General features: G+C 58.8%; 53 protein-coding genes and 5 pseudogenes (1 of these 58 only partly in view). 22 read left to right on the top strand and 36 right to left on the bottom strand.

Going from position 1 to position 56962, the window contains the following annotated elements; all coding sequences use genetic code 11:
• Positions 1-55: the final stretch of a DUF3606 domain-containing protein gene (locus JG747_RS36420; RefSeq protein WP_019864062.1), read on the top strand. It extends 134 nt beyond the left edge of the window; the window shows 55 of its 189 coding nt (coding positions 135-189); the start codon falls outside the window, past its left edge; the stop codon is at positions 53-55.
• Between the two features lie 1389 nt (positions 56-1444).
• On the opposite strand, the gene JG747_RS36415 is transcribed toward JG747_RS36420, so the two are convergent.
• The 4 genes from JG747_RS36415 to JG747_RS36400 form a co-directional block, all read right to left on the bottom strand.
• Positions 1445-1684 carry a hypothetical protein gene (locus JG747_RS36415; RefSeq protein WP_063827361.1) on the bottom strand — a complete coding sequence of 80 codons (240 nt, stop codon included), beginning with the start codon at positions 1682-1684 and terminating at the stop codon, positions 1445-1447.
• A 414-nt stretch (positions 1685-2098) separates the two neighbouring features.
• Positions 2099-2698 carry a cupin domain-containing protein gene (locus tag JG747_RS36410; protein WP_019864058.1) on the bottom strand — a complete coding sequence of 200 codons (600 nt, stop codon included), beginning with the start codon at positions 2696-2698 and terminating at the stop codon, positions 2099-2101.
• A gap of 1111 nt (positions 2699-3809) precedes the next feature.
• Positions 3810-4142: a low affinity iron permease family protein gene (locus JG747_RS36405; RefSeq protein WP_019864057.1), complete on the bottom strand. Its 333-nt coding sequence runs from the start codon at positions 4140-4142 to the stop codon at positions 3810-3812.
• Positions 4143-4419: 277 nt separating this feature from the next.
• Positions 4420-5289, bottom strand: coding sequence for an NmrA/HSCARG family protein (locus tag JG747_RS36400; protein WP_019864056.1), 870 nt, complete (start codon positions 5287-5289; stop codon positions 4420-4422).
• Between the two features lie 102 nt (positions 5290-5391).
• On the opposite strand from JG747_RS36400, the gene JG747_RS36395 reads away from it, so the two are divergent.
• The 3 genes from JG747_RS36395 to JG747_RS36385 all read left to right on the top strand — a co-directional run bounded on the left by JG747_RS36395 (position 5392) and on the right by JG747_RS36385 (position 8618).
• A complete protein-coding gene (locus JG747_RS36395) occupies positions 5392-6285 on the top strand; it encodes a LysR family transcriptional regulator (RefSeq protein ID WP_019864055.1) in 894 nt (297 codons plus the stop codon).
• Positions 6286-6434: 149 nt separating this feature from the next.
• A complete protein-coding gene (locus tag JG747_RS36390; RefSeq protein WP_019864054.1) occupies positions 6435-8006 on the top strand; it encodes an alpha,alpha-trehalose-phosphate synthase (UDP-forming) in 1572 nt (523 codons plus the stop codon).
• 381 nt (positions 8007-8387) lie between these two features.
• Positions 8388-8618, top strand: coding sequence for a hypothetical protein (locus JG747_RS36385; protein ID WP_019864052.1), 231 nt, complete (start codon positions 8388-8390; stop codon positions 8616-8618).
• Positions 8619-8781: 163 nt separating this feature from the next.
• Here JG747_RS36385 and JG747_RS37480 read toward each other — a convergent pair whose 3' ends face one another.
• A complete protein-coding gene (locus tag JG747_RS37480; RefSeq protein WP_223217967.1) occupies positions 8782-9144 on the bottom strand; it encodes a hypothetical protein in 363 nt (120 codons plus the stop codon).
• A gap of 152 nt (positions 9145-9296) precedes the next feature.
• On the bottom strand, positions 9297-10016 hold the full coding sequence (locus JG747_RS36375; protein WP_199201967.1) for a Crp/Fnr family transcriptional regulator: 720 nt from the start codon (positions 10014-10016) through the stop codon (positions 9297-9299).
• Positions 10017-10137: 121 nt separating this feature from the next.
• Between JG747_RS36375 and JG747_RS36370 the strand changes: the two genes are divergently transcribed.
• Complete coding sequence (locus JG747_RS36370) at positions 10138-10383, top strand: DUF6894 family protein (RefSeq protein ID WP_019864047.1); 246 nt, start codon at positions 10138-10140, stop codon at positions 10381-10383.
• 1836 nt (positions 10384-12219) lie between these two features.
• On the opposite strand, the gene JG747_RS36365 is transcribed toward JG747_RS36370, so the two are convergent.
• On the bottom strand, positions 12220-12651 hold the full coding sequence (locus tag JG747_RS36365; protein WP_019864045.1) for a hypothetical protein: 432 nt from the start codon (positions 12649-12651) through the stop codon (positions 12220-12222).
• 378 nt (positions 12652-13029) lie between these two features.
• Between JG747_RS36365 and JG747_RS36360 the strand changes: the two genes are divergently transcribed.
• Entirely contained in the window at positions 13030-14421 is a 1392-nt protein-coding gene (locus JG747_RS36360; RefSeq protein ID WP_032920954.1) for a Do family serine endopeptidase, read from the top strand.
• Between the two features lie 189 nt (positions 14422-14610).
• Here the strand turns inward: JG747_RS36360 and JG747_RS36355 are convergent, their stop codons facing one another.
• On the bottom strand, positions 14611-16779 hold the full coding sequence (locus tag JG747_RS36355) for an amylo-alpha-1,6-glucosidase (RefSeq protein WP_019864043.1): 2169 nt from the start codon (positions 16777-16779) through the stop codon (positions 14611-14613).
• A 193-nt stretch (positions 16780-16972) separates the two neighbouring features.
• Positions 16973-18070, bottom strand: coding sequence for a glycosyltransferase family 4 protein (locus JG747_RS36350; protein WP_019864041.1), 1098 nt, complete (start codon positions 18068-18070; stop codon positions 16973-16975).
• Positions 18071-18601: 531 nt separating this feature from the next.
• Here JG747_RS36350 and JG747_RS36345 point away from each other — a divergent pair.
• Together JG747_RS36345 and JG747_RS36340 are read left to right on the top strand one after the other, a co-directional pair.
• Complete coding sequence (locus JG747_RS36345) at positions 18602-18901, top strand: DUF1236 domain-containing protein (RefSeq protein WP_064982366.1); 300 nt, start codon at positions 18602-18604, stop codon at positions 18899-18901.
• A gap of 1113 nt (positions 18902-20014) precedes the next feature.
• Positions 20015-20212, top strand: coding sequence for a hypothetical protein (locus JG747_RS36340; RefSeq protein ID WP_027047930.1), 198 nt, complete (start codon positions 20015-20017; stop codon positions 20210-20212).
• 110 nt (positions 20213-20322) lie between these two features.
• Here the strand turns inward: JG747_RS36340 and JG747_RS36335 are convergent, their stop codons facing one another.
• The 5 genes and pseudogenes from JG747_RS36335 to JG747_RS36315 all read right to left on the bottom strand — a co-directional run.
• Positions 20323-20823 (bottom strand): DUF6894 family protein, encoded by a 501-nt coding sequence (locus tag JG747_RS36335; RefSeq protein WP_019864037.1) that lies wholly within the window; start codon positions 20821-20823, stop codon positions 20323-20325.
• Between the two features lie 292 nt (positions 20824-21115).
• Positions 21116-22216: a DUF2252 family protein gene (locus JG747_RS36330; RefSeq protein WP_020629219.1), complete on the bottom strand. Its 1101-nt coding sequence runs from the start codon at positions 22214-22216 to the stop codon at positions 21116-21118.
• A 47-nt stretch (positions 22217-22263) separates the two neighbouring features.
• The gene (locus JG747_RS36325) at positions 22264-23160 is read right to left on the bottom strand and encodes a DUF6328 family protein (RefSeq protein WP_019864034.1); all 897 of its coding nucleotides are present in this window, start codon (positions 23158-23160) and stop codon (positions 22264-22266) included.
• A gap of 6 nt (positions 23161-23166) precedes the next feature.
• The gene (locus tag JG747_RS36320) at positions 23167-24456 is read right to left on the bottom strand and encodes an Nramp family divalent metal transporter (protein WP_020629218.1); all 1290 of its coding nucleotides are present in this window, start codon (positions 24454-24456) and stop codon (positions 23167-23169) included.
• Between the two features lie 241 nt (positions 24457-24697).
• Positions 24698-24905: pseudogene (locus JG747_RS36315) on the bottom strand (aldehyde dehydrogenase family protein); the annotation flags it as partial.
• 353 nt (positions 24906-25258) lie between these two features.
• On the opposite strand from JG747_RS36315, the gene JG747_RS37750 reads away from it, so the two are divergent.
• The gene (locus JG747_RS37750; RefSeq protein WP_317452366.1) at positions 25259-25828 is read left to right on the top strand and encodes a helix-turn-helix domain-containing protein; all 570 of its coding nucleotides are present in this window, start codon (positions 25259-25261) and stop codon (positions 25826-25828) included.
• Positions 25829-26542: 714 nt separating this feature from the next.
• Here JG747_RS37750 and JG747_RS37475 read toward each other — a convergent pair.
• The 9 genes and pseudogenes from JG747_RS37475 to JG747_RS36260 form a co-directional block, all read right to left on the bottom strand.
• Positions 26543-26869: a YybH family protein gene (locus tag JG747_RS37475; RefSeq protein WP_236952535.1), complete on the bottom strand. Its 327-nt coding sequence runs from the start codon at positions 26867-26869 to the stop codon at positions 26543-26545.
• 99 nt (positions 26870-26968) lie between these two features.
• Positions 26969-27491 (bottom strand): annotated as a pseudogene (locus JG747_RS36300) (NADPH-dependent FMN reductase); the annotation flags it as partial.
• 69 nt (positions 27492-27560) lie between these two features.
• Entirely contained in the window at positions 27561-27854 is a 294-nt protein-coding gene (locus tag JG747_RS36295; protein WP_199201966.1) for a hypothetical protein, read from the bottom strand.
• A gap of 57 nt (positions 27855-27911) precedes the next feature.
• Positions 27912-28577 (bottom strand): hypothetical protein, encoded by a 666-nt coding sequence (locus JG747_RS36290; protein ID WP_199201965.1) that lies wholly within the window; start codon positions 28575-28577, stop codon positions 27912-27914.
• The gene (locus tag JG747_RS36285) at positions 28558-28971 is read right to left on the bottom strand and encodes a phage holin family protein (protein ID WP_199201964.1); all 414 of its coding nucleotides are present in this window, start codon (positions 28969-28971) and stop codon (positions 28558-28560) included. Before JG747_RS36285 ends, JG747_RS36290 begins: the two co-directional genes overlap by 20 nt.
• A gap of 14 nt (positions 28972-28985) precedes the next feature.
• On the bottom strand, positions 28986-29507 hold the full coding sequence (locus tag JG747_RS36280) for a hypothetical protein (RefSeq protein WP_064982355.1): 522 nt from the start codon (positions 29505-29507) through the stop codon (positions 28986-28988).
• 460 nt (positions 29508-29967) lie between these two features.
• Positions 29968-30467: pseudogene (locus JG747_RS36275) on the bottom strand (ATP-binding protein); the annotation flags it as partial.
• A 74-nt stretch (positions 30468-30541) separates the two neighbouring features.
• The gene (locus JG747_RS36270; protein ID WP_027047929.1) at positions 30542-30823 is read right to left on the bottom strand and encodes a hypothetical protein; all 282 of its coding nucleotides are present in this window, start codon (positions 30821-30823) and stop codon (positions 30542-30544) included.
• A gap of 273 nt (positions 30824-31096) precedes the next feature.
• Positions 31097-31954: an ATP-dependent DNA ligase gene (locus JG747_RS36260; RefSeq protein WP_199201963.1), complete on the bottom strand. Its 858-nt coding sequence runs from the start codon at positions 31952-31954 to the stop codon at positions 31097-31099.
• Positions 31955-32086: 132 nt separating this feature from the next.
• Here JG747_RS36260 and JG747_RS36255 point away from each other — a divergent pair, with 132 nt between their 5' ends.
• The 5 genes from JG747_RS36255 (at position 32087) to JG747_RS36230 (ending at position 33938) form a co-directional block, all read left to right on the top strand.
• A complete protein-coding gene (locus JG747_RS36255) occupies positions 32087-32287 on the top strand; it encodes a hypothetical protein (RefSeq protein ID WP_019863657.1) in 201 nt (66 codons plus the stop codon).
• Positions 32288-32339: 52 nt separating this feature from the next.
• Positions 32340-32639, top strand: coding sequence for a hypothetical protein (locus tag JG747_RS36250; protein ID WP_199201962.1), 300 nt, complete (start codon positions 32340-32342; stop codon positions 32637-32639).
• Positions 32640-32691: 52 nt separating this feature from the next.
• Entirely contained in the window at positions 32692-32937 is a 246-nt protein-coding gene (locus tag JG747_RS36245; protein ID WP_019863655.1) for a hypothetical protein, read from the top strand.
• A 196-nt stretch (positions 32938-33133) separates the two neighbouring features.
• Positions 33134-33370 carry a hypothetical protein gene (locus tag JG747_RS36240; RefSeq protein ID WP_202362421.1) on the top strand — a complete coding sequence of 79 codons (237 nt, stop codon included), beginning with the start codon at positions 33134-33136 and terminating at the stop codon, positions 33368-33370.
• Between the two features lie 334 nt (positions 33371-33704).
• Positions 33705-33938, top strand: a complete 234-nt coding sequence (locus JG747_RS36230; RefSeq protein WP_199201960.1) for a hypothetical protein — start codon at positions 33705-33707, stop codon at positions 33936-33938.
• Between the two features lie 619 nt (positions 33939-34557).
• Here the strand turns inward: JG747_RS36230 and JG747_RS36225 are convergent.
• Positions 34558-35226, bottom strand: a complete 669-nt coding sequence (locus JG747_RS36225; RefSeq protein ID WP_019864017.1) for a hypothetical protein — start codon at positions 35224-35226, stop codon at positions 34558-34560.
• Between the two features lie 574 nt (positions 35227-35800).
• Here JG747_RS36225 and JG747_RS36220 point away from each other — a divergent pair.
• Entirely contained in the window at positions 35801-37102 is a 1302-nt protein-coding gene (locus JG747_RS36220) for a cytochrome P450 (protein WP_199201958.1), read from the top strand.
• Positions 37099-38091, top strand: a complete 993-nt coding sequence (locus JG747_RS36215) for a glycosyltransferase (RefSeq protein ID WP_019864014.1) — start codon at positions 37099-37101, stop codon at positions 38089-38091. Before JG747_RS36220 ends, JG747_RS36215 begins: the two co-directional genes overlap by 4 nt.
• A gap of 186 nt (positions 38092-38277) precedes the next feature.
• On the opposite strand, the gene JG747_RS36210 is transcribed toward JG747_RS36215, so the two are convergent.
• The 5 genes and pseudogenes from JG747_RS36210 to JG747_RS36190 all read right to left on the bottom strand — a co-directional run.
• Entirely contained in the window at positions 38278-38646 is a 369-nt protein-coding gene (locus tag JG747_RS36210; RefSeq protein WP_202362420.1) for a hypothetical protein, read from the bottom strand.
• Positions 38647-38955: 309 nt separating this feature from the next.
• Entirely contained in the window at positions 38956-39510 is a 555-nt protein-coding gene (locus tag JG747_RS36205) for a hypothetical protein (RefSeq protein ID WP_147377504.1), read from the bottom strand.
• Positions 39511-39703: 193 nt separating this feature from the next.
• The gene (locus JG747_RS36200; protein ID WP_199201955.1) at positions 39704-40093 is read right to left on the bottom strand and encodes a hypothetical protein; all 390 of its coding nucleotides are present in this window, start codon (positions 40091-40093) and stop codon (positions 39704-39706) included.
• A gap of 213 nt (positions 40094-40306) precedes the next feature.
• On the bottom strand, positions 40307-40543 hold the full coding sequence (locus tag JG747_RS36195; RefSeq protein WP_236952537.1) for a YhjD/YihY/BrkB family envelope integrity protein: 237 nt from the start codon (positions 40541-40543) through the stop codon (positions 40307-40309).
• A gap of 40 nt (positions 40544-40583) precedes the next feature.
• Positions 40584-40706 (bottom strand): annotated as a pseudogene (locus tag JG747_RS36190) (transposase); the annotation flags it as partial.
• Between the two features lie 60 nt (positions 40707-40766).
• On the opposite strand from JG747_RS36190, the pseudogene JG747_RS37470 reads away from it, so the two are divergent.
• Positions 40767-40947, top strand: a pseudogene (locus JG747_RS37470) (ribonuclease); the annotation flags it as partial.
• Positions 40948-41755: 808 nt separating this feature from the next.
• Here the strand turns inward: JG747_RS37470 and JG747_RS36185 are convergent.
• On the bottom strand, positions 41756-41971 hold the full coding sequence (locus tag JG747_RS36185; protein WP_199201954.1) for a hypothetical protein: 216 nt from the start codon (positions 41969-41971) through the stop codon (positions 41756-41758).
• A gap of 865 nt (positions 41972-42836) precedes the next feature.
• Positions 42837-43115, bottom strand: a complete 279-nt coding sequence (locus JG747_RS36180) for a hypothetical protein (RefSeq protein ID WP_199201953.1) — start codon at positions 43113-43115, stop codon at positions 42837-42839.
• A 223-nt stretch (positions 43116-43338) separates the two neighbouring features.
• Between JG747_RS36180 and JG747_RS36175 the strand changes: the two genes are divergently transcribed.
• Complete coding sequence (locus tag JG747_RS36175; protein WP_244748512.1) at positions 43339-43803, top strand: outer membrane lipoprotein carrier protein LolA; 465 nt, start codon at positions 43339-43341, stop codon at positions 43801-43803.
• Positions 43804-44541: 738 nt separating this feature from the next.
• Complete coding sequence (locus JG747_RS36170; RefSeq protein WP_027047926.1) at positions 44542-44805, top strand: YMGG-like glycine zipper-containing protein; 264 nt, start codon at positions 44542-44544, stop codon at positions 44803-44805.
• A 256-nt stretch (positions 44806-45061) separates the two neighbouring features.
• On the opposite strand, the gene JG747_RS36165 is transcribed toward JG747_RS36170, so the two are convergent.
• Genes JG747_RS36165 through JG747_RS36155 form a run of 3 tightly spaced genes read right to left on the bottom strand, consistent with a single transcriptional unit; the run spans position 45062 to position 53222 of the window.
• A complete protein-coding gene (locus JG747_RS36165) occupies positions 45062-47134 on the bottom strand; it encodes a response regulator (RefSeq protein WP_199202036.1) in 2073 nt (690 codons plus the stop codon).
• Between the two features lie 5 nt (positions 47135-47139).
• A complete protein-coding gene (locus JG747_RS36160; protein WP_020629215.1) occupies positions 47140-52851 on the bottom strand; it encodes a HAMP domain-containing protein in 5712 nt (1903 codons plus the stop codon).
• Between the two features lie 2 nt (positions 52852-52853).
• Positions 52854-53222, bottom strand: a complete 369-nt coding sequence (locus tag JG747_RS36155) for a hypothetical protein (protein ID WP_199202035.1) — start codon at positions 53220-53222, stop codon at positions 52854-52856.
• A gap of 849 nt (positions 53223-54071) precedes the next feature.
• Here JG747_RS36155 and JG747_RS36150 point away from each other — a divergent pair.
• Positions 54072-54473 carry a response regulator gene (locus JG747_RS36150; protein ID WP_199202048.1) on the top strand — a complete coding sequence of 134 codons (402 nt, stop codon included), beginning with the start codon at positions 54072-54074 and terminating at the stop codon, positions 54471-54473.
• Between the two features lie 146 nt (positions 54474-54619).
• The gene (locus JG747_RS36145) at positions 54620-55174 is read left to right on the top strand and encodes a DUF1365 domain-containing protein (protein WP_244748527.1); all 555 of its coding nucleotides are present in this window, start codon (positions 54620-54622) and stop codon (positions 55172-55174) included.
• Positions 55175-55457: 283 nt separating this feature from the next.
• Here the strand turns inward: JG747_RS36145 and JG747_RS36140 are convergent, their stop codons facing one another.
• Both JG747_RS36140 and JG747_RS36135 read right to left on the bottom strand, forming a co-directional pair.
• Complete coding sequence (locus JG747_RS36140; protein ID WP_019863984.1) at positions 55458-55799, bottom strand: hypothetical protein; 342 nt, start codon at positions 55797-55799, stop codon at positions 55458-55460.
• Between the two features lie 111 nt (positions 55800-55910).
• A complete protein-coding gene (locus tag JG747_RS36135) occupies positions 55911-56291 on the bottom strand; it encodes a hypothetical protein (protein WP_244748526.1) in 381 nt (126 codons plus the stop codon).
• 251 nt (positions 56292-56542) lie between these two features.
• On the opposite strand from JG747_RS36135, the gene JG747_RS36130 reads away from it, so the two are divergent.
• A complete protein-coding gene (locus JG747_RS36130) occupies positions 56543-56830 on the top strand; it encodes a hypothetical protein (RefSeq protein WP_199202033.1) in 288 nt (95 codons plus the stop codon).
• The last annotated feature ends 132 nt before the right edge of the window (positions 56831-56962 follow it).

Genomic DNA, 56962 nt, shown 5'->3' with positions numbered 1-56962 from the left:
CGGCAACGACCGCGACACGCTGGAACGGGAAGCCGAGGCCCTCAAGGGTCGGTAAGAAGATACCTCGTCCCAGGTGGAACATCATGCCGACGAAGTTCCACGTCCGTCGTATGGTGGGTCGGGTTGCTGGGTTCGCGCGATCGGAAGCCTCGGATGCGATGCCTGCAAAGCTTTGGTGCGCACACGTTCGATTCCTGCGACCTGAAAAGGCGCCGCGCCATCAAAGGCCAAGAGGCGGATCGACCAGTTCCGCGGTGCCTCTGTATATAGCAACGAAGCTGGTGGCCCGGCGGTTGAAGATTTGGGCTACTAGGTCGGCAGCCGGGCATAGGCGGCGGTTTGTTGAGGTATAATGCTTGCCGGCGGCTAGGGCCAAAACGCGCCCAGCCCACTGGGCTGGCATCATTCGAACGGATAGGCTAGCTGGGCGACGCACTATCGAAGCAGCGAGCGACCCACCGGCACATGGTCGCGCCCCGCAGCTATAACGAGAAGCCTCCAACGTGACGGCGATACCGGACATCAGTGCGGAAATATCAGTGTTCCCGCCGGGCAACGCGAGTTCGTCCGCCCGGCTTTGCATGCTCGTGCTCAGTTCCTTGAGCTTCCGGCGCAGGTCGTCATCCATAGTCGCTCTCTGTTTTGAGGCCCGCACAGGAACGCGCCCGTAGACAACCAGTTCCGCCTTGCTGGCTATCAAACCCGCGTATTTGCAACGGTGACGCTTGAGCCGGAAAAAGGTCAACGCCGACGGCAGAGGATGCCCAAACGCATAGTCCGAAGGCTGTCGCGAAGGAGATCAGAAGGGCGGTCGCGATAGGCAGACGATGCATGGCGGGGCTTGTCCTCCTTGTTGCAGACCCGCCCACAACCTTCTGCAACCTGATATGTTCTCCACAAAGTGTTTACCCTGATGGGATGGTTAAAGAACTGTTTCGACCCGTTCGTGCTGGTGCCCGGTCGCCCCCTACGCGTGGATTTCGGCTTCACGGCCACTGACGCGGCATTCTTCGCAGCCTCGCTCGCGGCCGCGACGGACGGGAGTTCGGTTCGAATCGCTTGTGTATCGCGACTGATCCCCGACCTGGGGCTCAGCGTTTGACTGACGCGTCGGATTGAATCATTGCAAGCTCCTGCTTCGCGCAGCAAACGATTGGCCGTGGCAGGTCGAAAGTGTCGACTTTGTCCACGACCGATGAAAGAGCAGCGCCGGTTTAGCCAGGTGGATCCTTGGCCTTTGTTTTTCGGGGTTTGGGATTTCCTAGCAGCGGCGCCTGAGAGCCTGGAACAGGTCAATCGGATGACCAGAGGTTGCTCATACACAAGCCCGTGGGCAGCAACGTGCTTGTCAGATGGCGGTCGCGATTGATAGGCGATGCATGGCGGGGCGAGCGCTCTTTGTTGCAGCTCTGTCAACCACCCGCAATCTGACCGTTCTCCAATGCTAGCTTGCCCACTCCGTTCGCCATTTCAGGTCGACGCCCTGGGTCACGACTTCGGCGTCGTAGCCGCATGAGGCGGCGGCTTTCGCAGCCTTGACGGCGGCCAATACGGCATCGCTGTTGGAATCGTATGGGTATTCCTTCCCGTCGTAACGGATCTTCCAGCGGTCCCCCTCTTTGAAAACGTAATACTTCGCAGCCGTAATAGCTACTCCCCGGAATGAAGCTTGAAACACTTTCATGCAGCAAATCATGGCAGTAACCTCTCTACAAGTTGGCATCCGTCCAGAACGAAGAAGACCATCCAGGCCCCTCCCCCAAAGGATATCAGTTTTGGAAAGCGCATCAGCTCTCACGGCCGCGGCCCGATATTCGTCAATGCGGAATGGGATGCTGGACGCCAATATTTCCAATGAGTCGACGCCGATGCCCACCCCGCAATTTCGGGTGATCGGCCGTGTATATCAGCCGCGAAGATTTTTTCAGCACATCACCAGCCAGTACGAGGAAATTGTCCGACGAAGGAATTCAATGGCGCCCCCCGCGAATCTGGGTGAACGCCAACATCATCGCGCGAGAAGCCAGCTTGCGCAGACGTGCTTGCCGGCTGCGGTCGCCCACTGCCATTCAAGACAGTGTCCTCCTGGTCCGAGACCTTAGCGCTTCCAACTCGTCATCAGGGAACCCTTGCTTCCATATAAGGGGTCGTTACGAGGACGAACAACGGTTGGGATGGTCGCGACCGCATCATCGTGTTCGTCCTTGGTGGTGCATTCGTCGTAAGTGCCGAACCGAGGATATGCGCCTACAACCAAAAAATCATCGGATGAAGACAGACATTGGTGCCCGGTCCCGGCTGGGAGAATCGCCACGTCGCCGGCCTTCACCTTCAACGTCCGCCCCTTCTTGCCGCCAAACCGGACCTTGGCCGTCCCGCGCGCCACCCCTAGGACCTCGTGTATTCGCGAATGGTAGTGGACGTAGTCATAGATGCCATTTCGCCAGCTATCGCCCCAACCGTTTCTTTTGAAAATCACCTCCATGACGGCCGCCGGATCAAGCCTCTCCGGCAGCTTCACCGCACCGCGATAAAAAACAAGCGGCCATGATGGATGATTGGGCACCAGCCCGTCGTCATCAAACCGGAACTCATTCGGTTTTCGCTGCCTCACGAAGGCGGCGACTTCTTCCTCGCCCGGAGTTGCGAAACCGGTGATGGTCTCGATCGCTTTTCTGGTGGTTTGTAGAATGCTCATCGATGCGGTCTCCGCCGGATAGATGCAAACACGTTTCGGTTTTAACATGCCTACAGGTCCGGCGGTTCCTCCCGCTTTGGCAGGCCGAGCTCCGGTTGCCATCCAATGGAAGGGCTGAATCTGGTGGATTTCCCGACAAAGAATGACAAAGAATGATGACGTTGAAGACCTTTTTTTGCGGCCGGCATGTCCAGCTCAGACGTCCCGCAGCGCTTAACGCCCGATGACCTGACCAATAATCTCGTCGCTGGCCTTCGGTCCGCCAAATCTCTCTACCGGACTTCCGCGCAGTGTACGTTTTTAACCAACGAGTTGCCTGCCGTTCGGGGTGTTGTAGATTTGGCAGGCGGCAACCCCTCAAGAAGCCGTGGTGGCCGACGTGGGACTGGCAGGCTTCACCGGCATTTCCCTCCCCGCGTCGGTCATTCGGGCCAATTGGGCTAAATTCACCGTCAGTCCAATCTCAGCTGCCGGTCTTCGGACTGCGGCGGCAACTCCGCGGTGGCCGTGCTTTACGCGCTGGACGACAAGCCTCGCTGAAAACCTTTGCCTTGGATGTAGAAGAGCGTCACGGCGATGGTTGCATCGAGGTTCACCCCCCCTGCCCCGCCCAGTATAGAGGCAACGAAACGCACCGTCGCTCGTTGACGTCGTGCTGGGTTGATCCCTAGCCACTCCAGACCCTGCCCGCTGCCGATCGGTGGCGGGCCTTTTTGAAGAGCGTGACGGAACCCGATTTTTCACAACCAGTTACATACGGCGGCAGCGTCCCCTCGCGCTGCTGGCCATGGGCGTGAAGCCTTGGCCGGGCCCGCATCGCCTTGCCAGTGGTGCGGGCCAACAAAGGCTGGAAGGGCAGCCCATCGGTAGCGCGGATGGCTGAAGATTTCCCGCCATACTTAGGAGGCATTTGCGGGCGATCCAGTTCGTTGGCGGAGGTCGCCAGATTTCGGCATGACAAACGCGGCCCCGTGATTTGGATAGCGCGGTTTCTCGCCAGGGCATCGAGCGGCTGCCACCCAAAATAGGCGTCGCCCATGACGCCGTAATGGGGCCGTGCCGGCCGTCGACGGCTATTACCCCCCCGGTGATCGTGACTACAAAGGCGCCTTTACATGCCAATCTTCGCTTGGGGCCGCTCAGCCTCCCGCTGGCGCTCAATTTCCTCTGGTTCCTTCTTGTCGATCTGTGTCAGTTCGTCTCTGGCCGCGCTATTGGCGCGCAACAGTTCGTCCAATTTTGACTGTATGGCCTGGGTATCCCGATGTTCTGCTCTTTGTATGAAAAGGGTCATCGCCCAAGTGGCCAATGTCGCGGCGCCGTGCCAATCAAAGCTGCTGCGTTCGAAAATAATCCACAGCACGGCGTAGACCACCAGGATCAGAAATGCCCATGGCCTCGCGGTCAGTGTACCGGCTTGCGTGATGATGCTGGAGGCATTCATTTCCCGATTCCAATCTTGTTTTTTCAACCAGTTTGGGGAAAGTTTGTTCCGTCGTCGTCCTCGGCGAACTTCCCCATGCGTTGAGATAGAAGTGGGTCCGTACTGCCTGCCAGGGCTTGGTCTGGCCGAATCAGGGCGGTCAAACGCAACGAGCGTTTGACCGTGCGCGGGTTGCTGGATCGATCCGGCAACGCGTCGACGCGAGGTTCGGTTATTTGTCGCCGCATAGTCCGTTGAAAAGATCCGTGGGATGATCCTTTCGACTCCCTTGCTGCTATCAGGCGGCTGCTGCGATGGCCGACGCGAAGTCGCGATATGGGCGAAGTGGACGGCCCAGAAGCGCAGTCACGCGCTCGACGTCGCCGGCCTCAGGCAGCATCCCTTCGGAGAAGAAGCGCTCGCCCATCAGGCGCATGTCGTAGGCCATCCAGGCGGGCAGGAACTGCTTGAGATTTTGCTCAAAGCCTTCTGCATTGTCGCCACCATAATTGATCGGGCGGGCGAGCACGTCGGACCAGATGGCGGCGATATCCGTCCCAGTCAGTGTCTGCGGACCGACGAGGTTGATCCGGTCGAGCGCAAGCGGCTCTACGGACTGTTCGCGGCGCAGCAGCTCAAGGGCAGCGATCTCGGCTATATCACGGACATCAATCATGGCGAGACCCTTGGCGCCGATCGGCATTGGGTAGGTGCCGTAGCCAGTGATGGCGTCTTCGATCATCAGATCGTTCTGGATGAAGTAGGCGGGGCGCAGGATCGTGGCCTTGAAGTCCATCTGCTCGATCATTCGCTCGACGCCGAACTTGCCCGCGAAATGCGGCACGTTCACATAGACGTCAGCGTGGATCACCGACAGATAGACGATGCGCTCGATGCCGGACGATCGGGCGACGTTGAGCGCAATCAACGCTTGGGTGAATTCGTCCGGCACCACGGCGTTCAAGAGAAACAGGGTGGAAATGCCTGACATGGCCTTGCGCAGCGAATCGACATCGAGAAAGTCGCCTTGCGCGACGGATACGCCTTCCGGGAAGCTGGCTTTCGATCGATCGCGCACGAGAGCACGGACATCAGCGCTGCGCTTGACGAGGTGTTCGACGACTTGGCGGCCAATATTGCCTGTGGCGCCGGTAACGAGAATGGTCATGAAATTTCTCCTGTTGGTTGCTTGACACCTCCAATATGTGTGGCTCACTGAGAGCGTAATAGACGGAAATTTTAGACGCACTGTCCCACTCGTGGAACACTCATGGATCTTCTTGCCCTCGCCGATTTCAATCTCGTTGCCCGCCATGGAGGCTTCGGCAAAGCGGCAAGAGCCACCGGACGGCCCAAGGCAACGCTGTCCCGGCGTGTTGGAGAATTGGAAAGCAGCCTTGATCTACGCCTGTTTGAGCGGGGTGCGCGTAACCTGAAGCTGACCGAAGAAGGACGGGCGCTCTTCGAGCGGACGGGGGCGTTGCTCACCGAACTGGACGAGACGGCTTCGTCGATTGCCTCGGGCGGTCAAAGTCCCAAAGGCAGGTTGCGGATCAGCGCACCTTTACATTTTTCGCAGACCGCAATGGGGAAGATCGGCGCGGGGTTTGCCCTCAAATACCCGGAGGTGACGCTTGAAGTCACGACTGAGGATCGGCCTGTCGACATGATCGAGGAAGGCTACGATCTGGTAATCCGGGTCAATCCAGATCCCGACGAAAGCCTGGTCGGACGGGCGTTTCTCCGCGACCGTCTGGTTGTTGTGGCGAGCCCCGACCTTCCTCGCACGACCCGTGAGCGTGCCGCTCCTGGCGTTGCGCGCGGGGCGGGCGAACTGCAAACATGGCACGTAAAGACACAAGGTGGCCGGTCAACAATTACAATCGAGCCGGTTCTCGTTTTGTCAACGCTCATCATGGTTCGGGATGCCGTGCGAGCCGGCGTCGGTGCAGGACGGCTCCCCATTTCTTTGGTTGCCCACGACCTCGCTGACGGCACGCTGGTGAGTTGGGGGGATATTGATGGCTCCGAAATCTCACTATGGACGCTCTACCCATCGCGGCGGCTGCTCAGCGCGCGCGTGTCGGCGTTCTTGGGCTTTTTGAAACAGGCCTTCCCGAATGGCACGCCGGACGAACTGGCCGCGTATATTGGCAGGGGATAACTTAGGGTCTTTTCGCGCCGCCCGACGATTTTAGCCAATAAAACCCTGAAAGCCGGTGAGCGCTCCTCGCCTTGGCGAAGGGCAGGCCGAGGTGGTGCGTCAGGGACAGTGACCCGCAGAATCGAGCCGGGTACTGGTGCGGCGCATCCATGGAAGGGACGGAACGAATTGCATGGAACAATCGCATCGGCGGACCGTTCTCAGGCGATCTTCAGGCTCAGGATTTTCTCGTGTTGCAGCCACCGAACGAAACCCATGACGAGGCTTCGCAGACGGTTTGCGATTTCGCAGAGCGTGAGGCCGCGTTGGGCGATCGACACACCAGCAATGATGCCAGATCGCGACGTCTGGTTGTCGTCTCGAATCGGCTCGGCAACGTACGCGATCTGGCGCAAGCCGGCGGGCTTACGGCGGGCATCCTCGACGCCTTGGCCGAGCGTGGAGGGCTGTGGCTAGGAGCAAGCGAAGAGCACCATGGTTCAGCCGCGAGCGACGAACCGCTCATCCACCTCGAACGCGTCGGCAAGATCGAGACGGCCGCACTGACGCTGCCGCAGCAGGAGTATTCGCTCTACTACAACGGCTATGCCAACAGTACGCTTTGGCCGCTCTTCCACTATAGGCTCGACCTCGTACAGCACCGCAGCGAGTTTCTGCACGCGTACAGGCAGATCAATGCGCGCTTTGCCCAGGCACTCGCGCGCTTGCTGTCAGGCAATGATGACCTGATCTGGGTTCATGACTACCACCTTATCCCCCTGGCTGCGGCGTTGCGGCGGCTCGGATTGGGAAATCGGATCGGTTTTTTCCTCCATATACCGTTCCCGCCGCCGGACCTGTTTGTCGCCACGCCTGACCATGGAGAACTTATCGCTGATTTGCTGCAATACGACGTGCTGGGTTTCCAGACCGCGACCGACGTAACGAATTTTCGACGCTCCGCTCGGGCGACAGGTTCGACCACCTTCGACGCCGGCGGCGTAGCCCAAAGCAGCGGCCGGACCGTCCTGTCGAGAAGCTTTCCGATAGGCATCGATGTCGACGCCTTCGCACGCATGGCAAATGAGGCGGCAGAGGATGTTCAGATCGATTCCATGCGCCGCCAGATTCTTGGTCTCAAGCAGATCATCGGCGTCGACCGGCTGGATTACTCCAAAGGACTGCCCGGCCGCATGCAGGCTTTTGCGCGCCTTCTCGAAAAGCACCCCGAACACGAGCGGGCGGTAACCTATCTGCAGATAGCGTCGCCCACGCGAGAAGAGGTCGCAGCGTATGCCGAAATACGCGCGCAACTCGAGGCAACGGCTGGCTCCGTGAACGGAAAATACGCGGATTTGACCTGGACGCCGATCCGCTACATCCACCGCACCGTTCCGCGCTCGCGCCTGGCCGGTCTGTTGCGCGCCAGTCAGGTCGGGCTTGTCACGCCCCTGCGTGATGGAATGAACCTCGTCGCAAAAGAATACATTGCCGCCCAGGATCCAGCCGATCCCGGGGTCCTCGTGTTGTCGCGTTTTGCCGGCGCGGCTGAAGAACTCGCGCAATCCTTGATCGTGAACCCGTATGCGGTCGACGAGGTTGCTGACGCGATAGCAAAAGCGCTGGCCATGCCGCTTGAGGAAAGAATTGCAAGACACGGTGCTCTGATCGAACGCATCCGGCGCAATGACGCGGCACAATGGCGGAAGTCATTTCTCGAGGCGCTGGCGAACAGGATCTAGCCCTGGCCTGGCGGGGAACCGACCGGACATCCTCATCGCGCACCGGTTCCAGACTCTCTGGCGAGATTTTCGTCAGCGGCATGAAACGAGTGCCATTCTGCGACGTTGCCGCTGCAGGTGAAGATATACGGGAATAGCGCCATGAAGCTATCGCTGTTGCAATTTCATGAACTTGCAGCGCCACGCGGAGAGGGGTTGCATCCGATTTTCTTGCAGCACCGGTTGACCAATCCGCCGGACCTTGTCGCGCTGCCGATTGTTGAGGTTGGCCAGGAACGGACCCCACGCCCCGTGCTCCGCCTGGTCCGACCTCAGTCGGCAGACAGCTGAGGGAGCTCGGCTGGCCGTGGCGTGCGGCTGGGATTTAAGGTGGAGGTAAGTATGACCATGACACGCCAGGACGTTGTCTCGGTCCTCGGACCCGTCGACGAAGCAACGATTGCCGAAATCATCGCGTCCGGTGCCTCGCTCGAGGAGTTGAGAGAGGCATGGGCGTGGACCTTCGGGGATGAGGCGTTGATGAGCCAGGGACGCCCATTGCCAGGAACACGGGTAGCAGGCTTGATCGACCTGATCGAGCCCGATGATGAAGGCGATATCAGGCCCAGCTGAATCCGGACGCCGACGAATGATCAGGGGTTCGGTCGCGCCGTTCAAGGTCTTCTTGATTGTCTCGCAGATTTGGTAGGCCTCGCCCGCTTGAGCCGCGGTGCGATCGGCGGGCAGTGCAGGCCGCCCGTTCATAGACCAGGGCGGCCTCCACCGACCTGGCAGTTCATTTGCAAGCAGCCAGTTCCTTCAGCGCCTTTTCGGCATTGGCCTTGCTTGTATATGTCTTATTGCCGGCATCGGTCAGTTTTGTGCCGTCCGGCTTTTTGCTCACAACCTCGCACTTCTTGGTCGCCGCATCCTTAGCAACCCAGTACTCCGTGGCTGCAACAGCAGGCATGGTGAAAATGGCGACAAGTGCACTGGCAATAGCGGCTTTGCGGATCATTGCTAACCTCCATTCAATGTCAGCCCAAAAAAGGGCGCATTGCATTTTGATCGCCAACGATTTTGGCACGATTTTGACGTTACACCACGGCACGTTTGCGCCTGCGTTGGTCGACATAAAAGGATGAAAGTCCTGAGCCATCACACGGCGCGCTGGGCGTTCCTGTCGAGTCCGAAGCGACCTGCCAACCAGCGGACAGGCACGGAACGTCGCCACGAACGAAGCATACCAACAAGCTTGCGGCGCGACCCGATCCGGCCGGCTCGCCCTCGTTGGCTAAGCGGTGACCCTGACTATCTTGGCTCGTTCGTCATACTCAGGTAAGTTGGGTCAAACTCAGCCATTTGGGCGAGCAGTCGCCAGTCCACGATGGTGACCGTGTGGTTGGCCCAGTTGACGGCCGCCGACTTTCTCAAGCTGCCAATGACTCGATTCATGTGGACCACGGACAGTCCCAACACGTCCGCCAATTCGGCCTGTGACAAGGGTAGATTGAAACTCGTTCCATTCGTGTGCCCGACGACCTGCAGACGTATAAACAATTCGCAGATCAGATGTGCCAAGTGGGAGACTTTCGATAGGCGTCCCATCGCGACAATCCACTCCCGGTGGATGGCCGCGTCAACGAGGGTGTCAAGCCACAGCAACCGACCCAGGTGCGGCGCCTTCTCCGTGATGACGCGCAGCTTGGTGTGGTCCGCGAACATGACGCGGCACAATGATAAGGCCACAATCCCATGGTCCATGGTTTTGAGCAGGAACGCGTGGAGGTCCACAAAGTCTCCGGGCACCTGCAGGGACGTGAATTGCCGGCCACCGCTCTCCAGAACTTTGTAGCGCGCTGCTAGCCCCTCAACGAGCAACGTGCTGTAGATTGGCCGGGAGCCCTCAGACACCAGGTCCTGTCCGACCGAAAATTCCTTTCCGCCCGATACGACCTGCGCCAGCATCGACCTTTCGGCATCAGAAAGAACATCGTGCTGGGCAAGCTGCAGGTACAGCGGTTCAAGCATGGTCAATCCCCAGGGCCCGATTTTGTGAATCTGCCTGCATTTCGCGTAAAATGCCAGCATAACGAGGAACCAGACCGAAGAAGGGGTATTGATCTAGGTGCTCAGCCCAAGCGAGCGTTGAATGGACCGGTATTTCTTTGACATCTACAACAGCGAGGGGCAGGTACTGGACGAGGAGGGCCAGTTGTTTGCCTCTAAGGAAAGTGCCAAGGACGAGGCCTTGCGTGTCCTTCAGGATGTCGCGCGCGACGAGATGCCCGATCGCGATCTTTTCAAACTGACCGTCAAAGTGCGGAGCGAGAATGGAGCAAAGGTGTTTGAAGCATCCCTCATTTTGACCTCTGGCTGGACCGCCAAGCAGCCGTAGGCGCGTTAATCGACAAGTAGCTGCCTCGGTAAAACAGGTCGGTCTCGATCTCGCTTCGGCGGGGACCAATAGCCCGCCAGGTTTCGGAGCGACGTTAGGTCAACGGCGCCACAGAGCCAAAGAACAACCGGACCTGAGCCGCGTGCCAAAGCGTTCGCGCTTTTTCAGATCAAGCTTGATTTCCTAGCCATCCAGTACAGCCCTTCATGCTTTATGTCTGCCATCACGTCCGCGCCACCTCCGGCGACGGCGCGGCCGACCAAGGCTCACGGCTTCATCCAGCGCTCCAAGGAAAAGGGACGCGATTCTGGTTCCAGGAAGGTCCTTGGAAAAGCCAACCCGTGCCCCAGGGAGCGGATCTGTTAACTCATGAAGACGACGGCTGGGCCGAGCGCCGGACGGTGTATGCAAACATCCTGTGTTCGCCGTTGAGCTCTGTCACCCTGATCCACTCATTTTCCTGGCGACGAAGCGTAACTGGCTTCTGAGCATGCCGTTCGGCGGCTTTAAACGGCAGTGCCGCCTCCACTGTCGAGGATGAAACGACAACCGTCCCGGATATGACCTCGACCTTGAAGGTGCGCATACCGGTCCTTGGGGCTGACCTCTGTATTTTCGTAGCGCACGATAATGCGGCTACGGGGGCATCTTGTGAAGCGGCTCCAGGCTCCGATTCTGGAAATTGAAAACGCAGTTATCTCCGCGCCAGCAAGCCCGGCCGGAGCTGGGCGGGCAACTGTCCCGGACGGATGCGCCAAAGAGCTCTGACGGACGTCTCCTTTTGCCGCCAAGACCAAAGTCCGATTCAGATGAGCAAAGGTCCGAGGTCGGGAAACTTTCGCCCGCTCCGTTGGTTTTGAGGGCCGGCCGCTGAGCGGAAGAGAAAACCCATGCCTCTATCTCAAGAACTGCGCGATATTCCGATCGAGTTTCGTTGTCCGATCTGTTGCCATCCCACTGCCAGAAAAGGCTCATGGCTGATAACGATTGGGAGGTTCAAATGCGAGGGCTGCGGAGCAACGGTGCGGATTGGCTACGAAGAGAAGATCGCTATTTTTGAAAGACATCGCATGAACAGGGGTCCTCAACAGAGAAGCGGGAGCATGAAAATATCGTCCACAGCGCTAAACGGCGGTGCGATGCGAAATAGGGGGACTTCCGTCAGCCGAACCTAAGGTCGCCTGCTCCCGAACCGGCCGGGGACGGAAGTTCACCTCCTTCGGCAGGCGGTGGCAAAGGCTGCGCAATGGTCCGCCCAGCGGCTTGACAGGAAGCGCCGTGGCGTGCGTGGGCGTTAGGCGTTCCGAATTTAGGAATGCGGTTTTAGGCCGTCCTAACCGACAAGGTTCTGGTTGCCGTCGTTCGCATTCCGGCATTCGGTGACCTGACAAATTGGCATGTCGCTATGAGGGGACCACTTGTGACTGCGTTCCCTCTGCGTCCTGCGAATCTTCGCGGTCAGCCTCAGCAGTTTCCAAGGCAGGGTGGATAGGGGCGAGCGAATTCGCGTCCCGGAGGTCTGCCGTCTTCTCCTGCTAGCCTATCGAGCGCGCATTGAATGGCGTCTTCGATGTGGCCAATTTTTCGGCCTGACCGGCTTCGTCAGCGTCAAGCTTCAACTGCTGGGCCATTGTCAGAAGAAAAAGCCCGCTCCTGGGGGGAGCGGGCAAATCGGATAGGAAGGTGCTGTCGCGGCGGACAGCAGTCTGAGGCGTTGCGAAAAGCACGCGCCGGAAATTGACGTCGGGCGGATATCCGATTGATTCCAGCTACCAATGGTCGCCGCCGCTAAGACGCCTATCTCCGACCCAAGCTGCCACCTCAATATCAAAAGCTTTAGTGCCACAGTTTCTCGCTCAGCCATTCAAGCAGCTTGTTGCCGCCAATCGTTCTGCGAACCCGTGCGGCCGCCCATTGAGCCTTAAATGTCGTGCCGACGTGGCAACTGCATACGATGCTGTGCAATTGCCGGTCGGTCAGTTCGAAGAACCGCTTGGCTTCTCCATAAGAATCATCCCTCAGGCCCAGCTCCCGCAATACCGGATCCTCGAACGCCACGGTGATGGGCGAGCCCTCACAGCGTGCCGAATCACGGGCCTCCCGCTTCAGGTGCTCGGTGCCTGTAAGAGCGCCCAGGCACCGATCTGGGTCTTTTTCCAGCAGTACTGCCCAACGTTCTATGCGCTGTTGGCGAGTCATGAACGGGTACGTCGACAAAGGCTGAATCTTCGCGACTGTGTGCAGTTGTTCCAGGGTTTGATGTTTCATGGTGGGCTCCTGTGGCTTGAGGTCCCCTACCCTTCAAAAATTATCGCGCACCGACGTCCTGACAAGACCCGGCCCCGCTGCGTATCAGCGACGAAATTGGCATAGCGCGCTCGTTGATGCGGCCGCTGTCACTGCCGGCGCTGCGAACGCTCGTGCTTGATTATCCGTGCGCCGGCCCACGTCAGGCGCACTTCCAGCGGCGCCAGGCGGCATCGAGGCGGCACGACCCTAACGGCAGATCGAATAGAACTTGGCGCGTTCGCTCAACGGACCATGTTTGGAACATATTTTTTCAACCGGTGAAACAAACCGCGCAAATCTCAGTTTCGGCGTTGGCATGGCCGCAAAGATGCCGGCGTGGCCAACAGGAGGTTCAGCATGCTTGCGAAGAAACAGTTCTGCGTTGGGGTGGTGCTGGGAACTCTGATGATCCCGCCCGGTTTTGCTCCCGTCTCAGCTCAGGAGATCCCGAACGATTTCAGCGCAATCGTGCAGCAGAAGCTACCCGCTGTCGTCGCCATCACGACGAAGCAGCTTATCGACGATCAGGCGTCGCTCAACGATTTCCTCGACCCTTTCGACAGTCGCGGCTCGGGCACTGCCCAACCGCAGGTCCGAGAGGCGTTGGGCTCGGGGTTCGTGATCAGTCCACAAGGTTACATCGTCACCAACAATCACGTCGTGGCCGACGCCACCGAAGTTCACGTTGTGTTTTCCGACAAGGAAACCAAGCCTGCTCGCCTTGTCGGCCGCGATCCGGGCACGGATATCGCGGTACTGAAGGTTGATCCGCGGCCCAATATGGCAACGGCTGCGTGGGGCGACTCCGACGCCGTTAAACCGGGCGCCTGGACCATTGCGATAGGCAGTCCCTTCGGACTCGGCGGGTCTGTCACCGTCGGAGTGCTTTCTGCCCGTTCCAGAGACATTCAGGCCGGTCCCTATGACGATTTCCTGCAGACAGATGCATCCATAAACAAGGGGAATTCCGGAGGGCCGCTGTTTAACGCGCGCGGCGAGGTGATTGGGGTCAATACGGCGATCGTCTCGCCATCCGGTGGAAGTGTTGGGATCGGCTTTGCCGTGCCCTCTCGAACTGCGCAGAGTGTCGTTGATCAGTTGATCAGCGCCGGTCACATCGAACGCGGCTTCATCGGAGTGCATCTTCAGGAGGTCACGCCCTCTCTTGCCGAGGCACTTGGCATTACAGGCACCAGGGGTGCGCTAGTCGCCTCGGTAGAGCCCGGTAGCCCGGCCGACAAGGCAGGAGTGCGTCCCGGCGACGTCATTACCAGGTTCAACGGCAAGGACGTTCAAAGCGTCCACGATCTCACTCTCGCAGTCGCCAACCAGAAGCCAGGATCCAATGCGACGCTAACAACAACCCAACAAGGCCGAGAAAACGAACTCAACCTGACAGTCGGCAAACGCAAGGATGAGGGGCTGCGGACGGGTACCGTACCAAGTTCGGGAGCAGCCGAGCAACACCTGGGGCTCTCTCTCAGCCCGATTCCAGAAGAGGCGCGCCAGCAACTCGGCCTTCAGCCGGACGCGACAGGCGTGTTTATTCAAGACGTCGCCCCAAATAGCCTCGGCGCTGAAAATGACCTTCGCCGTGGGGACGTAATCGTCTCGGCCAACAATCGCGATGTAGCGCAGCCGTCAGATATTCAGGAGGAATGGGTTAAATCCAAACAGAAGAACAGGCCTATTCTGTTGCGCATAAATAGACGCGGACAATCGCTTTTCGTCGCCATAGCTTCTCCCTGAGGCCTACTATCAGGAATGAAAACCGAAAATATCGCCGGGTTGCGGATGATTTTAGTTATTCTTTCGGGAAGTTTGCCCAGCACGGTAACCGAGAGAACAACAAGCCGGTCGTCGCCCCTGTGTTTCTTCCACGTTTTTTCACCTAAGTTCGAATGTCAGGGTACAAAGGAATTCCGGCGACCGGCCCAGCTAGGAGCGCACTAGCAGCGGCACGAGCCCTTCATGGCGCTCGTCGAGATAACAAACAATGTGGTCGCCGACGCGCTCGAACGTGAGATCGACTTTCGCCTCCCCAACCGCCAGGTGACGAATGACGATATTGTCGATGCCTATTGGCAACCGTGGCCGGTCGACCTCGATCGCACGGTTCCACCCGTCGATCCGAATTCCCAAACAGGCCTGCAGCATCATGAAGGCCGAGCCGGCGGACCAGGCCTGCGGCAGACACGCGACAGGATAGGCAACCGGTGCATCGCCAATCGCGCGGGTGAACCCGCAGAATAGCTCGGGGAGCCGCATGTTAAAACGAACCGCGGCCTCGAACATGCTGCTCATGAGTCTCACGACGCCGGCACGCTCTTGGTAGCGGGCGAGCCCGGCGGCACAGATGGCAGTGTCATGCGGCCAGATCGAGCCGTTATGATAGGACATCGGATTGAATGGCACCTCGTCGTCGGCCAAGGTGCGGACGCCCCAGCCGCTGTTGAGGTGACCCGAAAAGAGCTGCTCGGCTATTGACGACGCCCGCTCCGCCGACGCTAGCCCGACATAAAGCAGGTGACCGGCGTTAGAAGCGCGCACCGCGCATTGCTTACCTTCCCCGTCTATGGCCAAGGCGTAGAAATTTTGGTCTGGCATCCAAAAATGCCTCTCCACTGCGTTGCGGATACTTTCCGCCAGAGCGCTCCATCGCGCTGCCTTCACCGGGTCGCCGCGTCTGGCTGCGAGTGCTGCCATGCCCTGGTAGGCTGCAAAGGCATAGCCTTGCACCTCAACCAGCGCGATGGGTCCCCTCGGGATCGTGCCGTCGGCATGGAATATGGCGTCGGCACTATCCTTCCAGCCTTGGTTGAAAAGCCCAGTGTCCGCCGCCCTGCTATAGGTCACGAAGCCCTCGCCGTTGCGCGTTCCGACATCCTCTATCCATCCGACCGCCGCACAGAGCGAATCCCACATGCGATTGACAAACAGCTCATCGGCAGTGCGATCGGCGTAGGAGCAGGCGAGGTAGACATAGAGCGGGGTCGTATCGACGCCGCCATAGTAGCGGCCGAACGGCAGTTCGCGCAGCACCGCCATTTCCCCCTTGCGCGTTTCATGCATGATCTTGCCGGGCTCGGAATCATCGAATGTCGAAGTCTCAGTGGACTGATGGCGCGCAAGGAATGCCAGGACCCCGCGGGCAAGTGCCGGGTTGAGCCAAAGCATCTGAAGGGCCGAAATGACGCCGTCGCGGCCGAAAGCGGTCGAGAACCATGGAATGCCGGCGTAAGGATACGGGCCGGTCTCAAGATCGGTGGTCAGCAGTGCGATGTCGGCGCGCGTGCGCGTAAGCCAGTCATTGAACACGCGGCCGGAACTGAAGACGGTGGCGCCCTGCCGCCGCTTCGAGCGCATCGCAAATCGTGCTCGGGCCGCAGCGGCTCGAAAGCGGTCGCTGGAGGGGGCTTCTTCGTCGTGACCAACCTCTACAAACAGCGCCATTGCGTCACGCCTGCCCACTACAATGAAGAACACGGCGTGGTTGGACTGGATCTGGTCAGGCCGCGTCGAGAACGAAATATTCGACTGGCGCGCCAAATTGTCGAGCCCTTCGTAGCGAAACGTGACGCTTGCTTCGCCGATCAGCGCGTCATGGGCGTGACCTCGGCGGCTGCGCGTAGTGCCACGGACCTCGAACATGTCGCGAAAATCGGCGTCGAAGTCGAATCTCACAGGCAGGAGCACTTCGCGCCCAGAGTAATTCGTGAAGGTGACCCGCTCGAACATGCGATTTTGCCAGATGAACCGTGTCCGTTCGACGTGGACGACACCCGGCAGCGTTTCACGACCGTCTGGACCCGTCGTGGCCAAGTTCGTGAGATTGGCGGTGAACAGTATGTTGTCCTGCGACAGCGAGGCGCCAAGCAGGGAAGGAATGCGCCCGCCGATGAACAGACGGAAGCGCGACAGTACGCGCGTGTCGTCGCGGAAAAGACCGTCGCCGGTGCCACGTATGTCGCCGTAGCTGTCCGAGACGATGAAGCAGTCCTCATGCTTGAGCGCAAATTGCCTGTGAGGCTCGCGTGGCGCCGATTCATCGATCGCCGGCAGCGCCACAGCTGGGTCAAGCTTGCGATCTTCGGTTTCAGCGATCATGTCAGCTCTCCCGTTCGAAAGAGACTTTGCCCATTGAGGGCACATGCTTGTCGATCGTCGCCGACATCGAATTCGTCACCACCGCCCGCCTCGGCGCGGCATGGTCCGAACGCAAAAGCGTCGTTCGACTGGAGGTGGTATGATTGGCGAATTTTGGATTTTGAGCAATCAAACTTGATATCCAGCCGATCGCTTACGCCGCCGGTTCAGTCGCCTGACCAGCTATGTTTCCAGCATAGCTACTACGTCGGAAGGAACGTTGCTTGTCGCCCGTGAGCGAGCGATAGATCGCCATATAGTCGGCGCACATGCGCTCGGCGGTGAACCGTTTTTCAAAAGTCCTCCTCACCCGAGCTCGATCGAGGTCACCTACGCGATGAACGGCCTTCACGGCCTCTGCGATATTCTTCACGATAAATCCCGACACCCCATCATCAATGACTTCGGGAACGGCGCCACGATTGAACGCCACCACGGGGGTTCCGCAGGCCATCGCCTCAATGGTCACGAGGCCGAACGGTTCCGGCCAGTCGATCGGGAATAGCAACGCTGCCGCATTGCCCAAGAACTCCGCCTTTTGCCTCTCATTAATCTCGCCGATGAACTCAACATTTGAATTTCGAAGCACCTGTGGTTCGACGCTTTCTCTCCAAAACGAGCGGTCAACCGAATCGATCTTGGCCGCGATCTTCAGCGGCATTCTTGCGCGGGCGGCGATTTCTATCGCGGCCAGCGGTCCCTTTTCCGGTGAGATGCGGCCAAGGAACGCCAGATAGCTCGAGGCCTTCTCACGGAAGGGCAGGATACCAGGCGGCAAGCCGTGATAGACCGTTCCGAGCCAATTGACCGGGGGCATCGGCCGGCGCTGATCATCGGAGATCGAAACCAGTGGAATGTCATCGAACATTGCATAAAGCCGTGCGAGGTCTGGGAGGTCAAGCCGGCCATGAAGGGTCGTAACGGTTCGCCTGCTAAATTCTCTAATGATCGGAAAGTGCAGAACGTCGACGTGGAAATGCAGCACATCGAAGGCTTCCGCCCATCTGCGTACCTGCTCAAGCATCGAAACGTGACACGGCACGGGGTCCCTTCCCTTAGGGCTCAGGCGTAACGCAGCGTCGCAACACGCCACAAGTTCGGCCGACGTCCTTGAGTCGCCGCTGGCGAACAGCGTCACCTCGTGGCCTTGTCGAACCAGCTCCTCGGTCAGATACGAGACGATGCGCTCGGTACCCCCATAGAACTTGGGTGGGACGGACTCCATTAGAGGTGCAATCTGGGCGATCTTCATTGTAGGTGCGTCCGCGACTTAAGACTTGCCAAGGCCGACGGCATGCGAGCGCCGCTCCTTTCGCCCGCAAACTTTCGAATTGCTAATATGTTCCCGAAAGACGTAACGGCTGACGGTCTGACGCAGGGGAACCGCACACAAGGGCTCGGCCGCGGGTGCGATCGCTGCAAAGTCCCACTTCAGGCAAGCCACCAGGTGTTCGGGCACGCCTTAGTATATTTTCACCAAAATGCGGCCAAGCCTGCATTGGTTCGCTTCGAATCCGGAGGGGCCGGTCCGCCGGTCCGGCGGTCCGGAGTGGGCCGGCCCGAATGGATTCCATCGAATGTGAGGCCAAACCGCGATTGGTCACGGTCATCTCGATGGCTGCGGCGCCACCCATAACAGTCAGGTTCCTCAGCCTCGATAAACAGGTCAGGTGTAGACCCGATTTTGGGACCAAAGTCCGACTCTGGAACGGTTCGACGCCCTCTGGGTTAGATTTGTGAGCGCCGACGAGGTGCTCTTCAACTAGCATTGAAGGAGAAAATCATGAGGATGCATTTCGGTGCCGCCGCTGCGGCTTTCTTGCTCATAGCCGGAATCGGTGCGGCCGCGGCAGAGGATGTGGTCATCCAGCCTGAACAGGACACGGTCATCCGGGAATATGTGAAAAAGCAACCGTTGGCTTCCGTAAAGCTTCCTGGCGTGGAACTCAATGTTGGCACAGCTTTACCTGATACCGTTGAGCTGCATGAGGTTCCCAACGTCAAATACCGGTACGTCGTGATCGACAACCGGACCGTCCTGGTCGATCCGGGTACGCGCAAGATCGTCAAGGTGTACGATTAAACGGCAGACGGCAGACGTTGATCGGGCGGCGGAAGTTGAAGGGGTGGCAGCAGGCTTTGTAGTCTTTGCGGCCACCCTCTGCCGCTCTGGCCCGACCTGTCCTACTGGAGCCTACGCGCATTTCGGGCCTCATCCCCATCCTCGCAAGCAACGCTGGCTCATTTGCCGCTACGCATTTCCCGGCCCTAGCGACAACACCCGGCAGCGCGTGGAACAGATCAAGCTGTCGTCCTTTAGCCAGATCCATCCGTTCGAGAGGTCGTTGGTGCGCACTGTGAAGCGACGGGGGAGGCAGCGGCAGCATTGGCTTTGAGACAAGCGGCTGATCGGAAAAAACCAGAAGAGAACACCAAGACGGAAAACACAGTTCGCCATTGCTCGAACCGTGATCCGCGCAGGCAAGTCGTTTCAGGGTAATCTACTGGGGTCGGGCAACGCCGTCAGACCCATGCCGACAATCACAACTCCGTAAAATCGTACATCGATTTATTATTGAGAGCCGACTCAAGGAGAGTGAGATTCGTCGCTTCGCCCGGCTGGCTCAAAGGGCCGGCGCGGCCCGGCTAGTCATCCTGTGTCAGCCCGAAGGCGGGCCGGGCCACTTGCCACGACTGATCGCCTCGAAAATCACTTCGGACACGCTTCTGCCACGAGCATGCATTTCGTCAAGCCCGTATTGTGGTGCACAATATGCGGCATCAACGTCCCACCGAGCGCAAGTTCTATTGATTTGGGCTATCCTTTGCCATGACGTTGAAGAGTACGAGGCACGCCAGCAGGGATACGACACCGCCCAGCAGGTCGTTGCTCGTCAGACCGGCAAAATGGACCAATTCAAACGCCAATACGGACATCATAGCCACCCGGGATTCGAAGGCCTCCAACCAAATTAGAACCGCTACGCGGTGCTAATGTTCCGCCCATGGGTTGGGGATTCACATTTCCGCAGATTCGACCACTCCAGGCTTGTTCGGTGGAAGGGTTATCCCTCTATCCAGGCCTTGTCGCCGATCATCCTTGCCTACGCTCCGATACACATTGGATATTGAAACCGGCCGCGGGCGAGCCTTATAAAAATCGATGTTTTCCCCATTGCTTTCTAAGGAGCTTGCGATGGATAGCGTGACCGTAAGCCTCAATGATCAGGTCAGCCCTTGCGTTGAAGTGATCGAAGTCTGCGGAGAATGGTTCGTCCGCGTGGTCGACGGCGACGAGGAACTAACCCGATCATTCCAATTGGAGCCGTTCGCCCTGGCCTACGCAGAGGGCCAGCGAATACGTCTCGGGCTTACTGATTTCGATCGGCTGTAGCGGTTAACGCCCGCTATCTTGCCGGGAGCTGGGACGTTCCACACGCTCATAGCCTCCGTCACCCTGATCGGCTGGCGCACACCATCACGCCGGGCATCGGCACGATATGGCTATAAGTTCGAGGGGGTCGGCTCAGCTACGCCAGTCACGTTCGCGTCATCTGATGCGCGAACATCCTCGTAATCGACTGTCGCGACGACCGCCCCGCTTGCATCCTTAGCCCGCACCGCCCAACCGACAGGCGTTTCACCACGCGAGAGCGCGTCCTGCCACAGGTCGGCCGCAGAACGTCGGCATTCGTCCAAGACCGCTTGCAGCGTGGGAAACGAGAGGCCTGCGAGCTCTCGCACTTGACCCTTGTCTTGATACTCGAGGGTATAAGACGCGGCGCGGCCTGATTCCAGCTGACTTCGCATACTGGCGTCTGCGGCGCCGCTGTCTTCATCGAACGCGGCGGCGTGCAATAGCAGCACCTTTGCCTTTGCAATCAATTGCACGTCATCGAGGGCGCTGTCATAGGCCAGGGAGACGGAAATCGCCTCACCACCTTCGCCCACGAAGCGGACTGTCGGGAAAGGTCCGTTCTCGACGACCGTTTCAAGAATCTGCATGGGATACTCCACCGCTATCGGTCTTTCGGGTCAGTCCTTGACATACGCCCCAGGCTGTCGCCCGCTCTTTGGCGCCTTGGCGTCCTTGGAATGCTCGGAAAGGGCGGGCCCGGCGCCGGAGACCTTCTGTGTGGACGGCGATGGCGTTGCAGGCCGTGATGGAGACTTGGATTGAGGGGCCTGAGGGTTCTTGTCGGAAGTTGTCATGTCGGTTTTCTCCCATGTCATGAGTCAGGGATGAACTAACCATCGACTTGGAGGTTCCCCCGTCGTCGCGTTTCCAGAGAACCGCTTAGTTTGCGAGAGCGAACCGTCGGCAATGATCAAGATACGCAAGCTCATGCGTTGCGAGCAGGTCAATGACGCTCGTCCATAACCACGACGGTGTCTTAGTGTTCGCGCCAGTCGCGTGCGACAGTTCGCGGGTCCAACAGCGCCAATCGGCGACGTCCATCTGGCGTGCGTGTGCTTCGCCCACAATCGAACCGAGGTGGCGGGCAAGCGCCTGCGTCTGTCGACTTGTCAGCCGGTCGATTTCGAGTTTCATATCGCGTGGCGATATAGCCCTTACAAAGACCGGCTTCCCCTCAATCTCACCGCACACCATGCGATCGCCAAGGTTTGGAGACATGGCGCGCGCGCCTGCCCGGACACGCTCAGCATGATTGCCCGGCATCTGTGCCCGCCGTGCCGAGGGAGCGGCCGCAGCAGTCGCTTCCTTGATGTCGAGCAGCGCCATGCGGCGATGCTTGCCCCGCATGAGGGCCGCAAAGCGCAGATGCCCGAGCGAACTGCATCCTTTGATCCAGTACGCCGCGTCCATGAATTCCCAGCCTTTCTTGCCGTGCTGTTCCGTCTCAGGAGTTAGGCCTGAGATATCCAGAACTTGGCAGAAGGTGCGCACCTGGCTGCGCTCGGGGTGATGCAAGGGCCAAAACCGACGGTTCCGCGGCAACTGCTTCTGTTGTCCTTCAAATCGCTCAAGGGCGAGGTTGTGCCAGCGGCGATGCGCGGCGCGTTTGAGCAGCTTTCGCAGGTCCTCGGATCCCCGCGCGCCTGACGAAGGCGCTGCCTTGATGTAGCCGGCGAGGAGGTTGTCGAGCATGTGCGCTGTTGTCACGCCCGGGAGGTCGGAACTGCGGATGGCCGAAGCCAGCGAGAGGCCCAGCCGCACGAGGTCATCTGCCGGGTTGCCGATGACGGTCTGGTCAAAATCCCGGATCTGGATCGCTACGCCGCCTTCCAGGTCCGAGAGCGCTCCCAGGTTGCCAAGATGGCAGTCGCCGCAGATCCAGGCAGCGGGGCCTTGCGGCAATCCTTCATCATGCTTGTTCAGCCAGTCATAAAACAGCCATGCGCTGCCGCGCACGAATGCATGCTGCGACTTTGCCATTTTGCGGAGGCGCAACCGCTCCAGATACCTTGGCCGATCCGAGAAGTTCATGGCTGCGTCTCCCGCCATCGGCGCAGCAGCGGCCAGACATGCCAAAGGCCGACCAGCACAATTATTGAGACGGCGGCGGCAAATACGCCCACTGCGGCTATCCCCGTAATCTTGCTCACCACGACGTACATCTCCACGGACAGTCCGACCGCCAGGAATACAGTTGCGGCGAGGACCAGCCTGCTCGCCACGGTGTAGAACGCCGGCGCCGCCTCTCCGCCATAGACGATCCTGTGATAGGCCGCCGGCGTCATGAGCAGGACGGTCGACAACGCAACGCACGCCAGGGCAATCCCATGAGAAGCTTTGTCAAGCGGCGGCATGGCGGCGAAGCCTTGAGTGACCACAATTGCCAATTGAAAGCCCAGCATGGCTTGTGCCCCGGGCAGCACAATGCGGCTTTCGGTCATCGCATACTCGATTTTGGTCTCGGTCGACGTTTGATGCATGGCTGATGCTCCCTCCTGTCGCCCCGCTCTGAAAACCATCGGGCCGTACCAGAACGTCAGCGCCAAAACGAGCCCCGCAGTCCCGGCACCGAAGGCGACAGAGACTCCACCGGTAACCTCCCCGGCGATAGCAAGGTCCAGGGCCATCGCCAAAGCGAACGGCGCGAGTGTGGTTTCGGCGGCTCGGGTAATAAAACGATCAACGCGCGGTCCAGCCGCGCCGTGTTCGACAATGCGATGGTAGGCGCTCGGCGTAATTAAAAGCCCGACAACGAGGACCATCAGGCCCAACGCGATGACGTAGATCACTTTGGCATCGGACGGCAGGGACGAGAATGCTGTCTGAAAGGGTCCCTGAAGCTGGAAGCCGAGCAAAATCTGCGCGCCAAGCATCAGCGTCCGCGATTCATCCAATGCCAGCTTGGTTCTCTTGTCGGGCGTCACCTCTTCTCAACCTCGGATGAGTTGTCCAATCATAACAACGGCCGCTGCAGCCATCACGACTGTTGCGACCCAACCCACCACGCGCAGCCCCAGAGGAACGGTGGCCTTTCCCATAATGTCAGGCCTCGCGGTCATCGCCATCATCACGGCCATAACGGGGACGGCAACCACGCCGTTGACCACGGCGCTCCAGTACAGGGCTTTGATTGGGTTGATAGGCGTGAAATTGAGGCCAACCCCCACGACGGTCGCGGCAGCGATCGTGGCATAAAAGGCCTTGGCTTCGAGCGGCCTGCGGTCGAGACCAACCGGCCACTTTCGCGCCTCTCCCAAGGCGTAGCCGGCCGAGCCCGCGAGCACGGGTATTGCCAGAAGCCCTGTGCCGATGACGCCAACGGCGAAGATTGCGAAGGCAAAGTTGCCCCCGACGGGTTTAAGGGCCTCCGCCGCCTGACTCGTGGACTGGATGTCCGTCACACCATGAGCATGTAAGGTCGCGCCGGCGGTAATCATGATGGCAAGCGCCACGATGTTCGAAAAGGCCATGCCGACATAGGTATCGAGGCGGATGCGTTCGACCGCGTTTTCCGTTTGCTCCGGGGCGTCCTTCAGTGGCTGGCGCTCTGGCTTGGCTTTCTCGTCTTCGACCTCCTGCGACGCCTGCCAGAAGAACAGGTATGGGCTGATGGTCGTGCCGAGTATCGCCACCACCGATGTCCAGAAATTGGCGTCGGCAGTGAATTTGGGGATTAGCCCCTTCACGACGTCGGCCCAAGGGACGGACACCACCAGGACCGTGGCGAAATAGGCGAAAAGGGATAGGGTCAGCCACTTCAGAACGGAGACGTACCGCGTATATTTCAGGAAAATTTGAAGGATGACCGAGATGGCACCGAAGGCCACCGAATACGCCAGGGGCGGTCCTCCGACAATCAACTTCAACGCGTCGCCCATGGCACCGAGATCGGCGCCGATGTTGATGGTGTTGGCTACGAGCAGAAGGAGGACTACCGACTGAAGCAGCCAGTTCGGATAGTATTTGCGCATGTTACCAGCGATGCCGCGTCCGGTCGTGCGACCGATCCTGGCACTGATCTCCTGGACGACCGCCATAAGCGGGTAGCTGAACAGCATAGTCCAAGTCAGCCCAAAACCGAATTGGGCTCCCGCTTGAGAGTATGTTGCGATTCCGCTCGGATCATCGTCGGACGCGCCGGTGACGAGGCCCGGCCCGAGCACTCCAAGGAGGCGTGGTTTTGACGGCCTGACGACCGGGCTGTTCTTGACGTTGTTCATGGGCTGTCGCCTTGCCTTTAACGAGCTACCTTGAGCAAAGGTCCGTAGGCCAAATAAAATCTCGCTGCATTAGCAAAAGTTGCAGATGCCGGCGCACTGTGTCCTTGGTGAGCCAGGTCCAGTCTACCCATCTGCACCGAACCGCAACTTCGGTCTCGAGTTGCCATACCAACTCATGACCCATGCTGATTCTCTACCCGCTGTGGGTAGCCAGACCCAGGAACACGCTGAGCTCTTCCTAATGCGTCTCGAACAGATCGGCGATGCGCAACAGCACGCATTGCCGCTCATAGGGCGAGAATTTTCGACCACGGTCCTTCGAAGGCGGCGCGTGCGGCGGCCACCGCCGCGTCGACATCGGCCGCCCCGCCGCGCGGCACGGTGGCCATCACCTCGCCCGTCGCGCGGTTCAGCGCCTGCATCTCCTGGCCGGACCGCGCCGGCGTCCACACGAATTCCGCCGCGACCATCGCTCCCGCCACCGGCGACCTCAAACCAGGAAAGCTAAAAGGTCGTTCGGATAATCGGACTGTGCAACAAGCGCGACTTCGCCGGACGTTGCCGGCGACGAAGGAACAGATATGAGACTTGCTGGCTAGGTCGCCATCGTCACCGGCGGCGGTTCGGGATTTGGCGAAGGCATCGTCAGGCGTCGCCGAGGGCCAAGGCCCCGGCGTTGCGCCGCGGTCAATCTGACGTCAGGAAGATGTTGCCAGTGAATCGAGCGGATGATGGACGATGCGAACGCCATTTACCGTGGGAACCTTGAACCTGAATAGCACCTCACCCACTGGATCGCGTCATGGAACGTTTTAGCCCTATCGAATGTTCATCATGCATGACGGAGTCAAAAGAAACCGAGCCAGGTGTGGATGCCAGCCGGCAGGAGTTTTCCCCGGCGTATTGCCGGGCAGCTCGCGCACTATTGGACTGGTCCCAGGCCCGCCTGGCTGCGAAGTCCAACCTAAGCGAATCCACGATACGCGACTTTGAGAGCGGTCGGCGCATCCTGCGCGCGGAAAGAATTGTAGCGGTCCGCAAAGCCTTCGAGTCCGCCGGCGTCACGTTCATGGTCGGCGGCCCTTTGCTGGCAGCGGCCGCCACAGGCCTGCCATTGCCTGAAACTGGAGGCCGCCCGGCCGAGGCACCAATGGCGGACGAAGGATTGTCGAGGCGATCGTTGCAAAAGAGACGCAGTCGACCGTTGAAGGGTGAAGATGCCGAGGTCAAACACATCGTCGAGATGCATGACATTTCGCCGGCCCAAGCGCGAGAACTTGTGCGCCGTCACGGAAACGATTGGCGCAAGATCGAGGAAGCTGCGAAATCCTATAAAGACCAGAATAAAGCGCCGCTGGAAGGCAAAGCTTGAGCCGCAATCCTTCAGGTATTCACGGGAGTAGCAGTCGTAGCGGCGTTCCCGAGAAAATGTTGGAGCTGGCGATGCCGGAGATACTCACTGCGCGGTGAAGAAGGTCAAAAGCACCTTGCCCTTTTCGCCGAGCAGACAAACGAAGCGATCAGCCGCTCCCGTTTTACCATTGCGGGCGACGTCTTTGCACCGCACTGCACCCAGGCCTGAAGGTCGTCGAAGGCGTAGACGACGCGACCGCCGGGTTTGGGTAGGCAGGCCGATTATGTAAGTGCTCTCGTGCGCGTCGAAAGACTGAGGAAATGCGCGCCTTCGCAAGTGCTCAGGTAGCGCGGCGGCAATGGCGCGGCGTTGGTGTTCCCGGCGTGTCTCCTTGCGGCATACGCGGCCGAGACTTCAGCTGTCCGTCGGCCAAATCCGCCCGTTCGAGAGGTCGATGGGGCCCTGCGTGAAGCAGGAGGCAGGCAATCGCCGCATCAGCGGCTCCAGACCTACGGCACATCATCCTTAGCTTTCGGCTTTGAACTTCGCGGCTTCGGTTTTGGCCTTCTCTTTGCCGTGTTCGGCGGTCAGGTCCTTAGCCTGCTTTGGCGAGATGTCGGTAGTTTCCGCTATTCCAACGCCTCTTTGTCCGACAACTCGGTATGCTGTCGAATGAGCCGAGAAGCAACTGACCAAGCTGCAGGCCGACCTGATCGAAGCGACAGCCTTCGGCTATTTCGGCTTGGACGAGGCGAACGCGGGATCCGCGTGCCGGTGGATCAGCTTCCATTCGCCGCCATCGCGCTTAAAGATTTCGGTGACGCGCAGCTTCAAGCTGGCGGGATGTCCGTCAATCATGCCTTCGAAGTCCTGAAAACCGGTCCAAAACGCAACGTCCTGAGAGGCCTGCAACACTTTCAGTTTTGTTTCGTTTCCGAGCGAGAACGCCTTTGCGTCGCCGTCATAGCGCGCGGCGACTTCTGCGGCGCCGGAAACTGAACCACCGGTAGGGGGGAAGAAGGTTGCCGTGCCTTTGCGCGCGACGATCGTATCGAGCATGCTCGCATCTCCGGTCGAATAGGCCGCGGCAATCTTTTCGCGCCGCGCCATGAAGTCTTCGAAGCCGCCATCGGTGTCCGATCTACCAAGAGCCGTAGCCCACTTCTCGAAGTCGGCCATAAATTTGCCGAGGAAGGCCTTGGTCTTGTCGTTGTTCAGCTTGCCGGTCTTGTCGAGCAAGGCGGCGACATCACCAATGTAGGCTTCCGGCTGCTGCATGGCTGGAACATCGAGGCGCTTGGCGCAGCGCATGATTGGCACCAAAGGCGCCCATCTTGTAGGGCGAAACACTGACAATGGCGGCCGGCTTGCCGGCCCAGGCGTTCTTGCCTTCCGGGCGGGAGGCGACATCCAGCGCATTCTTCAGGCAGGCAGGGACTGAACGGTTGTATTCGGGCGTCACGAATAGAAAGGCATCAGCGCCGGCAACATCGCGCCGTAGTCGCTCCCATGCCGCTGGCTTCTGGCCTTCCAGATCGTCATTGAACATGGCGACGTCGCCGATTTCGACCAGCCGACAAGCCAGGCCCGGCGGCGCGAGTTCGATCAGCGAATTGGCTACCATGCGGGTGAACGAAGCCTTGCGCAGACTACCTACAAAGACGGCGACATTGATCGACATGATGGCTCCAATCCCTGGCTTTTTCTGACCAGCGACAAACGGGGGCGTGCTGGCATTGTTCCGGTATTTTTATTCGAAGGGTGCCGCCGACCGACCGAAGCCGATGAACTTGCCGTGCGCGACGGCGTTCGCGACTACAAGACGCGGTGGATTCAGCGCGATCGCGGGTAGAGCGCCGAAGGCGCGCCGGCTCTTTTGCGCGCCGGGCGGCGGCGCGTAGCTCAGGGGAAGCGCCAGTCTGTTCGGCGCCGTCGTCAAATCATTCGCGAGAACACACGGACCGTCCGCGTGACGGCCTTCGGCAATACGCTGACTTTCCCATTTGAGGCTGAGCGTAACGCCCGCTCCTACGCCGATGGCCAAGCGTCCGGCTCGGCGTCGAGATTGCGAACGCAACAAGTGCGCCTGACCGTCTGATGATTACCTCTCGGAGGGGGCGCGAAGCTCTTCGTTGCGGACGAAATAGTCGCCGGCCGCCGCCAGGACCGCCAGGAAGGCGGCGCCGTATCGCGCGAAGCCGAAGGCCTCGGCAGCTGCAATCTTTGCACCGCGCTTGTGCTCGAGGACAAATCTAGCCGCGGCCTCCCGAGCTTCGCCGGCAGCCTCGCCGAACAGTGCGCGCTCTTTGGCCGTTGGCTGAAAGGCCTGGCCAATGGCATGGCCAACCAACACTCCTGCCGCCGAGCCGGCGAGCATCTTGGCGCGATCGAGATTTGTAACGGCGCGAGGCGTTCCAGCCTGATAACCGTTTCGCTCTGCATGGGCATCTCGGCCGCTCGTCAATGTCGCCGGGGATGCTTCGACGCGCCCTGTAGCGGCATTGCCGTCAGCACTCCTTCGTCCCGCATCAAAAACGGCGACTGCTCCCAATGCCACGGCGGCCGCTATTCCGCCATTCTCCTTGACGGCATCCGAGATCCCCCCGACCACCGCGGCGACTTTCTGTCTGGCGTATTGAGTGGAAACGTCCGCCAAATGTCTGGGCTGCAGCCGGCGGCTCACTTCGCTCACCGGGCCGAACAGAGCTTGCCGTTCGGCTCGGCTCTGCACCAGGATATCCCTGATTTCATTGCTGGGTTGAGCCATAGCGTATTCCCTGCTTCAAGGCCGCCAGGTCGGTCCGCACCTGATTGACCGTCTCGACGGGCGTGATGGTCCACCCGGTCAGCGCCCGCTTGGCAAGATAAAGGGACATCGAACCTGCCCCGATCAAAACAAGGGCCACAACCAGGCATGCGAGCATGGGGCCAATCCCTAAAAAAATCATTGCAAGGATGAGACACTGAACAATGGCGAACGCAGCCAGCGCAAAAAACATGACAGCGGCCACTCCACACGCGCCCGATGACACGAGTGCCGTGGACTTGGCTCGCATTTCCGCCTCGAGCAGACGCAGATCGAGGCGAATCAACGATCCAAACTGGCTTAGCGCTTGGCCGAGCACGCTCCCGAAGGGCCGGTGATCCATTCCATCATCCATGCGAATGATCCTTCTCAGGAACGATCGGCGCTTCGCATGATCCGCGTCAGGACGACGCCGGCGAGGATACCGACGCCGAAAAACGCGGCTGGCTGACGCTGCGCGAATTTCGTGACGGAATCGAGCAACTCGCCGACGTTGCGGTCCCTGATATCGGTTGAGATGCGCTCGACACCTTCGGCAGCACTGCGCACCATGCTTGCGACCTGGGGCGCCTGCTTTTCGATGCCGTCCGCCGCGTCCTTGACGGAGTGGGCGATATTGGCGATAGCGTCGGCGCCGGCCGTCTTATTGGACTCGACTGCCTCCTTGAAGGCGCCCGCGGCATCAGCGGCAACAGACCCGGCATAATCCTTGGCATCGCTCGACACGGAGGCGGCGGCATTCTTCAGATGCGACGCGGTCTCCGCCGCACTTGTCTTGAGCTTGCCCAAAGCTTCTTTGCTCGTCTCGGCACGCTCAGCACCCTCGCTGCCCCGCCAGCCGTTTTCGTTGGTACCCGGTCCCGTAAAGTCGTCCGTAGTTGGCGTGTCCATGATGTTTCACTCCTGTTCCTAGGAATTGAACTTCGCTATCATCAAGCGGTTCCTGCCCCCGAGGAATAAAGGATCTGCCGCTGCGGCTGGACGCGATCACCCGGCGCTCGCCCCCTTTGGGCCCTTCGCATCGCGCGCCGTGCAGTAGGCTTTAGATCGCAACGCGTCCACGAACGCCAGGCGACGACCGGTTGGTAGAAGCGCTTGAGGCTGGCTTGGCACCGCGATCACGACCGTGCCAACAGCAAAGCGATCGAGTGGATCGCTGGGGCATCTCGGGGATTAAGAAGTAATGGTGTCGCCGATTGCTCGGCTCCGCAGGTTTGCGCTGGCTGCGAAATCGCTCGTAGCGGACCCTTCGTCGGGCAGGTTGAGGACAGTGTCCCGCCGGGACTTAGGCACTAAGCGGTGGGTCGCACTCGCCCTGATGGCTGGCGCGAGCGCAATCTGCGGAGGGTCGTCAGGTAGCTGCCGATCGCTTGAAAACGATGGTGATCCTGGTCACTTCAGTGGCGCTGGATTTGACTTCGAATTGCGCTTTCGCGTTCTCGGTCAAGGAGCGCGCGATGAGAGCACCGAGCTTGCCGGGCTTCGGCCATGTCTCGCCCTCCGGCAAACCAACCCCGTCATCGGCGATGGTGATGCGGCATCCGTCGCCATCGACCACGCTGTGAAGCGTTATCGTGCCGCCTTCTCGTCCCTTGAAGCCGTGTTTGAGCGCATTGGTCAGCAATTCGTTCACAACCAGCCCCGTGGGCATCGCAACGTTAATCGACACGGGATAGGTATCCACCTTCATGTCCAGGCGTATGCCTTCCACCGCATGCGAAGCCATTACCGCCGATGCTATCTGGCTGAGATAGATACCAAGATCGACCTCATCCTTCTGCTCGTCGTTCGACAGCGCCTGGTAGCGTCGACGCGGCCGGCCAACCTCTCCAACCGTTTCTGGTCGGGCTGATGCTCTTGTGCAGCGCTTCCTCTGCTATTACTCGAAGGCGGACCTTGGGCCCGCCTTCGACGTCCGGCTAGATTCAGCCGCCCATCTTCTTTGCCATGGCGCAGAAATCTGCGTGCGACTTGTTGAGCGTGGTATCGCCGCAATCTTTCAACACCGCTTTCTGTTCGTCGGGTTTCATGGCCGCCCATGCGGTCTTGAAATCCTTTTCCGTCTTCAATGTTTTCATGCCGGCATCGGTGAAGAACGGCGACATCTTTGCCGGATCGTCGAGTGCAGATGTGTTGCCAGCGGCAAGAGCCGAACCGGTCATCATGGAAAGCGCAATCGCGCCCACTGTGAGCTTCTTGATATTCATTGTTTCCTCCGTCGTTGGGTCATGCAGCATGACCTTCGGAAAAAACGTGGATTACGGAACTCGGTTCCCAGCGCTCCACTAGCGCAATCCCTGCATCATGAATTTGTAGATCGTGCCGATTTCCTCGTCGATCTCTTGGGCGGAAATGCCTTGTGCTTCAGCCCCGTTTCGCATCCACAGCCATTTCGATGATCAGCAGTACGTGGTCACTGATCGGATCGTCGGATAGATGGTCCGAAATCCAAAGATAGAGAAAATCGCTCCCTCGCTTGCTCATTCCTCACGAAAATCCTGCAATGAAGCGTGTCGCAGATTCTCTTCGCCGCGCAAGTGCTTCACACGGCCAATGATGCCAGGCTTGACCCATTGCGTCGCTGGCCGCTTGATACCCTTCGGCGCAGGCCCGGCATGCTCCTGGACACGCTTCCACAGCCGCTCGCGGATAGCCTGGCTGGAGTTGATGAAGGCCGAACCGACATAGCGGCCGGTTTTGCGATCGGCCATCAGGGCAAAGGCCGGCTTGCCGGCTTCACGCTCGACGCCAATCAGTTCGTATTCGTCGACCGAGTAGCATTTCGCCTTCAACCAGCTCGTCGACGGACCGCTGCGGTATTTGCTATCCTTGCGCTTCGAAACCATGCCCTCAAGCCCAGCCTGGTCGAGCAGATGGAAGATGGCCTTCGCTTCGCCCGGCAATGGCTCGCTGAACTGAATACGCCCGCCGGGCTCGATCATGCTGGCCAGGATCTCGCGGCGCTCCTCCAGCGCCATTTCGCGAAGGTCGTGGCCGTTGAGGTGCAGAAGGTCGAAGGCCACGAAATACAGGTCGTGTTGCCGCCTGGTGATCGCCTTTCGCAGCTCGCCGAAGTCGGACAGGCCGGCCTCGTTCAAAACGATGATCTCACCGTCAACGATCGCATTGTCGGCGCCGATGTTCGCCGCCTCTTTCACCAGGTCGCGATATTTGGCCGTCCAGTCGTGACCGTTACGCGTGTAGATCCTGGTGCCGTCCTCATCGATGATCAGTTGCGAGCGGTAGCCGTCGAACTTCACCTCGTGAATCCAGCCGTCGCCTTCTGGAGGCTGCTCGACAAGGGCCGGCATCAAGGGCGAGACGAACTTCAAACGCATGCACGGAACTCACACAAGCCGGCAGCTAAATAAGCTTTTGCTAAAATAGTTCCGGAACTTTGGCGGGCAATCGAGCCGTGAGGAACCTCTACTGGTCGATGAAGTTGGGGTTAGAACACGGCGGTGAAGTCCATGACCACCAAGTACCATATCGACGAAATGCAGGGCGATGAGTTGCTGGCCCTACACATCGCCCACGGAACCAGTGCATTGGAGGCCATGAACAAGGTCACGGCAGGGCCGTTCGTGATCCGAACCGTGCAGGCTCATTGGTTCCGCGTGGTGGATCAGGGCCGGAGGGAAGTTTTCAAGTTCGCGGTAGAACGATATTAATTTAGCTTCCGCTAATCCTTGACGCCGTCGTGTGCCGCGCCAGAATCAGTGCATGGCAATAAAGGTCGGCGACGAAGTAGCGATAATGGCGACGGTGCTGAAGCGCGTCACGGAAGACCGCGTCAGCGTCTCGATCCCGAGCTACAATTTCCCCCATTCGATAATCGATCCGGCCACCAAGCTGGTGAAGGGTCAGCAGATCGAGCTAACCGGCCACGTTACGCGGATTGACGGTGACAAGGTCACGGTCACGTTGGGGACGATGGTTACGGTCGATCTGGACAAGCTGCGTCTGGTCCAGAGCTACGTCCCGCCCAAGCGGAAAAAAGCGCTGATCGATGAACCGGGTTGACGCGCTATGACCAAGCTTTCAGACCTTGGCCCGCCTATTTACGGCAAGCGACATGGCGCCGGGCCAGCACGAGAAGAAGACCATTTCTATTCCTGTCCCTACTGCGGACAGTTGGTCGATCAGCGCGATCTACGCCAGGTCCTCTACCATGAAGAACCTGGGCATAAACCGCTGGATCCCGAAGACGGCGCGACAATCATTATGTTCCCGGGCGTCCGAAGATAGCGCCCTGGTGGGGGCCGGAAAACAGATCGGCCATAAGCCCCAAACCGGCGGCAACCAAAAACCAGAACCATGAAGGCGACGAGCAATGGCACGCACGCATTTGCGTTCCGCTGTGAGGCTAAGGTCCGGCGAGCCCCCGACTGAAGTCCTGCCCCCGCAACCGAAGCATTGCAATCACGTTACGACCGCACCCCGAGCACCTCGCTCGTGGAGGGCGCTGGATCAGAGTTAGAGGTGACGTCTTGAGATTCTTAGAAGCGAGGGAGACGGTGACCGTTGTCGAGAGCCCGACAGTCCACGACGTCGCAAATCAAGCAGCCAATGATAACAATACCCCTGCGCCCGATATCTCGTCAGCGCTCGACCTCATCCTTTCAGCGGACGACGACAACATTGAGGACCGTGTCAGACGAACGGAGAGACTTGGCATCGTCGTCGTCGTTATCATGGCAATCGGCCTTGCCTTCGCGCCGGCTCTGTTTGTTGCATTAACCCTCGGAATATAGCGCAGACTAGAACCGAAGGATTACTCTTCCCCGCCGCGCAGCAAGCGCCAGATATCGCCCCAATAAGCCGTAGCGAGCGACGCCAGAGTCGCCGCCGCCATACAGGTGACACCGAGGGCGCCACGCCCCATCACCTTCCAGCCATGTCACCTCAGCGGCCACGTACTCGATGCTCGTCATATCGGCATTGAGGGCGCGACGTCCTTCAACGCATGCACAGGACTCACAAGCGGCGATTCAATTAGCCTTCGCTAAAATAGCTTCGGAACATTTTAGACGACTGCATGTTTGAGCGTGATGAAGGCGCACGATCGAGGAACACTGCCCGCCCGGCGTGCTGCCGAGCGAGGAAGCTGTAAACGGCCTCTACGGGCCGGAGCTGATCCATGAGGCTGAAGCGCCGGCGGCTGCCATCGTCGCTACTATCGACAAGATGCAGTTGCGCGTGATGATGAAACCGCCTGCCCGCAGTAATCAGATAGTAGACCAGGAAGCCCACCAGCGCGCGTTTCGGCTGGCCGCCGTTCTAAGCGCGTCTTGCTGCGGGCCGCATCAATCGGGCAAGTAGCCGCCGATGCATATCTTTGAGGGGTGGGGAACGCTTCGGGGCTCTTAGAGCGCAAGACTTGGCGATGGCGGCCCTGGCGTCGTTCAGTCGCAACTGCGCTGTGGCGAGGTGGTTCACGAGCTCCGGCATTCGAACGACGGTATCCTCAATGAATCGCATCGCGGGCGCGCAAGCCAGATACTCGCCTCGCAAGTGGTCCGCTGCATCAAGCTCAGCGCTGACAAGCATCCCAGGGCTAATACCGCATGGCTGAAAGGCGAAGCGGTCCGGCCGCATCAAACCCGCCGCTTCCCGGCGGCGGTCGCGCCATCGCCGACGCCTGCCGAAAATCGAAATCCCCATAGCCATCGCCTGTGGCCCGCGGGTTCCTTCATCGGGGACTTTCGTACGCCTGCCGGCGCCCGAAACTCTTCACGGCAGCAGACGGTCCGGATCCGGGAATCAATAGCCAGAAAATGCCGTCCGCGTCGACCTTCCTAGAGCAGCCAGAGATTGACCTGGAAGCTTGGTAATTTAATCGAACTGCTCGGGGACTTGCTTGGGTTGGATGAGGTGTCAGGCACGGCGGCGGGTCGCAAGCAATCCCCAATGACGAAGTAAGAAACACAGTCTTGTCAATTTAAGCATCAGGCTGCAGCTCCAACACGAAATCCCTCAATTCGTAACCGCCTCTCATGTCGGAAACAGCTCCGAACATATTTTCACGCCGCTGGAATATCGTGGCTTGAGCACCACCATCGAGTTCGTCGGCACTGCGTCCCAAAACCAGCAAACCGCCATCGACGACTGTCTTTGCAACGGCCCGGAGCGCGCGTTCGATTTGAACGCGCGGAAAATTTCTCTCCCCAAGGGCATTCATCACGCGCACGACATCATACTGCGTAGGTGAAGGCGAAAAGAAATTATCCCTAGTTGCTACGAAGCAGTTGTCAATTTTCGTCCTTGCCATGACGTCGGGATGGAAAAGTGAAACGGACGTCAGCTTTGTTACGCTTGGAGACAACAGCCGAGCCAAAAACTCATTTGCCCGCTGGCTTCTCAATGCGATAGCGCCCAGTGCTACCTGGAGCACAACTTGGTCTTTGTCGAAGAAGACCCAGAATATCCCTTTGCGGGCCGCGCAAATCTCATCGTAGTAATCGCTTGCCGTAAGCCTGACAGGTCGCTCGTGGCTTAGCCTGTTGAACAGTTCCAAAGACGTAATACCGTCAGATGCAGCCATGTCGTGAACGGTGACTTCCTTGTCTATCGGTAACCACCGGGTGGCCGAGATGATGGCTGTGTCCAAGTCAAGAAACCGGTTAGGCCGTGTCGTTTTTGACGTGAACGGTCCACCTGGCATCGATGCAAGTATGCGCTTTCGTTCTTTGGCGGTGGGTGTGGAAAGCAACCTAACAAAAGACGGCGCTAAGATTTGCATGAGCAACCCCTTACCATGCGGCAGGCTGTCGTTAAAGGCGAACCCTGCAGGGCTGTTCAGGCGCGTCGGTGCAGGGCCAACCCAGAACTGCGCGGTCCATCTTAACGTGTGATGCGACGAGAATAGTGGCTCACCAACCTGACGCATTTTTCTGGATTATTCGCTCATCGACATGAACTAAACTCGGTCCCGTTCGTTTAGGGTTGAAAAGAGGGCGAGCAGCTTGATACTCAGTCGACATCGTAGGTTTTTTTCAAAACGATCAAAACTGGCGGCACGAGTTGCGAAATTCTTTTTGTCGCGATTTTGCGGTTCCCAAAGAGGTAACCACCTATCTGCCGCCCCCCGATGAACGGCTGCATCGCAGCTTGGAAGCGCTAGCTTGAAACGTCAACGTCGGCGACAATTGAGGGACGCTCGCGGACATCCGGGAATGTGGTGAATGGGCGCTACGAAGAGACATCTAGATCGCCTGAAAATTGCGAGCAAAATAGGCCAAGCATGGCTGCACGGTATTTTCACATCAAGCCGACTGGCTCCCGGACTTATTTCAAAGAGTAGCGGGGCGCCCGCTGACCAATTTCATCTTCTTGAACTGCACCGTCAATACGGCAATATTTTCAAGACATGGTCGGGTGGAAAGCTGACAACCTGCATCGTGGGGCATGAACTAGGCCTGAGGTTTCTGACGGAAAACAAAGCCAAGCTGCGCGCCGCCACGATCGATATGACGCCGATCTTTCCAGAGGGCTTCCTACGAGCAATGGAGGGAAGCACTCACGTCCATTATCGCCGCATGTTTCTAGCTGCTTTCCGAGCCGTCTCGCTTGAAGGTCGCAGCGCAGAACTTAGGACTATCCTTCGCAGCCGCCTGGCCGAACTGACCACCGGCGAAGGCCGGCTGCGCTCCCAGGCAGCAGCTCGAATTCTTAAACAAGCGTCGACGGCGTTGATGCTGCAACTCGTCTTGGGTGCCAAAGACGGGTCCGAGATCGCTGGTGAACTCACGGACGCGTACGATGACTATGCCCCAAACGGCATGCATATTGTCATCACGCCCACCGAGCGCGCCAAATATGAGCGCATCAAACGTTTAGTGCTTGCATTGGCGGACGACCTGAAACGATCGGAACCTGCGCCTTCGAGCTTACTCGAATACATGGTGCGGTCCCAAACGCTCGATGACACGGTCATTGGCAATTTGATACATATGACCGAATTTGCTCGTTACGATTTTCACGGCTTGTGGCGTTGGATACTTCTCGAACTGGCGGGCGAGGAGAGTTACCTGAATTTGATAGCAGCCGAACCCGATGCTGGGCGACGCGAGTTGATGGCAAAATCAGCAGTATCCGAAACCCTCCGCATGCAGCAAAGCGAGTTTATCCTTCGGACTGCCATCATGCCGATCGTCTTCGAAGGCTTCCTTATTCCAAGGCGAAGTCGAGTCAGGATCTGCATTTGGGAAGCGCACAGAGACCCCGGCCAGTTTCTCGATCCGGATGTCTTCAAGCCCGACCGATTTGTCGACAAGAAATTCTCAGGCGCTTCTTATGCTCCGCTCGGACTTGATCATCACCGGTGTCTGGGCGCTGGTTGGACGGTTCAGTTGAGCGGCATGCTCGTTGAGGAGCTCGCAGAAAACTTTTCCGTCAAACTCTTCAATTATGGCACCGTCAGCCGAGGTCACTTCCACTATGAGCCAGGTCCCGACTCTCACATATCATTGACGGCAAGGCGATGATCCGCGAACCGCGTGCTGAGGTAATGACGCGCGTCTATATTGGCATTGCCTCGCGAGATCGGCCGAAAATGGTTTCAGAACTTCTTGACTCGGTTGCTCGCCTCGACATCAGAGCGAACCTTGAGCTGGCAATCATTCTCGTTGAGAATGGCAATGGCGAAGTCTTGCGGCAGGCAGTTGAGCGTTTTGCGGCAACCCGTGCTAGCATCAAGATTCATCACCTTGTCGAACCGCGGCTGGGTATTGTTTTCGCGCGCAACGCCGCTCTCGAGTTTGCTATCAACTCGAAGTTCGATGGCTTGGCGTTCGTTGATGACGATGAGGTCGTCACGCCCACCTGGATTCTCGAACTGCTATCGGAACAACAACGCGGCCAATATGACATTGTCGGAGGGCCGGTCAGGGCATTTGTTGACCCGCGTCCATTGACCTTCTGGAACCGAATCGTCTGGAAGGGTCTCTCATCGCGCGTACAGCAGGTGGAGCAAACATGCGGCGAAAGAAAAGCCAACGGCAAAGAGTCAGAGATTGTCCTCTCAACGAATAACTGGCTTGTGAGCCTGCCTTTCGTTCGAAAGGCGAACTTGAGGTTCGATGAGCGCTATAATTTAACTGGAGGAGAAGATACGCGGTTTTTGCGGGATGCATGGCAACTTGGTGCCAAGACGGGGTGGGCACCCAAGGCTGTCGTTCGCGAGCAGATCGTGCGCGAACGGCTGTCGCCATGGTACCAGATTAGACGAGCGCGCGACCACGCCCTTGTATCTTTGAATGACAAATCTCATCGACGGCCGGCATCGAAATGGCTCCGTGCGCCTGTGTCTGCAATTTTCAAACTTCTGTCCGGGTTGGTGCTGTTGTTGCTTGCGCCCTTTACGGGAGGGGCGACATTCTTCAATGCGCTCAGGGCTCTAGGCGAGGCCGCTGGCCGCACCCAGGGTCTCTTAGGCATCAAAAGCAAGCATTACAGTCTGACAATGGGCAAATGACGCTTGTCGAGCGGGCCGCACACGACGCCCATTGCTTTGCCTCGAAGCGCCCTTTTGCTTCCGCCATTTCCGGGCCTCGCTGTCTACACCATTTCGCATAGGAGCCCGTCCTCTCAGCGCCCAAGGAGCGCGGCCGCAACGGAATTATGGTGCGAGAAGGCACCCAGCGCCTCGCAACTAGGGGGATTAGTTGAAGGCGGGGATGGTGGTCACGGTCTCCTCCTGAAGCTTTGCCTTAATCTCCTCGGGTGTGAGGTCTGGGCCTCCCGGAATCAGATCGTGCTTCTTGAGCCACCAGATCGGTAGCTCCTCGGCGTCGCAGTGGGCCAGGTTCGCGTTGATCTGCGATCGCAGCCGCTTCAGTTCCTGCACGGTGATCACAGTGCTGGCGACCTGGTCGAACTTCGGCCGCACCACACCGATGCTAGTGCGGACTTCGACCAAAATCGGTTCGGCGAGCTGCAGCGAGCTTGGCCCGTCGAGCTCGAGCTTCGAGGGCAGCGCGCTATCGCCGGGGACGAAGGTGAAGCCAGTGCTGCCGTCGGTGGCGGGCATGCGCACGGGAATGACCTTGTCGACCGATACGGACGCTGTGCCGGTCGTCGTGAGCTTAGCCTCGCATGCATACTGATCGAGCGGGCTGGGTCGTCGTCGAATGCCTTGAGGGTGGAGTAGCCCAGCACGCCACACGACACGAACGGAGCGTTTTGTGCAAACCGCGACGCTGTCACCCTCAACTCGCCGGGGCTTAGGTTCGTAACGCTCCATGTGCCGCCGACGGTCACCGCTTCGGCATCGGCTGAGAACGTCGTGATCGCGCCAGGAAGGGCTCTCGGTGCTGTGAACGGAATGCGGGCGCGGTACTTAAAGCGTTCGATTTCCTCCACCGTCGTACCCTCCGGGAGACCGTCGATCCCGGAGGCGATCTCGGCGATGGTGTGGGACACCTCGTCGAGCAGCACGCCGAGCAGCTCGTTGAGCACTATCGCCGCCAGCCAAACCGACGAGCGGGACGAACGCTGCGACGAGGCCGGCGATCACGGCCCGAATCCCGTCGGCAAGGTCGTCGGCCGCGGAGGCGTCGATTTCGACTATTACCTCGCCGGCCTCGTATCCCACCGAGATACCGAACGAGGCCGAGACGACGTTGCCAAGCACCTCGACGCCGTCCTCCCGCACATTAAGATAGGGCCTGATCGTGAAGGAGGCGCGATCGCCGTGGCCAGAATACTGCACATCGACGGTGCGCACCCGATACTGGCCGAGCGCCTGCGTGAGCCGCCCCCAGATCTGCGTCTGGATCGTGAGGCTCAGGTCCTTTGGAAGTGCGACAACGGCCCAGTCGGCGCCGCCGAGCCTCACCGTCATCACGCCGTTATAGAAGTCGGTCCAGCGATAGGCGTTGCCGTCGTCGGCCACTCGGCCCGGTCGCGTCGAGGGCGATCCCCTGGTCCCAGAATTGCAGGCCCTTGGCGAGCGTGTCCGAGAGATCCAACTTGAAAGGCTTCAGGTTGAGAAGCGCTTTCAGCTTGTCCATCGCACATTGCTTTGGGTCGACGACGCCCGCGATCGACGGGAACGTGATGCCGACCAGGAGGTCGCGGAATCTCGTCTAAAGCGCCAGCACGCCAATCGAAGATTGCTTTACCTCGAGGTCGAAGATGAGCGTGCCGTCGATGGTCACATCCGGAGTAGCGACGCGGTTCGGGTTTGCTGCGATGTTGGCTTCGGCCGTTATATCGACAGTAACGTCGACAGCCAGCTGCGTCTGTCGCGTGGTGATTGCGTTGTAGCCGGGACCTTGGTCGTGGCCGGCGTTGACATGCAATAGTTGGTAGGACGCCATCACGTCGCGGCGGAGGCTCGCGCCGCGGTAGCGCACCCGCTGTAGCTGCATGCCAAGGTAGGGGTCCGGTAGCGGGCGCGGTATCGCGAGCAGCGTCTGGAGCACCTGGTCGGTGAACTTTTTGGCGCTAACCTGGAGCTCAAGCGTTGAAGTCATAGGATAACTCCAGCTGCGTGAAGGTGATCACTGGTGCTCACTCTGTGGCGCTAGAAAGGGACAATCTCTCCGGGTGCCGTAGCGGAAAAATGCGTTGCCTTTTCATCATACGCAATCAGGGGACTGCGTCGGTTGTAGGTGGCATTGTAGTTGGCGAATTCTGCAAATAGGATGAAAACAACCACGACGCCGCGATCCACGCCACGGTCGCAATCAAAGAGCCCAACTCAGCCAACGCCATTTGGCGCGTTCGCGGCTTGGGCCGAAGCGATAAAGCAGAGAAATTCCGGTCAGCATCGCGCAGACCAGGACCGGCCACCGGGCCGCTGCGACTAGCGTCTCCGTCCACGCATCGAGATAGAAATAGCGCAAGAATGCGGGAACGACGCCCACCGTGAGCAACAGCACGATGCCGATCAGCAACGCTCCGACGGTGAATAGGATCGACATCAGGTTGAGCGTGATGAGGCTGCGTTTTTCGCGTTCCTCATAGGCGATCGTGGACATCGAGGTCGCGGGCAGCCTGGGCCACCGTAACGCCCCGATCCTTGATCAATCTAACAGCCTCAAGCTTTAACTCGCGGCTGAATTTCCTTCGATTCCAACTCTCCAGTTCCGTTAAACACCTTATCTCGGTGTCCACGAAACCGGCAGAAGGCCATACCGCAATAGATCCCTCGGCGCCGTAGTCGGTTTGATGATGTGGACGTGGATTTCCGTCATCATCCGTCGGTGCCGCGATCAATGCCGAGATGGAGCATCAGACAGCCCTAGACTCCACGACAGGCCCGCCCCTGCCCATGGGCAAGCGTGGTGCAGTTGTAGCGGATACGTTGGGCAAAACCGCAGACTGATTGGCAAGCGCACAGAGCAGCCGTCGTCGTGGATCCTATCAGCGCGCGAAGCTAGATACGGCCACTTTTCTGAGTTGCCACCGCCTCAGGACACAACGTGCGTTCAAGGAAAAAGTTGAACAGCGATGTCGATACCGCGTCTGCTTTCATGCGGCGCACGCTGCCCTACCCCTTGCCGTGCAACCAAAACCGCCGTTTTGTCCGGTTCGATATTTCGGGGGATATCTTGGGACCATCCAGCAAGGACAGGGCGAGCGCCGCGTTTCGCAGCGCCGGAGACATGGCTGAGCGTATCGGTTCGTTTGGTTGGGGCGCTACATCTATCGGGCCGGTCTCTTCATGGCCCCACAGAGCTGAAGACACTCGTCGATCTCATTCTAGGCTCTGCACAACCTATGTTTGTCGTCTGGGGCCAGGACCACATCTGGCTCTACAACGATGCCTTCATGCCGGAAAGTCGGGGCGGCAATGGTTGATATCCTGCGCACGGACAATCCAGAACTCAAGGTTCTCTACACCACGGGCTACACGCGCAACGCTATCGTTCACGACGGTATTCTCGATTCTGGAACGAAGATCTCGCGGAGAAGGTGAGGACGATTCTCGACGGTCGTTGAAAGGTTTTGAACAGCGAAGCCTCCATGCCTGCGCGACGCTTTGGCCGCAGGAGCGTGTCTTCAACTTCCGGATCGGGAAGCAGATGGCGTCGCAATCTGCGTGGAGCCTATCCAGGCCAGTGACTTTGGCCAGGGAAATTCCCCAGGGCGATATTAGTGATCGGCGCGACAGCCACGCCAGATGGCGAGGGTTATGACCTTGAATTGGGTACTTGGTCGGATGGTTGCTGCCCGTTTGATTGATGAGTCTTGTCTTCCACCTCATTCACGGGGCGCGTCAGCCCACCGCCATGCTTGGTCTTCTCGTTTCCCGCCGCGTCCTGAGAGAACGCATCCGAAGGGTCCGCGCCGGTCTTTGCCGGATATTTTGTCGCCCCGGTTTCGGGATGGCTCTTGTTGTCACGCATGTCTTGACACTCCTGATCAAAGATAACCCGCCCACGCCAGTGCTAGGTCCAGATGGAACATTCCTAAGGTAGGTCGTTGGCCCCAGCGAAGCTGCCGAACCGAACTGCGAGGATTGCCGGCGCATAAGCGGTAGTGCATTGACGTTTTTCAGCATTGGCCGCGGCCTTAGGAGCCTACCTGGTCTCCCTCAGCTCGGTCGGCTACCACGCAATCCCATTCCGCGATCAGTAGCGGCACCAACGATATTGCCGGCCTATCTCCTCAGGCCAAAAAAGCTCAGCACCGCAAGAACAACGACGACTAGCCCTACGATGTAGATAATGCTGTGCATATGTCGGCCTCCAAAATAATAGGCAGGCCACGCTGTTTGCCTGCCGATCTGGTCATTGCGTCGAAATCAACATTTCCGACTGCCTAATGTTCCATAGGAGGCCGTATTTTTACGACGTCGTCCTTGGGCGGCTTTAGCGGGTTTTGCTGCTTTGGTCCTTGCGTTGGTGCGCGCCTTGGAAACGGTCCGACAAACGACCGAGATCTTTTTGATGGCAACAGGACATCCGTTTACCTCCGAAATTGCGTCTACCAATGGATCTCGACGATACGCCCTTCGCCATCGACCGACCCGTAGTCCCCTCGATGCCCCGGCGGGTCCTTCGGTAACGTTAGGAAACCCCTTTCTTCCAAACGCCGCAACCGTTCAGTGGCCGGCGACCTTATTAGCGGCAATTGCTGCCGCGATCGAAGTCCACCTCTTGATCGGGACGAGTCCTGGATGCTCCTGCTCATAGATCACCACCCGCCAGCCTTCCTCAAATCGCCCGGAACCAAAGCGATCACACGATGTTAAGCAGGCGAAGGGCCATCTTAAATCGTTGAGGATCTTAACTGAAAACCGCCATTCTTAGTGCTTCGGCACTGTGCCTGCTCGTACCATCCGTGGCCTCGGCCGACGCGATCGTAGTTCAGACCATCGACATCACCGACACTCACTGGAACAATGATCGTGTGGTCATCTATCGCGAAGGACATCGCCTCCATCACCGCCGACATGGCGATATCGCTTTCTTCGATCACGGTCGCCGGCACCATCGCTCCGACACGGTCGTAATCCGAAGCCCGATGGATCGATCGCACCATCGGCATCGCCACGTTGTTATCCAGCAGGACGAGAATGGAGGATACTGACGGCAGCCCTATGCCCGGCTCTCAATTCGAGAGCCGGGCACAAATGTATTACAACGTAACGGTAGGACATCGGCCAAAAGCTTCGTCGCCGTCATCGAAGTCGCTCGAACCTGGAATGCGGAAAAGATCAAAAGACTGCTGGCTTCCGGGTTTGTAGTTGTCAGCGCTACCGCCATCAATCTTGACCTTGCGCCTGCCTTTTCGGACGCGCATCTCAGATGCAGCGACGATTGCCAATCATTTCTCGGCGATAAAGTCCATGTCCGGGGACTTCGTTCAGTCCGGCCCAAGGGAGGAAAAGAGCGGAGGTAGATTTTTTCTCCAATGCCCGGGCAAGCTTCGGTTCGACTATGCAGGCAAATCCGGGATCAGCTTGATTGCAGATGGAAAATCTGTCGAAATCTACAACGAAAGGCTCAAGACGTCGCACCTCGATTCTCTCTCGAAGACGCCGCTCAAGCTCCTGCTGGACGACAAGGTCGAATTCTCTGGCAGTCGCCTGAAAAGTGTCAAAGACGATGGCGCCCAGGTTGTTACCATCAAGCTGGCCGACAAGTCGGTCTTTGGAAACTCGAACATCACGATGGTCTTCGACAGGAAATCGCTCGATTTGCGCAGATGGAGCCTAACCGACGAAAGAGGGTAAAGCACGACGGTCACTATCTCCAATGTGAAGGAGGGCGTTCGCGCTCCTCCGGGCATTTTCACCATCGATTATGCAGCAAACCGTGAATTCAACACCACTGCGAAATGACGGCGGACTGTCGGCAAGTCTGGCAGCAAGGCTGAGGCCGGCGCGTTCCGGAGCAAGCGGAACCCTCCGAGCCAAGGATGCCTTTCACGGAGCATAGAATTGTTCATGCTCATAGCGCCCCAACGCGCGTGCCCACCGGCTTCGTCCACATGCATTTTCATCAACAAATGCTAAGGGCGGCGTGGACCCGGTACGATAGCGGTTATCGTCGCACTCACACAGGCCATGGCGACGCCAAAACCCCGCCTGACATGCTCTCTTTTTATCGCCGAGAGTCATTTGCTCGCTGTGACCGGATTCGCTGTCTCTGCAGGCAACGGCGCGGTAACCAGCCTGGCCAGATCGCCTTGAAAGAAGGAGCATGCTGGTCCCTAAAACCGAACGAGCTCCATCTTTGCTAATGCAATGCGTCGAGGCTTTGGATGTTCCGCTTGGCTTGGATTAGATCCGAAGTGTGCCGAAAGGCGGCGGCACAGCGCTCGAGGCCCGCACTCCGGGGATCCGCCGAGATACTCATGTGGCTCGTCAAAAATCATCGTTTAGCCAGAGCTAAATTAGGCTGATGTGGATCCAAAGCGGGAATCGCGCATTTAACATCCGGCTCACTTTCGGGCTGCTGGAGGACGACTCATGAAAAGGACAATGCTCGTATTAAGCCTTCTCAGTGCGCTTGTTGCATGTTCCCGCACGGAACAGGGTGCTGCCGTGGGCGGATTGGGTGGGGCGGCAATCGGCGCCGCCGTGGCTGGCAACCCAGTCCAAGGCGCGGTCGTCGGCGGAGCTGCGGGTGCCATCGCCGGAGCGGTGATCGGGCACGCCAGCGAGGCCGGCCAGTGCCGCTACAGGGATCGCCAGGGGCGCGTCTATGTTGCGCGGTGTCCCGAGGGGTATTGAGGGCGCCGGGCCAGCGCGACCCTGCGATGGGACGTGCGGCTGCCCGCGGTTCGGCTCTTTCGCCGATCAGATAGGCCGAGGCGCAATGGCAATTCAGTCTTCGCGCTTACGCCCTGGCTGATTCAAGGTCAGGCGCTAGGCCCCTGCTGAGAGATTGGTAGGAGTGCATTCGACATTCACAGCGTCGCAGCCTTGACCCGTTTGGCGCGCAGCGAGATGGTTTCCTGGACGCTTCGCTGCGGTCAAGTGGCTCGCCCTATCCTGCCTTTGTTATTTTCGTGGCCGCCTGTGCGATTGCCCGAAAGATCCCCTCGATGAGATCCTTCTCTCGGAACGGCTTGCTTAACAATGGGACGTCCGACGGGCGATCCGAAATCGTATCCGCTTCGGCATAGCCCGTCACTATCACGGCGGGCCAGTCGCCGCGAAGGTTACGCGCAAATCGAATGACGTCGATCCCGGTGATTAGCGGCATGGCAAAGTCAGTGACGATTACGTCAAAATCATGCGGTGCCCGTTCAATGGCAGCCAGCGCCTCAGCGCCGCCGGACGCGCAGGTTACCGGAAAACCGCGCCGCCGAAGCGACTCGGCAGTCAGTTGCCGCAACACGCTGCTGTCGTCAATCAGAAGGACAGACGGGGTTTCTTTGCCGCTGTAAGTTAAGGGTTCCTCGTTGCTCGCCGCGTTATCGTTGAAGGAATTATCAAAAGAGCGTGGCAGCCACAGTTCCATTGCCGTTCCTCGTCCAGGGGCGCTGTCGATGCGAAGAGAACCACCGGACTGCTTCATGAAGCCATAAACCGTGCTGAGCCCGAGCCCAGTTCCCTTTCCAACCGGCTTTGTCGTGAAGAATGGCTCTATCACCTTCTCCAGAATGTCGGGAGCGATTCCCGAACCCGTGTCCTTGACCGTTACGACCACATATTCGCCGGCCGCCAAATCTTGCGACGTCGCGTTGAGGGCACGATTTTTTGCATGCACAACGATCGTTCCACCAGATGGCATGGCATCGCGTGCGTTGAAAACAAGGTTCATCAGCGCAAGTTCAAGCTGCCCGGCATCGACATGTACCGGCCATACCGTGTCGTCGATCTGCCAATCGAAGCGAATCAAGCCCCCTAAAACTGGCGCTACCAACCCGTTCATGGTGTCGCCAAACCCTGCAAGACGCACCGCTTGCGGTTTCAGCGTCTGGCGTCGCGAAAAGGCGAGCATTCGAGTGACGAGATCGGCCCCTTGTCTGGCCGAGCGTCGCATCAGCTCGAGAACCTGCCGGGACTGGTCATCCAAGCTTGCACCGCGTTCGAGCAGTCCCAGCCCACTCAAGATTGCGGCGAGCAGATTGTTGAAATCATGAGCCAAACCACCGGTCAGTTTGCCGATGGCGTCAAGTCGCTGCGACTGAAGCAGCTGGTCCTCGAGAGCCCGCCGCTCGGTGACGTCAAGCAGCGTCCCCAAGATTTCCGGTGCGCGGCCATCAGAGCCACTAGACATCACACCTTGGTCGAGAAAGATCCGATACTCGCCATTGGCGCACAGCCAGCGGAATTCACAGGTGTAGGAGCCGGTCGTCTTTGCCGCCAGCAGCGCTTGCTCCAGCCTGGCGAGATCGTCCGGATGAACCCTGCTGAGGCCAAAGGGCGGATCCGAGGTCAATGTCTTGGCCGAAAAACCGGTCAGACGTTCCACTCCATCGGTGACAAAGCGCGCTGCAAAGGGCGGCTCGGCTGCCCTCGCATGGAAACAAACCGGCAGCGAACTCAAAATGGCGTCCTGCCGTTCCTCTACGTTGCGCAGCGTCTGCTCCGCCTCAAGCTTGTCCTTCTGCGCCTGGAGTGCCTGTGCCAGCAGTCTCTTCTCGGTCGCTGCCTTTCGCTTGATTTCCGCCGTCTTTTCGTGGAGGTCGACGAATACAGCGACTTTCGAACGCAGCATGACCGGATCGAACGGCTTGAACACATAGTCGACCGCGCCGACATCATAGCCGCGCAGCATGTGGGCCTGCTCCTTGTTGATGGCTGTAAGAAAGATGATGGGAGTGCGCCTGGATTGCTCGCGCTGGCGTATAAGCGCAGCCGTCTCATAGCCGTCTATTCCCGGCATGAGGACATCCAGGAGGATGATGGCGAAGTCCTCCTTCAGCAGAAACCGCAAGGCCTCTTCGCCCGATTGCGCGCAGATGACATCGCCCGTCGAAGCAAGGACTTCGCTGATCGCCAGAAGATTACGTTCATCGTCATCAACGGCAAGGATCCGCGCCCTTGCCGGTCTCTCGGCCAATTGCCCGGCCTCAAGCTTTCTGACCTTATTCCTCTGAGGTTTTTGCATGGCCGTCAGTTCACTGCCACGAGCATCTGTTCCGGAGTGTCCGTGCGTGCCCTGGAACGGCCTATCCAGACACGAAGCAATGCCAGCAGGAGATCGAGATCGACGGGCTTGGCGATATAATCGGAAGCGCCGGCGTCCAAACACTTCTGCCGATCGCCCTTCATCGCTTTGGCAGTGACGGAAATAAGCGGGATGTGAGCGATCGCCGGCATCCCGCGAATGCGCCGCATCGTCTCGTAGCCATCCATCTCCGGCATCATGATATCGATCAAAGCGGCGTCGACATCGGGCGTCTGCTCCAGCAGTGCGATGCCGTCGCGGCCGCGCTCGGCATGCAGAACCTGAATGTCGTAGGTCTCAAGGACGCTGGTGAGCGAGTAGATGTTCCTGATATCGTCGTCGACGATAAGCACTTTCGCTCCGGCAAGATCGGACTTGCCGGCCTGCTCGGCTCCTGGATCGCCCTCTTCGCGTCCTTCTCCGGGCAGGGTCGCCGAGATTTGCAGCGCCAGTTGGGCAAAATTCTCGGCCCGCGGCGCGTTCGCAAGCGCCGGGTTCAGGGCCAACACCTGTTCAAGCGCATCGGGATGAGGGGCAAAGAACAACAGCTGAGGCAACGCTTCGCCAAACTGGCCGGTGAGCTCGTCGAGCACCTGTGCATTGTCCCTAGCCGAGCGCCCGAAGCCAAGCACGACGGCATCGTACGAAGCCGTGCCGATATCGTCGGCATTTGCCGCAAAACGGCCGATCGCAGTGACCGAGGTCACCCCGTCGCGGATCGCTTCGACCAGCGATAGCCGGCGCTCCGGGTCGGGGTCCGCGACCAGAACGCGCCTCTGAATGCGCAGCTTCTTGGAATGAATATCCTGAAACACCCTCATCAGTTCCTCGGAAGAGACAGGCTTGGTTGCGATGCTGGACGCCCCCTTGCGGGCGAGAGCGTCGATATCCTCGGCACCCGAAATGACATGAACTGGGATGTGACTGGTCTTCTGATCGTGACGTAGCAGATCGAAAAGCACCCAGCCGTCGATATCCGAAAGACCGAGATCGAGCGTAATCGCATCAGGAACGAGTTTGCGGGCCAGGGCCAGTGTGCCGGAACCGGCGGTCGACAAGACACCTTTGAGGCCGGCCGAACGCGCGAGACCAAGCAGCAACCCGCCAAAGGTCGGGTCGTCTTCGACGATTAATACGACCCGATCCGTCGGCGTGATGGAATCGCGATCGTCGATTAGCTCCGCCGAAGGCGAGGTGCCGAGCGATGCCGGCGCGGCAACTGCCTCGGTTGGCGCAGGCAAGGCCGACTGAGCGGCCGCCGCATGGGGGCCGTCGAACGGTATGACCAGCGTAAAGGTCGAGCCCTTGCCCGGCGTGCTTTCAACGCGTAGCTCACCGCCAAGCAGGCGTGCGATTTCCCGGCTGATCGACAGGCCAAGCCCGGTGCCGCCATATTTGCGGCTGGTGGTGCCGTCGGCCTGCTGGAAGGCTTCAAAGATCAGTTTCTGCTTGTCTTCCGGAATGCCGATGCCGGTGTCGGTCACGGCGATCGCCAAGGCCTTCATCGCTTGCCCGGATCCATTGCGGCGGCCGGCCGTCTCGACCCGGAAATTCAGGCTGACTTCGCCCTGCGAGGTGAACTTGAATGCATTCGAAAGAAGGTTGAGGACAATTTGCTGCAGGCGCTTCTCGTCGGTGCGGACCGTCTCGGGAAGTGCGGGATCGACCTTGATGGTGAAACCGAGGCCCTTGTCGGCGGCCAACTGCCGGAATGTGCGTTCCATATGCTGGCGCAGATGGGTCACCGGCATATCGTTGATGTCTATGGAGACGGTACCGGACTCAATCTTCGACAGATCGAGGATGTCATTGATGAGGCTGAGAAGATCGGTTCCGGCAGAGTTAATGGTCCGCGCGAATTCGACCTGTTTTTCATTGAGATTGCCCTGCTGGTTGGTCGCAAGAAGGTTGGAAAGAATAAGCAGTGAGTTGAGCGGTGTGCGCAGCTCGTGACTCATGTTGGCCAAGAACTCGGACTTGTACTTCGACGTAAGCGCCAGTTGTTCGGCTTTCTCCTCCAAAGCGCGCCGCGCCATCTCGATTTCGAGATTCTTGTTTTCCACCTGCTTCTTTTCGTTCTCGAGAAGCTGCGCCTTTTCCTGCAGCTCTTCGTTCGTCGCATGCAGCTCTTCCTGCTTCTTGGTCAGTTCGGTCTGACGCGCCTGCAATTCCGAGGTCAGCAGCTGGGACTGCTTGAGCAGCCCCTCGGTGCGCATCGTTGCGGCAATGGTGTTGAGAACGATGCCGACGGACTCCATCAGCTGGTTGAGAAAGGACTGGTGCGTGTCGCGAAATTCGCCGAACGAGGCGAGTTCGATAACGGCTTTGACCTCATCCTCGAACAAGGCGGGAAGAATGATGACGTTGGCTGGCGAGGCACTGCCGAGACCTGACGTGACGCGAAGAAATTCCGGCGGCACATTGTTCAGCATGATGGCCCGCTTGTCAGCAGCACTTTGCCCGACCAGACCTTCACGCAGATCCAGACGCTGTTTGATGGCGGCCCTGCTTTCGGCGCCATAGGACGCCGCAAGCTCAAGATAGGATTCCTCTTCGTCGCGGTTGGTGACGTAGAAGACTCCGTATTGCGCGTTCACCAGCGGAGCGAGCTCGGACATGATAAGCCGCGAGACGGTGGCAAGATCGCGTTCGCCCTGCAGCATGCGCGAAAATCGCGCGAGATTGGTCTTCAACCAATCCTGCTCCGCATTCTTAAGGGTTTGATCCTTCAGATTGCGGATCATTTCGTTGATGTTGTCCTTGAGCGCGGCGACCTCGCCGGAGGCCTCGACGCTGATCGAGCGGGTCAGATCGCCCTTGGTCACCGCTGTCGAAACCTCGGCAATTGCGCGCACCTGCGTGGTCAAGTTGGCGGCGAGCTGATTGACGTTGTCGGTGAGGTCGCGCCACAGGCCGGCAGCACCTGGCACGCGCGCCTGACCGCCAAGCTTGCCCTCGATGCCCACTTCACGCGCGACATTGGTCACCTGGTCGGCGAAGGTAGCCAGCGTCTCGATCATGCCGTTGATGGTGTCAGCGAGCGAAGCGATCTCACCCTTGGCATCGACCGTCAGTTTGCGCTTGAGATTACCCTGCGCGACCGCTGTCACGACGTCGGCGATTCCACGCACCTGATTGGTCAGGTTCGTCGCCATGAGGTTGACGTTGTCGGTCAGGTCCTTCCAGGTACCGGCCACGCCTTCGACACGCGCCTGTCCGCCAAGCTTGCCTTCGGTGCCAACCTCACGCGCCACGCGGGTCACTTCGCCGGCAAAGGAGTTGAGCTGGTCCACCATGGTGTTGATGGTCGACTTGAGCTCAAGGATTTCACCCTTCACGTCGACCGTGATTTTTTTCGACAGGTCACCGCGCGCAACAGCGGTCGTTACTTCCGCGATATTGCGCACCTGGCCAGTCAGGTTCTCGGCCATGGAGTTCACATTGTCGGTCAGGTCTTTCCAAGTTCCAGCCACGCCGCGCACCTGCGCCTGGCCGCCGAGCTTGCCTTCGGTGCCGACCTCGCGCGCTACCCGCGTCACCTCCGAGGCGAAGGAATTGAGCTGGTCGACCATCGTGTTGATCGTGTCCTTGAGCTCCAGGATTTCCCCACGCACATCGACAGTGATCTTCTTTGACAGATCCCCAAGCGCCACGGCCGTGGTCACTTCGGCGATGTTGCGTACCTGGCCGGTTAGATTGGCGGCCATGGCATTGACGTTGTCGGTCAAATCCTTCCAGGTGCCGGCGACACCACGCACCTGCGCCTGACCGCCCAGCTTGCCATCCGAGCCGACTTCGCGTGCCACGCGCGTCACCTCCGAGGCGAAGGAATTGAGCTGATCCACCATCGTGTTGATGACGTCCTTGATCTGCAAGATCTCGCCCAGTGCATCAACCGTGATCTTCTGCGTCAGGTCTCCGGTGGCGATCGCCGTCGCCACCTTGGAGACATCGCGCAATTGCACGGTAAGATTGCCGGCCATTGCGTTGACGTTGTCGGTCAAGTCCTTCCAGGTGCCGCCGACGCCTTCGACATGAGCCTGCCCACCAAGCTTGCCTTCCGAACCGACTTCGCGCGCCACACGGGTGACCTCCGAGGCGAAGGAATTCAACTGATCGACCATCGTGTTGACGGTATCCTTGAGCTCCAGGATTTCGCCCTTGACGTCGACGGTGATCTTCTTCGACAGGTCGCCGCGAGCCACCGCCGTCGTGACCTCTGCGATGTTGCGCACCTGTCCGGTCAGATTGGCAGCCATCAGATTGACGTTGTCGGTCAGATCCTTCCATGTGCCGCCGACGCCCCTCACCTCGGCCTGACCGCCCAGCTTGCCTTCGGTTCCGACCTCGCGCGCCACGCGCGTCACTTCCGAGGCAAACGAGTTCAGCTGATCGACCATCGTGTTGATGGTGTCTTTCAATTCCAGAATTTCGCCTTGAACCGCGACGGTGATCTTCTTTGAAAGGTCTCCAGAGGCAACCGCCGTCGTGACCTCTGCGATGTTGCGCACCTGTCCAGTGAGGTTTTCAGCCATCGAGTTGACGTTGTCAGTGAGGTCCTTCCACGTGCCGGCAACGCCGCGCACTTGCGCCTGGCCGCCGAGCTTGCCTTCGGTGCCAACCTCACGCGCGACGCGGGTTACCTCGCCGGCGAAGGAATTGAGCTGATCAACCATGGTATTGATGGTCGATTTCAGCTCAAGAATTTCGCCTTTCACATCGACCGTGATCTTCTTGGAAAGGTCGCCCAAGGCGACGGCCGTCGTCACCTCGGCGATGTTGCGCACCTGGCCGGTCAGATTTTCGGCCATGGAATTCACATTGTCGGTCAGATCCTTCCACGTCCCGCCGACCCCTTCCACGCGCGCCTGGCCGCCCAGCTTGCCTTCGGTGCCGACCTCGCGCGCCACGCGTGTCACTTCCGAGGCGAAGGAATTGAGCTGGTCGACCATGGTGTTGATGGTGTTCTTCAGCTCCAGAATCTCGCCCTTCACGTCGACGGTGATCTTTTTCGACAGGTCCCCGGATGCAACCGCCGTCGTCACCTCCGCGATGTTGCGCACCTGGCCGGTCAGGTTGGTTGCCATGGCATTGACGTTGTCGGTCAAATCTTTCCACGTCCCGGCGACTCCTTTCACGCGCGCCTGGCCGCCGAGTTTGCCTTCGGTGCCGACTTCGCGCGCCACGCGCGTTACCTCGGAGGCAAAGGAAGCAAGCTGACCAACCATGGTGTTGACGATCTTGCCTATGCGCAGAAATTCGCCGCGGAGCGGTCGACCGTCGATCTCGACCATCATCGTCTGCGACAGATCACCCTTGGCGACGGCGCCGATGACGCGCGCGACCTCGGCCGTCGGTTGGACCATGTCTTCTATGAGATCGTTGACCGACCGTACGCTGGATTCCCAGCTGCCTGTAGCGTTTCGGACGCGGCCACGCTCGCCTATCCGCCCATCCTTGCCGACGACCCTGCTCAGACGCTCGAATTCTCGGGACACCTGGTCGTTCAGATCGACGATCTCGTTGAAGGTTTCTGCGATCTCGGAATCGAGGCCTTCGTAGACGTTGTCGATGCGGACTGAGAAGTCACCGCGCCGGAAGGCCTTTAGAGAATTCAGTATGCTACGACGGTCCAATTGCGTCTTGGATGCCTGCACAGTCACAGCGCCCCTCCCGGTCGATCCATGTCGGATAAATGCCCCTCGCGTGCGAACGATACATTCCCCCGCAAGTCCCCAAACGCCGCGATTTCAATTTGGTTCCGGGCGGCATTTAGCTTTCCCAAGTCGAAAATTACACAAACATTTGGGTTCCCCTGATGGCGAAGCGCATCGCAGTCGCCGGGGGCGACCTGGTTATCAGTAGCGACGACGTCTGTTCTTGTCATAACGCCGTTCAGCGGATCCGTCGGCGCCGCGAGGCTCGTGAGCAATTTCCTGCCGTTCGGCTTGATGCGATCAATGGCGCCACTTTTCAAACTCTTTTGGATTCGGGCGCCGCAACGGCGCGCCTCGCCGGCGATCGACATGTAGCGGGCTCAGCCGGGAAGCTCGGTCATCGCGCTCGTTCGAAGGTATCGAGGCTCGTGCCGAACCCGCCAAGTCCCGATTTCAGCGAGTTTTGCGGGCGCGCCCACTTCCTCCGCAGTCAATGCGTTGCCAGCAACCGTGTGCCAGAACTCGCGTCTAAAGGTTAGTAAATGTGGATCGGCCGATCTGGCTTTCCGATTCCGGCGGCCACTGCTCTAGGTTCTTTGCCCCAATCGTCGCTCCCTTTGATGGCTTCTGCGGCCGCTTGATGTCACCTCAGGAAAGATGAGACGCGCAGTCGAACAAGTTGGCGCGCAACCTTTCAGGCAAAAAGTCATTCATGCTCGTATACCGAGCAAGGAACAATAATATGTGGTTATTTACAGCTGTCATTCTCGGGCTTGTTTTAGCCATATCGCTAGGTTGGGCGGTCGGCGGCTTTTCAAGGTAATTGGAAATTACGCAAGCAGATGCGAGCGGTTCGCACGGACGTTCTGGAGGCGATGCTATTTGGCGACGAAGTGTGAGAGATGCAACCACCAATCCGAGTTCGTGGACTTGACTTACCATGTTCCAAATCGGCACTCCCGATTGTCAAATATTCCACTGTAACGAAGTCGGAGTCTCGCCACGCGTATGTTCTTCGCTTTGATCGTAATTTTGGTCGCTGTAGAATATGGCTGCTCCAACATCACAAATGAGCAAAATCATGAGGAGCGTCGCTCTTGTGATGTTATGGGCACAGCCCTTTCCGTGACCGAGGACTCGGCGCTCGCGCTAAAGTGATTCATTGGTTCGGAACTTAAACCTCTGGTAGCCGTTTACGGCCGCGCTAGAGGGGAATGATAATGAACGGCAGTTCGGTTCTAGTCGTCGAGGACGAGGCGCTGATTTTGCTCGACATACAGTCGGCGCTTGAAGAGGCAGGGTTTCTTGTCGTCGCTGCTAACAGCGCGGCTCTAGCCATTGAAGCTTTCGACGCCGATCCGACATCTTTCAAGGCGCTCATCTCGGACATTCGCCTGGGATCGGGTAAAACCGGATGGGAAGTTGCAAGGCATTTGCGTCAAGCCAATTCAGCCCTGCCCGTAATTTATATTAGCGGCGACAGTGACATTCATTGGGGCGCGGAAGGCGTGCCGGGAAGCGTCATGATTGCCAAGCCATTCGCCGTCGTCCAGGTCATCACCGCTTTGTCGACCCTTCTAAATCAATATGTTCCTGCGTCCCCGCCCCCGTCCGAAAACTAGGCGCTTGAAAGTACGGCGGATTCTCCTGGAGGTGTTATGGCCTTAGCGCCGCGAGCGTTTTGAAGGATGTCGGCAAGTTTCGACAATGAGCCGTCACGCTTCTGCAGCGATTAGCCGGAGAGCGCCTCAACTCTTGCCCGCCTCTTTTGTTCAGCTCGGAGGTCCATGTTCGCGATCCGATCGATCCCCCCGGATCGATTGATGGTTGGACGCTTTCAATCCGCTCAGCATCTATTTCTGCCATAACCGGCAGAGCGACCTCGTCGCGATCCACCTTTGGGCAGCGCCACAGCTACCTGATCCCTGTCGGCGACCGGCACGACGAGACTGTCAGGCAACACTGCGACAAGCGCTTCTACGTTTCGCCTTTCATGGCCATGGGATTGAACTATCGCTTTCGCATCGGCCTCCCCAGCGAAAACGTCGCGATACACATCACTGCCAGCGACGACCAAGGGCCGCTGATGGTGGCAAGCTTCGCCGGCAAGCGGCAGGCGCTGAGCGATGCCAGTCTGCTGCGCGCGTTGATCTCCTACCCTCTGCTGACACTCAAGGTGACCGTCGGCATCCATTGGGAGGCGCTGCGGCTCTGGGCAAAGGGCATTCGGCTTCAGGAGCGCCCTGCCCCGCCCGACAACTCCATCACCCGCGTCGCCATGCATGGACGTTTACAGAGAAAGGCCGAGCCTGATGTCATTTGACAAGAGGCCGGGGCGCAGGCCGTGGTCTGCATTTCGTAGCGCCACGCCACATCGCAGGTAACACCAGGGAAAGCCTTCGGATCACCGGAGCAGCCAGATTTGGCAGCCCTGAGCCAGAAGGCTCTGAGACACGCCGAACGCGTTGGTTGGTGACGCGTCGTGCTCTTTGGCGATGATACCTCCATGCGCTGATGGAGAGCGCGCGTTGTCCGATATCTCGCGCAGAATTTCCCCATGGGGTTTGTGCGGATTCACAAGATGAGATAACCCAAGTAACGAGCGGTTAGCCACGGCCTCGACTTAGAGGTGCCGACGGGGTTTCCGGCAGACGCCGATCAGGCCATTTTCTCAACATCGGGATTGCGTCGTTTTTACCAAGCGCCGACGTGCCTATGATCGGGATCATTGACGGCTCTGCCGTCTTTGCACTGTCTGTTTTCAGTGCCGCGATTTCATCATCACGCCGAGCAATTCGACTTTCTAGATTGGCGATGCGTTCGGTTAGGAAATAGCGACCGACGGTGAACCCTCCGGTTCCAAAAAGGACAGCGAAAGTCAGGAAGGCCATGGGGTTGGCGATCACCAGAGCCGCATTGGCCTGGAAGAATTCGATCAAGTCGTGCATTGCCGAAATCCCTTCAGTTCCTTGGTAGTCTGTGGATTTCCAACCTCACGGGTCCGACCCGTCGCAACTCGTGCATAACAGCCCGCTCCACCAATCTTCTTTGCCATACCGCTAGATCAAGCTTGCAGGCTTCCCCTCCGGGATGTGACAAGGTCCTCCGCCACGATCGCAGCGTGTGCCAACTGCAAAGGTCGCCGAACGCCAACTCCAGTCGGCATGAATGCTCCCGTCTATGATCGTCTGCGGCGGAACCTCTACTTTGCTCGGGGACGTGATCTTCTCCATCGCATGGCGGCTGTCGCATTGGGTCAGCAGCACGCCCGGCTGGGGCCGACTGGCGGCGTGCCATGCCGCTTGGCTCACCACGGCGTCGAGCGATTGAGTTTTGGTTTCGAAATGGGTCTTCTCTCGATTGCATACCTCGAACCGGAAATTGTCATGGGGGTGTTCAGCATCCAGGGCACGCCTTGTGTCAGCCGCGAGAAAAGCCATTCGAGATCTCCGCGAGTGACAGAGCGAGTTTCCGCTTAAGTTCGGGATTCTTGGCCAGAGGGCTAAGCAAGGCAACCACAGTGTCACCACCGGCTGCGGTGATGGCTGCTCGGGCCGCGAATTCCAATTCCGACATAGCTTCGTCGGCCGGCGCGTCTCGGCGCTTTCCCATAAGCCTTTCCTAGCCTAAACGCCGTTAAAATAAGGAATATATTCCTGTCAAGTCAAGAGGTATTCTGGAGACAGGCGTCATGAACCCTATCACCGCGACAGAACCCGAGCAGCCCGAGATATATGCCACGGTATGGTGCGGGATGCCCGCCATACCCGCCATACCCCGGGCCGTCGATAAGATGGCCAAGCAATTGCGCGGCCTATCGGATGTCAGTCAAAAACAGGATATTTCCGAGCTGACGGCCGTCTGGATCCTGCCAGACTACCCGAAAGACCTCTATTTGGCATTGTCACTTTCAGACGCGATGCGCCACCAGATCGACATCCACAAAAGAGAAAGCAAAAAGGTCGGCGCGCATCACTGATGGTGAAGGGCAATCACGTTGCGCCAGCGCCATCGGTCGTAGACGAATGGTGGCGCGTCGCACTGCCTGATGACATCTGCACCGATCAGGACCCCTAAGATGACCACCAGGTTCTGCAGGACTACTGGCACG

Source organism: Mesorhizobium sp. 131-3-5 (assembly GCF_016756575.1).
Classification (GTDB): Bacteria; Pseudomonadota; Alphaproteobacteria; order Rhizobiales; family Rhizobiaceae; genus Mesorhizobium; species Mesorhizobium jarvisii.
Note: the sequence above shows the minus strand (reverse complement) of the source record. Positions and strands in the feature narration are given on the sequence as shown.

Coding starts and splice junctions, on each gene's coding strand:
- JG747_RS36415 (WP_063827361.1), bottom strand. CDS start 1,684: ATGAAAGTGTTTCAAGCTTCATTCCGGGGAGTAGCTATTACGGCTGCG.
- JG747_RS36410 (WP_019864058.1), bottom strand. CDS start 2,698: ATGAGCATTCTACAAACCACCAGAAAAGCGATCGAGACCATCACCGGT.
- JG747_RS36405 (WP_019864057.1), bottom strand. CDS start 4,142: ATGAATGCCTCCAGCATCATCACGCAAGCCGGTACACTGACCGCGAGG.
- JG747_RS36400 (WP_019864056.1), bottom strand. CDS start 5,289: ATGACCATTCTCGTTACCGGCGCCACAGGCAATATTGGCCGCCAAGTC.
- JG747_RS36395 (WP_019864055.1), top strand. CDS start 5,392: ATGGATCTTCTTGCCCTCGCCGATTTCAATCTCGTTGCCCGCCATGGA.
- JG747_RS36390 (WP_019864054.1), top strand. CDS start 6,435: ATGGAAGGGACGGAACGAATTGCATGGAACAATCGCATCGGCGGACCG.
- JG747_RS36385 (WP_019864052.1), top strand. CDS start 8,388: ATGACCATGACACGCCAGGACGTTGTCTCGGTCCTCGGACCCGTCGAC.
- JG747_RS37480 (WP_223217967.1), bottom strand. CDS start 9,144: ATGGCTCAGGACTTTCATCCTTTTATGTCGACCAACGCAGGCGCAAAC.
- JG747_RS36375 (WP_199201967.1), bottom strand. CDS start 10,016: ATGCTTGAACCGCTGTACCTGCAGCTTGCCCAGCACGATGTTCTTTCT.
- JG747_RS36370 (WP_019864047.1), top strand. CDS start 10,138: ATGGACCGGTATTTCTTTGACATCTACAACAGCGAGGGGCAGGTACTG.
- JG747_RS36365 (WP_019864045.1), bottom strand. CDS start 12,651: ATGAAACATCAAACCCTGGAACAACTGCACACAGTCGCGAAGATTCAG.
- JG747_RS36360 (WP_032920954.1), top strand. CDS start 13,030: ATGCTTGCGAAGAAACAGTTCTGCGTTGGGGTGGTGCTGGGAACTCTG.
- JG747_RS36355 (WP_019864043.1), bottom strand. CDS start 16,779: ATGATCGCTGAAACCGAAGATCGCAAGCTTGACCCAGCTGTGGCGCTG.
- JG747_RS36350 (WP_019864041.1), bottom strand. CDS start 18,070: ATGAAGATCGCCCAGATTGCACCTCTAATGGAGTCCGTCCCACCCAAG.
- JG747_RS36345 (WP_064982366.1), top strand. CDS start 18,602: ATGAGGATGCATTTCGGTGCCGCCGCTGCGGCTTTCTTGCTCATAGCC.
- JG747_RS36340 (WP_027047930.1), top strand. CDS start 20,015: ATGGATAGCGTGACCGTAAGCCTCAATGATCAGGTCAGCCCTTGCGTT.
- JG747_RS36335 (WP_019864037.1), bottom strand. CDS start 20,823: ATGCAGATTCTTGAAACGGTCGTCGAGAACGGACCTTTCCCGACAGTC.
- JG747_RS36330 (WP_020629219.1), bottom strand. CDS start 22,216: ATGGCAAAGTCGCAGCATGCATTCGTGCGCGGCAGCGCATGGCTGTTT.
- JG747_RS36320 (WP_020629218.1), bottom strand. CDS start 24,456: ATGAACAACGTCAAGAACAGCCCGGTCGTCAGGCCGTCAAAACCACGC.
- JG747_RS37750 (WP_317452366.1), top strand. CDS start 25,259: ATGGAACGTTTTAGCCCTATCGAATGTTCATCATGCATGACGGAGTCA.
- JG747_RS37475 (WP_236952535.1), bottom strand. CDS start 26,869: ATGCTCGATACGATCGTCGCGCGCAAAGGCACGGCAACCTTCTTCCCC.
- JG747_RS36290 (WP_199201965.1), bottom strand. CDS start 28,577: ATGGCTCAACCCAGCAATGAAATCAGGGATATCCTGGTGCAGAGCCGA.
- JG747_RS36285 (WP_199201964.1), bottom strand. CDS start 28,971: ATGGATGATGGAATGGATCACCGGCCCTTCGGGAGCGTGCTCGGCCAA.
- JG747_RS36280 (WP_064982355.1), bottom strand. CDS start 29,507: ATGGACACGCCAACTACGGACGACTTTACGGGACCGGGTACCAACGAA.
- JG747_RS36270 (WP_027047929.1), bottom strand. CDS start 30,823: ATGAATATCAAGAAGCTCACAGTGGGCGCGATTGCGCTTTCCATGATG.
- JG747_RS36260 (WP_199201963.1), bottom strand. CDS start 31,954: ATGCGTTTGAAGTTCGTCTCGCCCTTGATGCCGGCCCTTGTCGAGCAG.
- JG747_RS36255 (WP_019863657.1), top strand. CDS start 32,087: ATGACCACCAAGTACCATATCGACGAAATGCAGGGCGATGAGTTGCTG.
- JG747_RS36250 (WP_199201962.1), top strand. CDS start 32,340: ATGGCAATAAAGGTCGGCGACGAAGTAGCGATAATGGCGACGGTGCTG.
- JG747_RS36245 (WP_019863655.1), top strand. CDS start 32,692: ATGGCGCCGGGCCAGCACGAGAAGAAGACCATTTCTATTCCTGTCCCT.
- JG747_RS36220 (WP_199201958.1), top strand. CDS start 35,801: ATGGGCGCTACGAAGAGACATCTAGATCGCCTGAAAATTGCGAGCAAA.
- JG747_RS36215 (WP_019864014.1), top strand. CDS start 37,099: ATGATCCGCGAACCGCGTGCTGAGGTAATGACGCGCGTCTATATTGGC.
- JG747_RS36210 (WP_202362420.1), bottom strand. CDS start 38,646: ATGCCCGCCACCGACGGCAGCACTGGCTTCACCTTCGTCCCCGGCGAT.
- JG747_RS36200 (WP_199201955.1), bottom strand. CDS start 40,093: ATGACTTCAACGCTTGAGCTCCAGGTTAGCGCCAAAAAGTTCACCGAC.
- JG747_RS36195 (WP_236952537.1), bottom strand. CDS start 40,543: ATGTCGATCCTATTCACCGTCGGAGCGTTGCTGATCGGCATCGTGCTG.
- JG747_RS36185 (WP_199201954.1), bottom strand. CDS start 41,971: ATGCGTGACAACAAGAGCCATCCCGAAACCGGGGCGACAAAATATCCG.
- JG747_RS36180 (WP_199201953.1), bottom strand. CDS start 43,115: ATGCCGATGGTGCGATCGATCCATCGGGCTTCGGATTACGACCGTGTC.
- JG747_RS36170 (WP_027047926.1), top strand. CDS start 44,542: ATGAAAAGGACAATGCTCGTATTAAGCCTTCTCAGTGCGCTTGTTGCA.
- JG747_RS36165 (WP_199202036.1), bottom strand. CDS start 47,134: ATGCAAAAACCTCAGAGGAATAAGGTCAGAAAGCTTGAGGCCGGGCAA.
- JG747_RS36155 (WP_199202035.1), bottom strand. CDS start 53,222: ATGTCGATCGCCGGCGAGGCGCGCCGTTGCGGCGCCCGAATCCAAAAG.
- JG747_RS36150 (WP_199202048.1), top strand. CDS start 54,072: ATGAACGGCAGTTCGGTTCTAGTCGTCGAGGACGAGGCGCTGATTTTG.
- JG747_RS36140 (WP_019863984.1), bottom strand. CDS start 55,799: ATGCACGACTTGATCGAATTCTTCCAGGCCAATGCGGCTCTGGTGATC.
- JG747_RS36135 (WP_244748526.1), bottom strand. CDS start 56,291: ATGGCTTTTCTCGCGGCTGACACAAGGCGTGCCCTGGATGCTGAACAC.
- JG747_RS36130 (WP_199202033.1), top strand. CDS start 56,543: ATGAACCCTATCACCGCGACAGAACCCGAGCAGCCCGAGATATATGCC.